Annotated in this window: 56 protein-coding genes and 1 riboswitch; of the genes, 42 read left to right on the forward strand and 14 right to left on the reverse strand. The window is 35.1% G+C overall.

Translation table 11 applies throughout. The annotated features are described in order from the left end of the window. The first annotated feature begins 180 nt into the window (after window positions 1–180). Together QA612_RS19800 and QA612_RS19805 are read left to right on the forward strand one after the other, a co-directional pair. Window positions 181–318, forward strand: a complete 138-nt coding sequence (locus tag QA612_RS19800; protein ID WP_278285563.1) for a hypothetical protein — start codon at window positions 181–183, stop codon at window positions 316–318. A 245-nt stretch (window positions 319–563) separates the two neighbouring features. Then, window positions 564–1,883, forward strand: coding sequence for a DUF4139 domain-containing protein (locus QA612_RS19805; protein ID WP_278285564.1), 1,320 nt, complete (start codon window positions 564–566; stop codon window positions 1,881–1,883). A gap of 98 nt (window positions 1,884–1,981) precedes the next feature. Here the strand turns inward: QA612_RS19805 and QA612_RS19810 are convergent, their stop codons facing one another. After that, on the reverse strand, window positions 1,982–2,692 hold the full coding sequence (locus QA612_RS19810; protein ID WP_278285565.1) for a YqcI/YcgG family protein: 711 nt from the start codon (window positions 2,690–2,692) through the stop codon (window positions 1,982–1,984). 293 nt (window positions 2,693–2,985) lie between these two features. On the opposite strand from QA612_RS19810, the gene QA612_RS19815 reads away from it, so the two are divergent. From QA612_RS19815 to QA612_RS19830, 4 genes are all read left to right on the forward strand, one after another. After that, window positions 2,986–3,093, forward strand: coding sequence for a YjcZ family sporulation protein (locus tag QA612_RS19815; RefSeq protein ID WP_278285566.1), 108 nt, complete (start codon window positions 2,986–2,988; stop codon window positions 3,091–3,093). A gap of 363 nt (window positions 3,094–3,456) precedes the next feature. After that, a complete protein-coding gene (locus tag QA612_RS19820) occupies window positions 3,457–4,947 on the forward strand; it encodes an SEC-C domain-containing protein (RefSeq protein WP_278285567.1) in 1,491 nt (496 codons plus the stop codon). A gap of 177 nt (window positions 4,948–5,124) precedes the next feature. Further along, window positions 5,125–5,283 carry a hypothetical protein gene (locus tag QA612_RS19825; protein WP_278285568.1) on the forward strand — a complete coding sequence of 53 codons (159 nt, stop codon included), beginning with the start codon at window positions 5,125–5,127 and terminating at the stop codon, window positions 5,281–5,283. Window positions 5,284–5,354: 71 nt separating this feature from the next. Continuing rightward, entirely contained in the window at window positions 5,355–5,471 is a 117-nt protein-coding gene (locus tag QA612_RS19830; RefSeq protein WP_278285569.1) for a DUF6254 family protein, read from the forward strand. A gap of 102 nt (window positions 5,472–5,573) precedes the next feature. On the opposite strand, the gene QA612_RS19835 is transcribed toward QA612_RS19830, so the two are convergent. Then, window positions 5,574–5,726, reverse strand: coding sequence for a hypothetical protein (locus tag QA612_RS19835; protein WP_278285570.1), 153 nt, complete (start codon window positions 5,724–5,726; stop codon window positions 5,574–5,576). Window positions 5,727–6,028: 302 nt separating this feature from the next. Between QA612_RS19835 and QA612_RS19840 the strand changes: the two genes are divergently transcribed. Continuing rightward, window positions 6,029–6,499, forward strand: coding sequence for a YusW family protein (locus QA612_RS19840; protein ID WP_278285571.1), 471 nt, complete (start codon window positions 6,029–6,031; stop codon window positions 6,497–6,499). A gap of 615 nt (window positions 6,500–7,114) precedes the next feature. Beyond that, complete coding sequence (locus QA612_RS19845; RefSeq protein ID WP_278285572.1) at window positions 7,115–7,513, forward strand: CCDC90 family protein; 399 nt, start codon at window positions 7,115–7,117, stop codon at window positions 7,511–7,513. Between the two features lie 355 nt (window positions 7,514–7,868). On the opposite strand, the gene hflC is transcribed toward QA612_RS19845, so the two are convergent. From hflC to QA612_RS19860, 3 genes are all read right to left on the reverse strand, one after another. Next, window positions 7,869–8,726: a protease modulator HflC gene (hflC, locus tag QA612_RS19850; protein ID WP_278285573.1), complete on the reverse strand. Its 858-nt coding sequence runs from the start codon at window positions 8,724–8,726 to the stop codon at window positions 7,869–7,871. Window positions 8,727–8,885: 159 nt separating this feature from the next. Next, the gene (gene hflK, locus QA612_RS19855) at window positions 8,886–9,845 is read right to left on the reverse strand and encodes an FtsH protease activity modulator HflK (protein ID WP_278285574.1); all 960 of its coding nucleotides are present in this window, start codon (window positions 9,843–9,845) and stop codon (window positions 8,886–8,888) included. 332 nt (window positions 9,846–10,177) lie between these two features. Next, on the reverse strand, window positions 10,178–11,356 hold the full coding sequence (locus QA612_RS19860) for a DUF4317 domain-containing protein (RefSeq protein WP_278285575.1): 1,179 nt from the start codon (window positions 11,354–11,356) through the stop codon (window positions 10,178–10,180). A gap of 198 nt (window positions 11,357–11,554) precedes the next feature. Here QA612_RS19860 and rhaM point away from each other — a divergent pair, with 198 nt between their 5' ends. From rhaM to QA612_RS19925, 13 genes are all read left to right on the forward strand, one after another. After that, window positions 11,555–11,869: an L-rhamnose mutarotase gene (gene rhaM / locus QA612_RS19865; protein WP_278285576.1), complete on the forward strand. Its 315-nt coding sequence runs from the start codon at window positions 11,555–11,557 to the stop codon at window positions 11,867–11,869. Window positions 11,870–12,198: 329 nt separating this feature from the next. Then, entirely contained in the window at window positions 12,199–13,164 is a 966-nt protein-coding gene (locus tag QA612_RS19870; protein ID WP_278285577.1) for an AraC family transcriptional regulator, read from the forward strand. Window positions 13,165–13,489: 325 nt separating this feature from the next. Next, window positions 13,490–14,905, forward strand: coding sequence for a rhamnulokinase (rhaB, locus tag QA612_RS19875; RefSeq protein ID WP_278285578.1), 1,416 nt, complete (start codon window positions 13,490–13,492; stop codon window positions 14,903–14,905). 1 nt (window position 14,906) lies between these two features. Continuing rightward, a complete protein-coding gene (gene rhaA / locus QA612_RS19880; RefSeq protein WP_278285579.1) occupies window positions 14,907–16,163 on the forward strand; it encodes an L-rhamnose isomerase in 1,257 nt (418 codons plus the stop codon). A gap of 368 nt (window positions 16,164–16,531) precedes the next feature. Next, window positions 16,532–17,371: a rhamnulose-1-phosphate aldolase gene (rhaD, locus tag QA612_RS19885; RefSeq protein ID WP_278285621.1), complete on the forward strand. Its 840-nt coding sequence runs from the start codon at window positions 16,532–16,534 to the stop codon at window positions 17,369–17,371. A 190-nt stretch (window positions 17,372–17,561) separates the two neighbouring features. Further along, window positions 17,562–19,649 carry a bifunctional aldolase/short-chain dehydrogenase gene (locus QA612_RS19890; RefSeq protein WP_278285622.1) on the forward strand — a complete coding sequence of 696 codons (2,088 nt, stop codon included), beginning with the start codon at window positions 17,562–17,564 and terminating at the stop codon, window positions 19,647–19,649. Window positions 19,650–19,840: 191 nt separating this feature from the next. Further along, window positions 19,841–20,602, forward strand: coding sequence for a DeoR/GlpR family DNA-binding transcription regulator (locus QA612_RS19895; RefSeq protein ID WP_278285623.1), 762 nt, complete (start codon window positions 19,841–19,843; stop codon window positions 20,600–20,602). Between the two features lie 144 nt (window positions 20,603–20,746). Next, window positions 20,747–21,193: a hypothetical protein gene (locus tag QA612_RS19900; RefSeq protein ID WP_278285580.1), complete on the forward strand. Its 447-nt coding sequence runs from the start codon at window positions 20,747–20,749 to the stop codon at window positions 21,191–21,193. Between the two features lie 177 nt (window positions 21,194–21,370). Then, the gene (locus QA612_RS19905) at window positions 21,371–21,631 is read left to right on the forward strand and encodes a metal-sensitive transcriptional regulator (RefSeq protein ID WP_278285581.1); all 261 of its coding nucleotides are present in this window, start codon (window positions 21,371–21,373) and stop codon (window positions 21,629–21,631) included. Window positions 21,632–21,842: 211 nt separating this feature from the next. Further along, complete coding sequence (locus QA612_RS19910) at window positions 21,843–22,166, forward strand: rhodanese-like domain-containing protein (RefSeq protein ID WP_278285582.1); 324 nt, start codon at window positions 21,843–21,845, stop codon at window positions 22,164–22,166. Between the two features lie 583 nt (window positions 22,167–22,749). Then, on the forward strand, window positions 22,750–22,884 hold the full coding sequence (locus tag QA612_RS19915; RefSeq protein WP_278285583.1) for a hypothetical protein: 135 nt from the start codon (window positions 22,750–22,752) through the stop codon (window positions 22,882–22,884). A 167-nt stretch (window positions 22,885–23,051) separates the two neighbouring features. Then, the gene (locus tag QA612_RS19920) at window positions 23,052–23,435 is read left to right on the forward strand and encodes a DUF302 domain-containing protein (protein WP_278285584.1); all 384 of its coding nucleotides are present in this window, start codon (window positions 23,052–23,054) and stop codon (window positions 23,433–23,435) included. 51 nt (window positions 23,436–23,486) lie between these two features. Next, window positions 23,487–23,903, forward strand: a complete 417-nt coding sequence (locus QA612_RS19925; RefSeq protein ID WP_278285585.1) for a rhodanese-like domain-containing protein — start codon at window positions 23,487–23,489, stop codon at window positions 23,901–23,903. Between the two features lie 228 nt (window positions 23,904–24,131). After that, a riboswitch (cobalamin riboswitch) is annotated at window positions 24,132–24,309 on the forward strand. A 66-nt stretch (window positions 24,310–24,375) separates the two neighbouring features. Here QA612_RS19925 and QA612_RS19930 read toward each other — a convergent pair. After that, on the reverse strand, window positions 24,376–24,507 hold the full coding sequence (locus tag QA612_RS19930; RefSeq protein ID WP_278285586.1) for a hypothetical protein: 132 nt from the start codon (window positions 24,505–24,507) through the stop codon (window positions 24,376–24,378). A 33-nt stretch (window positions 24,508–24,540) separates the two neighbouring features. Here QA612_RS19930 and QA612_RS19935 point away from each other — a divergent pair, with 33 nt between their 5' ends. The 6 genes from QA612_RS19935 (at window position 24,541) to uxuA (ending at window position 31,370) form a co-directional block, all read left to right on the forward strand. Next, entirely contained in the window at window positions 24,541–26,421 is a 1,881-nt protein-coding gene (locus QA612_RS19935; RefSeq protein ID WP_278285587.1) for an anaerobic ribonucleoside triphosphate reductase, read from the forward strand. Window positions 26,422–26,438: 17 nt separating this feature from the next. Continuing rightward, window positions 26,439–26,897 (forward strand): anaerobic ribonucleoside-triphosphate reductase activating protein, encoded by a 459-nt coding sequence (gene nrdG, locus QA612_RS19940; protein WP_278285624.1) that lies wholly within the window; start codon window positions 26,439–26,441, stop codon window positions 26,895–26,897. 236 nt (window positions 26,898–27,133) lie between these two features. Next, window positions 27,134–28,156: an ATP-binding cassette domain-containing protein gene (locus QA612_RS19945; RefSeq protein WP_278285588.1), complete on the forward strand. Its 1,023-nt coding sequence runs from the start codon at window positions 27,134–27,136 to the stop codon at window positions 28,154–28,156. Beyond that, entirely contained in the window at window positions 28,153–28,992 is an 840-nt protein-coding gene (locus tag QA612_RS19950) for an ABC transporter permease (protein WP_278285589.1), read from the forward strand. Before QA612_RS19945 ends, QA612_RS19950 begins: the two co-directional genes overlap by 4 nt. Window positions 28,993–29,141: 149 nt before the next feature. Next, window positions 29,142–29,855, forward strand: coding sequence for a GntR family transcriptional regulator (locus QA612_RS19955; RefSeq protein WP_278285590.1), 714 nt, complete (start codon window positions 29,142–29,144; stop codon window positions 29,853–29,855). 468 nt (window positions 29,856–30,323) lie between these two features. Then, a complete protein-coding gene (gene uxuA / locus QA612_RS19960; RefSeq protein WP_278285591.1) occupies window positions 30,324–31,370 on the forward strand; it encodes a mannonate dehydratase in 1,047 nt (348 codons plus the stop codon). A gap of 197 nt (window positions 31,371–31,567) precedes the next feature. Here the strand turns inward: uxuA and QA612_RS19965 are convergent, their stop codons facing one another. Both QA612_RS19965 and hmpA read right to left on the reverse strand, forming a co-directional pair. Beyond that, on the reverse strand, window positions 31,568–31,948 hold the full coding sequence (locus QA612_RS19965) for a hypothetical protein (RefSeq protein WP_278285592.1): 381 nt from the start codon (window positions 31,946–31,948) through the stop codon (window positions 31,568–31,570). 164 nt (window positions 31,949–32,112) lie between these two features. Continuing rightward, the gene (gene hmpA, locus QA612_RS19970) at window positions 32,113–33,345 is read right to left on the reverse strand and encodes an NO-inducible flavohemoprotein (RefSeq protein WP_278285593.1); all 1,233 of its coding nucleotides are present in this window, start codon (window positions 33,343–33,345) and stop codon (window positions 32,113–32,115) included. A 202-nt stretch (window positions 33,346–33,547) separates the two neighbouring features. Here hmpA and QA612_RS19975 point away from each other — a divergent pair, with 202 nt between their 5' ends. Beyond that, window positions 33,548–33,985: an Rrf2 family transcriptional regulator gene (locus tag QA612_RS19975; protein ID WP_278285594.1), complete on the forward strand. Its 438-nt coding sequence runs from the start codon at window positions 33,548–33,550 to the stop codon at window positions 33,983–33,985. 275 nt (window positions 33,986–34,260) lie between these two features. Here QA612_RS19975 and thiO read toward each other — a convergent pair whose 3' ends face one another. Then, window positions 34,261–35,373, reverse strand: coding sequence for a glycine oxidase ThiO (gene thiO / locus QA612_RS19980; protein ID WP_278285595.1), 1,113 nt, complete (start codon window positions 35,371–35,373; stop codon window positions 34,261–34,263). 98 nt (window positions 35,374–35,471) lie between these two features. Next, window positions 35,472–36,254 carry a thiazole synthase gene (locus QA612_RS19985; RefSeq protein ID WP_278285596.1) on the reverse strand — a complete coding sequence of 261 codons (783 nt, stop codon included), beginning with the start codon at window positions 36,252–36,254 and terminating at the stop codon, window positions 35,472–35,474. Between the two features lie 493 nt (window positions 36,255–36,747). On the opposite strand from QA612_RS19985, the gene QA612_RS19990 reads away from it, so the two are divergent. The 7 genes from QA612_RS19990 to QA612_RS20020 all read left to right on the forward strand — a co-directional run bounded on the left by QA612_RS19990 (window position 36,748) and on the right by QA612_RS20020 (window position 44,281). Further along, on the forward strand, window positions 36,748–38,178 hold the full coding sequence (locus QA612_RS19990; RefSeq protein ID WP_278285597.1) for an MDR family MFS transporter: 1,431 nt from the start codon (window positions 36,748–36,750) through the stop codon (window positions 38,176–38,178). Between the two features lie 11 nt (window positions 38,179–38,189). Next, a complete protein-coding gene (locus QA612_RS19995; protein ID WP_278285598.1) occupies window positions 38,190–38,441 on the forward strand; it encodes a hypothetical protein in 252 nt (83 codons plus the stop codon). Continuing rightward, window positions 38,428–38,988, forward strand: a complete 561-nt coding sequence (locus tag QA612_RS20000; protein ID WP_278285599.1) for a DoxX family protein — start codon at window positions 38,428–38,430, stop codon at window positions 38,986–38,988. Before QA612_RS19995 ends, QA612_RS20000 begins: the two co-directional genes overlap by 14 nt. 360 nt (window positions 38,989–39,348) lie before the next feature. Beyond that, on the forward strand, window positions 39,349–39,558 hold the full coding sequence (locus QA612_RS20005) for a hypothetical protein (RefSeq protein WP_278285600.1): 210 nt from the start codon (window positions 39,349–39,351) through the stop codon (window positions 39,556–39,558). 545 nt (window positions 39,559–40,103) lie between these two features. Next, window positions 40,104–41,027: a hypothetical protein gene (locus QA612_RS20010; protein WP_278285601.1), complete on the forward strand. Its 924-nt coding sequence runs from the start codon at window positions 40,104–40,106 to the stop codon at window positions 41,025–41,027. Window positions 41,028–41,279: 252 nt separating this feature from the next. Beyond that, entirely contained in the window at window positions 41,280–43,721 is a 2,442-nt protein-coding gene (locus tag QA612_RS20015) for a beta-glucosidase (RefSeq protein WP_278285602.1), read from the forward strand. Window positions 43,722–43,816: 95 nt separating this feature from the next. Then, window positions 43,817–44,281 carry a DinB family protein gene (locus QA612_RS20020; protein ID WP_278285603.1) on the forward strand — a complete coding sequence of 155 codons (465 nt, stop codon included), beginning with the start codon at window positions 43,817–43,819 and terminating at the stop codon, window positions 44,279–44,281. 309 nt (window positions 44,282–44,590) lie between these two features. Here QA612_RS20020 and QA612_RS20025 read toward each other — a convergent pair whose 3' ends face one another. Beyond that, window positions 44,591–45,526, reverse strand: a complete 936-nt coding sequence (locus QA612_RS20025; RefSeq protein ID WP_278285604.1) for an HD-GYP domain-containing protein — start codon at window positions 45,524–45,526, stop codon at window positions 44,591–44,593. Between the two features lie 222 nt (window positions 45,527–45,748). Here QA612_RS20025 and QA612_RS20030 point away from each other — a divergent pair, with 222 nt between their 5' ends. The 4 genes from QA612_RS20030 to QA612_RS20045 all read left to right on the forward strand — a co-directional run bounded on the left by QA612_RS20030 (window position 45,749) and on the right by QA612_RS20045 (window position 50,321). Next, complete coding sequence (locus tag QA612_RS20030; RefSeq protein WP_278285605.1) at window positions 45,749–46,612, forward strand: YitT family protein; 864 nt, start codon at window positions 45,749–45,751, stop codon at window positions 46,610–46,612. A 537-nt stretch (window positions 46,613–47,149) separates the two neighbouring features. Continuing rightward, complete coding sequence (locus tag QA612_RS20035) at window positions 47,150–48,508, forward strand: PAS domain-containing sensor histidine kinase (RefSeq protein ID WP_278285606.1); 1,359 nt, start codon at window positions 47,150–47,152, stop codon at window positions 48,506–48,508. A gap of 829 nt (window positions 48,509–49,337) precedes the next feature. Beyond that, window positions 49,338–49,787, forward strand: coding sequence for an OsmC family protein (locus QA612_RS20040; RefSeq protein ID WP_278285607.1), 450 nt, complete (start codon window positions 49,338–49,340; stop codon window positions 49,785–49,787). A 150-nt stretch (window positions 49,788–49,937) separates the two neighbouring features. After that, complete coding sequence (locus QA612_RS20045) at window positions 49,938–50,321, forward strand: MazG nucleotide pyrophosphohydrolase domain-containing protein (RefSeq protein WP_278285608.1); 384 nt, start codon at window positions 49,938–49,940, stop codon at window positions 50,319–50,321. A 235-nt stretch (window positions 50,322–50,556) separates the two neighbouring features. Here QA612_RS20045 and QA612_RS20050 read toward each other — a convergent pair whose 3' ends face one another. Next, window positions 50,557–50,760, reverse strand: coding sequence for a hypothetical protein (locus QA612_RS20050; protein ID WP_278285609.1), 204 nt, complete (start codon window positions 50,758–50,760; stop codon window positions 50,557–50,559). A 420-nt stretch (window positions 50,761–51,180) separates the two neighbouring features. On the opposite strand from QA612_RS20050, the gene QA612_RS20055 reads away from it, so the two are divergent. Further along, window positions 51,181–51,330, forward strand: a complete 150-nt coding sequence (locus tag QA612_RS20055) for a lmo0937 family membrane protein (protein WP_278285610.1) — start codon at window positions 51,181–51,183, stop codon at window positions 51,328–51,330. A gap of 92 nt (window positions 51,331–51,422) precedes the next feature. Here QA612_RS20055 and QA612_RS20060 read toward each other — a convergent pair whose 3' ends face one another. After that, entirely contained in the window at window positions 51,423–52,325 is a 903-nt protein-coding gene (locus tag QA612_RS20060; RefSeq protein ID WP_347568887.1) for an oxidoreductase, read from the reverse strand. Window positions 52,326–52,774: 449 nt separating this feature from the next. Between QA612_RS20060 and QA612_RS20065 the strand changes: the two genes are divergently transcribed. Together QA612_RS20065 and QA612_RS20070 are read left to right on the forward strand one after the other, a co-directional pair. Continuing rightward, window positions 52,775–55,282 carry a diguanylate cyclase gene (locus QA612_RS20065; protein WP_278285612.1) on the forward strand — a complete coding sequence of 836 codons (2,508 nt, stop codon included), beginning with the start codon at window positions 52,775–52,777 and terminating at the stop codon, window positions 55,280–55,282. 30 nt (window positions 55,283–55,312) lie between these two features. Continuing rightward, the gene (locus tag QA612_RS20070; protein WP_481804458.1) at window positions 55,313–55,879 is read left to right on the forward strand and encodes a DUF4256 domain-containing protein; all 567 of its coding nucleotides are present in this window, start codon (window positions 55,313–55,315) and stop codon (window positions 55,877–55,879) included. Window positions 55,880–55,995: 116 nt separating this feature from the next. Here QA612_RS20070 and QA612_RS20075 read toward each other — a convergent pair whose 3' ends face one another. After that, window positions 55,996–57,270 carry an MFS transporter gene (locus QA612_RS20075; protein WP_278285613.1) on the reverse strand — a complete coding sequence of 425 codons (1,275 nt, stop codon included), beginning with the start codon at window positions 57,268–57,270 and terminating at the stop codon, window positions 55,996–55,998. Window positions 57,271–57,671 lie beyond the last annotated feature (401 nt).

Here is a 57,671-nt window from a genome sequence, read left to right on the forward strand (position 1 = left end):
ATTTTCGCTGATTATTAGAAAGGATCCACCCAACAATACCAACGATGATTCCGACTATAAAAGTACATTCCAAATACGGCTATTTATAGATGTTATTTATAAATATAGTCATGCACCCTTTTTCCTCAGCTCCATATATTAAATTCTGTGTGAGAATATTGTAGGAAAGGATGATGTATGATGAAAAAGAATCAAGAAATTATTTTAAGTAAGAAGGAGTTACCAAAAGGACATAACGAATACAAAATTATTAATTCAGATGTAACAGCAACATACGAAAACTTATATGCTGTATGTACTCCTGTTAAAATAAAATAAAGATTAAGCATTAAATAAGAACAACTCTTCCATTAATACGAGTTGTTCTTTTAATTTACCCTTAGTAATGGGTAATGGAATAGGGAGGTAGTAGAAAAGTTTTATAATAGGTATATAATGGTAGTAGTTTGGAAGTTTAAAAAGTCAATGTAGACAGACACAATGTATTACTGCATAAGTAGAGTAGTAGATTCAATCTAATAGCTTAGATTTCGTTATGCTTTTATTTAAAAGGAGGTTTTGGCGTGAGGTATCAATCAATGAAAGATCAAAACAAAAGGCTTAGTGTAACCATCTATAATGACAAATTTGGACTTGTGAAAGAAGAAAGAAAATTGTATTCAGAAGATCCCACTGAAGAAATACAATACGTAGATGTTGCTAAAAAGATAGAAACGGACTCAATTATTATTAGCGGTATTCACGTTCTTGAACTAAACTTTGATTTTGATCTCGTAAGTAAGGCGAAATTACTAGAAAAATACCTAGACGAAATAATATATATTCAAGATAAAAAGACGAAGGAAAAACTAGCAATCAGACTTTTAAGTGTACGAGACGGAATTATCGGGGAACGTGTAGATACAAAAGAAATTGTTATTAACCCAGAGGGAGAGCTTGTCTTACCATCATTACCAGCGGGACTAATTGCCAAACCGGCGTTACTTTGGAAGGTTCCGAGGACAGTTTTAGATCAAATAATCAATGTTTCCTATCTAACAAAAGGAATTTCGTGGGATGCTAATTATGTATTGAACCTTAATGATGGTGAATTTCAGTTTACTGGTTGGGTTTCTATCAATAATCAATCAGGAACTACATATGAAAATGCAGAAATTAAGCTTATAGCAGGTGAAATTAACCGAGTTGAAGATATTGAATCCATTTATGAAGATGAACATTCCTATAGAAATGATGAATTGGTTGTTTATAACAGTGTTGAACCATCATTTGAGGAAAAAAGCTTTGCCGATCAGCACATGTACACTTTAAATCGACCTATAACAATGAAAGACGAACAAGAAAAGCAAATAAATTTTTTAAATGTCTCAAGTGGTACTTATCGTAAGTTGTACGAAGTGAATCGTTATTCGGATAAGCCGAATATTAGTATTGAAATTGATAATACAAAAGAAAACAAATTAGAAATTCCATTGCCAAAAGGTAAAGTGAAAGTATACGAAGCAGATTCTGATAATCTACTAGAGTTTATTGGGGAGGATAAAATTTCTCATATACCCAAAAAACTTCCAATAAAAATTACCATTGGAAAAGCTTTTGATATTGTTTGTGAAGCATTAGAAGTGGATCGTTATAAAGAGAATAATTTAGAGTTTATTGAATTTCACTACAATATTGATAATCACAAGGAAGAAGCTGTAACGATTAAGGTAGAGCATCAATTTTATGAACGTGACTGGGAAATGATTGAGACAAGTCATCAATATGAAAAGCTCGATTCAAATACGGTTCTTTTCCATATGGAAATGAAACCAGATGAAAAAGTAGTTATAACACTTCAGTATGTGATTGATCATACTATTTATATAAAAAATAAAAAATAGCTACTAAGAGTAAGGTGGTGAACAGGTTCTTTCTAATTCTAGTTAGTGGAGAATATAGTCCACAATACTTCTGAATCGAAAGAACCGACCCTGCTATCTCATTTCTCAACATGGAATGGGCATTTCCCTTTTATTGGTTCTGCGTCATCACCAATAAAGAACTGTTTCCATTCATTATGTGTTGGGTCCCCGTAATGACTAATATCAGGGTGTGTCGGTAATTGATCCCATGCTTCAACCCGTTCTCTTACTTTTTCTCTTGACATAACACCACCTGGTTCCGTTCCTTCTAGTCCCTCAAAAATTCGTCTAGGCTGAAAACCTAAAATAAGACTGTTTCCGAGATCCCGTGTTTTTCTTTGTTTATATGCAGGCGCATTTCCAAAAACAAAGATTGGCTCCTGATTAAAATGAAAATCCCACAAGTAGTGCTCAGGATCAGAAGGCTTATCACTAGGCCATGGAGAACGATCCTTACTATGGAGGTATTGGAGTATATCCCAAAAATAACTCCTATAGTATTCTATGCTTTTTTCTTCCTTCTCTGGTTCAACAAAGACAAACAGACCATGGCGAATTTTATGTGTTCCATCAAATAAATGAATGAATTCATTTAATGTATCAGGAAGTGTAGACCAATCATTCTGACTAATATAGGAGTAACGCAGTTCTCCTTTTCTTTCGGCACTCTGACCAAAATAACATGGAAAGTCTTTCCGTGTTACTATTTCTCGAAATGTTCCATATTCTTTATAAAACCATTTTGGATGTTTTTCGTTATCACTAATATTCTCCTGTGTTAAAAGCATAATTGCCTCCTATAAAAAATTAGATGAATAATATATCTATCATTTTTTCATTTAACCAAAAAGAGTAAAAACTAAACTAGAGTCTTTATTATTGTAACATCATATTCATCTATGATGACAGGAAGAGCTATGCTGCTATAGACAGAAGTACTGAAAAGTTTTTCTTAGTAAAGATACTTATCTATTTTTTGGTTAATATAGGACAATCCCTATACATTATTAGTTATTATACATAGATTATTAAGGGGAGAAGTATAAAATCCCTAGAATTATTATCAAAGGAGGTTAATACGATGACACACGGACACAAGACAGGTTTTGCCGGAGGATTCGCGTTTGTTGTTGTTATCTTCGTACTCCTAGTTATTATAGGAGCTTCGGTAGTTAGACCTCACTATTAATTTATAAATCAGGTATAACAGAGAAAGTATTTCTTCTACTGTTGTACCTGATTTCCTTTAAGATTATTGTGAATTTTCAATGAAACCATCGCTGAAATTTATAATAGAACTAGGGTCATTTGAAAAGATTCTAGTTCTATAATTATTCTCAATGCGTGTGGAACTATCCTGTATTCTAATCATTTCTTGATTCAAATCACTTTCAACGGATATAACTTCAACATTATGTAAATAACCTTGATGTTAGTGATAAAATAAAGATAGTGATATAAATTGAGATTGAGTATTTTTTTAGGGGTATTTCTTATTTTTTGTGGTACCTTCAAAAGTACAGATTTCACCATATTTAAGGAGTGTTGTAGAATGGTTGCTAACCGTAATCAGCCATGTCCGTGTGGGAGTGGGAAGAAATATAAGAAATGCTGTATGGAAAAAACAAGTATCATAGATTTACATAAGCGAAGTGAAGAAAAGTTTTATGATCAAAAGGATACTCTTGTTAAAATGATAACAGATTTTATAGGGGGAAAGATTGACGCCCATGTTCATGAACGGTTGCTGCATATTTTTACTATGAGATCTGGAAATAATATAGATGAAGATGCTAAGTCGATGATGTTTCATTTCTTTACATTATTTATGCATCGGTTTGATAATGGCTTACGTGGTGTGGAGTGGTTTTATAAAGACAAAGGGAGTAAGCTCAATTCTAATATAAGGGCAATGGCAAAGGAGTGGACAAGCTTACCATTTCGTCTTGTTCACGCCGTAGAAAAAACAGATGAAATATATATATTTGAAGATGTAATAACGAAAAATACGTTTCAGGTTCCAAATATACGTGAAAATATTCCAGAGAATTTAGAGATCTTTGATGGTACGATCGGTTTACTAGAATTACATAATAACAAATATTATTTTAATGGTGTTCGAGTATATATGGCACCGAAACATGTTGATCAGGCTAAGGGAAAAATTGAATCATTGATGAATAAAACCGGTTTATCATATGAAGAGGTTATGATTGATTATACGTTAGAGGTATTAGCTGCAATGCTAAATAAAGATGGGAATCGTTTCAAATTTACAGATAAAGATGTATCTATTTTAGAAGAACTAGGATTAGAGCACCTACCGGATTATGCAATGGATTTCCTTTCATTTTATAAAGAAAAAACAGTTGGAAAGAAGGGGAATACAGTAAGAAAGTATCGTGAATCCTTGCATGACTTAAACGAGGTTTTAAAACGGAATCATTATCAATGTTTAGCGGATATTGATGAAGAGGGTTGGAGAAAACTACTATCCAAAGAATACTTTGATATGTATGAGACAATGACCAAAACACAGATTACTGATTTAATAAGTACGATAAAAGCTATGTCACAATGGATGAAGAAGAATAAAAAAGCTACGTTGTTAGAAGAATTAACTGCATTTTTAAAACAAGAGGAAAGTCAGTTCATTAACGGAGTACAATTGCCATATTCGTTTTCCCCTAATCGCACTGGGAATGTTGGAGTGACGTTTCATGAGATGGCTAAATTGATAACTGGTCAAATTTCAGCATATGAAGAAGCGGTTGAAGGAGTATTCGAGATTATTAGCTGTAATAAAAAGAGCTTTCGTGTATTGGGGATTCGATTAACTGATGGGTCTGTAGGAAAGCCCGGTGAAGAATACACGATTACTGGTGCTGACATACAAATGGACTATGTTGAAGATGGACTTATTTTTTCAGGAAAAATAGCAAAAGGTCGTAGAAATATTTGGGAATTACTTGAAATTAATAAAGGTTACCCTCGTACTGCGAAAGAATTTCTACAGGAAGAAGACTATGTGAGGATGTTATAAGGTTATAGGAATTGATATATAATTTCTTTCCAGTAAAAACAATAAGATACATAGTTCATTAGCTCTTTATCTCTGTAAAATATTTCAGAATCAAGAGAACCGCCCCTACTATTCATGCATAAACATTATGGATTTAGAAAAAACTGATAGTGATGATTTATTGAGGAGGTTACTATTATGGCCCGTGGAAAGAGCTTAAATCATAAGAAAAAAAGCCACCCTGGAGAGTTTCCAGAGGGTGCTGAAATGAAAAAAACAAAGGTAGATAAGCCTGAAACGCAAGAATATTTAGGAACACATGAAGCATTTAAAAATCGTGTGAAGGATGAGGAGTAAATTTAAATTATCCTTAAACTTTACGGGAAAATCAGCAGTATGTATGATATTTAGGAAAGTAGGGATTTGGGATGACACAATCAAAATCACAAGAAGACCGACAATTTCGGAATAGAAAAGAAGCACAAAATCCTCATGGTAAAGTAAAGTCTTTTAGAACACTTGCTGATGAAGCGAAGAAAAGATAATTAAAATGCAAGGAAAGAAAATGGTTCCCTCCTACGAGTTAATACGTATGGAGTGGAACCTCTTTTCATTTCCTTCAATATATTCTGGATGTACGTTGATTGTTAAGCTTTACTTCCTTTTCGCACTCCTGTAGGTGAAATAGCCTTTTCCATCTCTTCCTGAGACATTACATTATCTGATGCTATAGCATCATTATGGAGGTCCCCTTTTTGACTTCTATATTTTGTGTTTGTTCTTTTTTTATTGTTAGTCATTATAATCACTTCCTTATTAGAATTTTGTTCAATTAATATAATGGCATTGTGATAAGGATGTTATACGAAAACAACTATTGAACTTAAGAAAGCTTTAGGGGTTAAAGTGTATAGGTAGAAAGTGTTTTTTGGTGTCCTAAATACATGAAGGATTAAAGTTGAGTATTAGGTCCGATATAATTTTCATTATTATTTGATTAAAGAGTAGTTGTGTAAGAATAAATAATTATTTTTTTGGACACCTTAATATTGCTTCATTTACTACCCATTCATAAAAATAGGGATACATAGGAGGAAAGAATATGAAGAAAAGAAAATTGAAATTTGTCGTGTGTTTATTATTAGTAAGTATGTTATTCACAGGTGGTATACAAGGTTTTGCACAAAATGAAGACGGAAATAGTGAAGACAACGAAATTGAAAAACCTATAGAAGATGAAAAGGAAAAAGTAAAAGAAGAATTAAAGTTTACTTATTTTGAGATGGAGCTTCTTCTTACAGATAAAACGGAAATGGAATGGGAGTATGCTCGGAAAAAGAAAAAAGTAAAGGCTGAAATTGAAAGAGGAGATAAAGAAATAGAAGGCTTTCAAGCAATTAAGGAAATGGAAAAGCTACTCTCCAAAGTAGAAATAACAGATGATATGAACAATGATGAAATAGTAACACATCTATTAGAGCTAGTAGAGATAAACCCTACAGATGTAAAGAAATTTGAACTAAAAATAAAATGCGACAACGGTAAAAAGATTAAAATAAAACAGAAACAGTAAAGGTTAGAGTGAGTTTACGGTGTTACCTAATGTGAAGAATACATGAAGCAGCATAACAAATAGTATTTGTATAAACGTATACCCTAACATTAAATTTAAAATAAATTGACCAATTTTAACGATGGGAAGAAGAAAGTAAAGTTTTTCTTCCCATCGTTTTATATTATCCATGCTAAACTAATGACCTGCGAAGTTCAAATTACTTGACTAATGCTAATGTAATGACTCCTTAGGATTGCATTATAAAAAGGAGAAAGTAGAGGTTTTTCATTCATAAGTGAAAGAATACACGTTGCTTAAAGAGCAAAATTAACACTACCCAAATACACCTCTACATTATTTTATATTTTATTACAAATTTAAGAATATTTTACATAGAACACTTGTTCTTTTGATTTTAGTAGATTATAATCAACTTATTAACACTTAGATTCTTAAAAGATAGATTTAATCTAATAATGAATTTTCTAGTGACATTTGTGTAACATATTAACCGATTGTTTGAAAATCCAGAAACTGCTTTTTTTCTTTAAAAGGGTATTACTAAAATAACGAAAGGTGTGATGATGCACGTTAGTAAAGCTTGTATTATAATAGGGAAGTGAGGTGACATAAATGGAAAAACAAATTTTTGATCTACTCAATAAAATGAATAATGATATAACTGAAATAAAAACCGATATGACAGATATGAAAACGGATATATCAGGCATGAAGTCAGAAATGACAGATATGAAAACGGATATATCAGGCATGAAGTCAGAAATGACAGATATGAAAACGGATATATCAGGTATGAAGACAGAAATGACAGATATGAAAACGGATATATCAGGTATGAAGACAGAAATGACAGATATGAAAACGGATATATCAGGTATGAAGACAGAAATAGAAGATATTAGGACTGAAATCATTGATGTAAAAGTAGAAATGCATGAACGGTTTGATTCTGTTGAAAGAAAACTAGTAGGCATTGGAGAGCAATTTGAATTATCAGCCGAATCAAAATAAAAGATATTGATTTTATTATAAACAAGGTAAACAATCTTGAAAAAGAGATCTATATTTTAAAGACAAGAAATTATTAACTAGATTTTGTAAACGTTGTTTAATGTAGAAGGAGATAGCATCAGGCATTATAATTTTTATTTATATATAAATCCACTTACATTTATCATACTATTAAGAAAAGCGCAAGGCGCCCCAATTCCGCCTAAGTACAGCCTACGTCCTGTGGGCAAAGGTTAAATTATCGACGTCCTGTCTCCTAGACACTTCAAAGTAAAAATTTTATGCTTTCTTATCTTTTAAAAAATGGACTACCCTATTTATATCAGGGTAGTCCTTTAATATTTATCACTTTCATTTAGTTCCCCAATAAATACTTAGCAAACTCACTATCAGATGGGATAACAATGGTAGTATCATTAACAAGTGCTGTTCGATATGTTTGTAATGCACGGAAGAATTCATAGAATTCTGGATCTTGATTGTACACTTCTGCATATATTCTAGTTGCCTCCGCATCTCCTTGTCCTCTAAGAATTTCTGCCGTTTCATATGCTTCTGCTTCGATAATTCGAGCTTCTCTGTCAGCATTTGAACGAATCTTTTGTGCTTCTTCTTCCCCTTCAGATAAGTATCGATTGGCTATTCTCTCACGTTCTGTTCTCATTCTATTATAGATATTATCTAAATTTTGTTCAGGAAGGTCTGTTTGTCGAATTCGAATATCAACTACCTCCATTCCATATTCCTCTAGCCCTGCATTTGTACGATTAACTACATTTTCTAGCATGCTCTCTACGTGATCAATATCTGATATAAGCTGTGTCATATTTGTTCGTCCGATTTCACTGTTTAAATTGGAATAAATCATATCATCAAGACGAGTGTTAGCGTTAACTTCTGTCCGCATGGTAACTCTAAATAATGCTGGATTTGAAATAACCCATTGAGCATAATTATCTAGTTCAATTCGTTTCTTATCAAGAGTTGTTACTTGACGAGGGCGAGTATCATATGTCAATAATCGATCAGAGTATGTTTCTACTGTATCAATGAAAGGAATTTTGAATTGAAGTCCCTTTCCTTCAACGATTTTCACATTACTTAACCGACTATGCTGTTCAATTTGTTCTACAATTTGAGGTGTTTTTTCAGAGATTACTATTTTTTGAACCTCTCCAAATCGAACAACAACTGCTTGATCAGTTTCTGTCACCGTGAACGTACATAGAAACCAACCTACAATGGCTACAAAGAGTATTCCTAAAATTGCGCTTATTCTTTTTACAATTGTAATTGTATTACTATTTATTTTTATTACCTTTTATTTATTGAAAGCTTCGTTAAAATCAGTCATATTTATACCACCCTTTCCTTAGTCTTCGTCTGATTCTGTTTCTATTATGTTTCTTGAATTTGAACTAGTGAGAGGTAAAAAATTCAATGTATTTCCTTCAGTAGTATCAACAATATATTTTTCCATATTAGGAAGAATTTCTTCCATCATTTCATAATACATGCGAGTACGTGTTACATTTTCTCCTAGTCGATATGACTCAAGTAATTCATTAAAGAGGGCAGTATCTCCATTTGCTTCTGCAACACGTGCTTCTTTATAACCTTCTGCAATTGCAATTGTTTCAGCTGCATTTCCTCTGGCGTTAGGAATTACTTGATTTGCATAGCTTTCTGCTTGGTTAATTAAAGCATTCATCTCTTCCCTCGCACCTACTACTTTATGAAAAGCATCTTGTACTTCAACAGGTGGATTCACATCCTGAAGCTGTACTGTAGTTACTTGTACGCCAATTTTATACTTGTCTAATATTTCTTGAAAATGTTCGTGAATTTCTGCTTCTACTCCACCACGATTTTCCGTTACTACCCCATCAAAGTCATTGCTTGCTACTACACGTCTTATAGCAGCTGCTCCCGCGTGGGCAATCGTTTCATATTGATCATCCACATTGAAGAAAAACTGTTCAACATTAAAGATGCGAAACTGAATGACTGTCTCTAGTGATACTAAATTTTCATCACCAGTAATCATCAGTGATTCTCTATTAACCTCTACATATTCAGATAGATTTTTTGAATCTCCCTCTGTTGTAGTACGAAAACCATATTCCATTCTTTTTACTTCTTGTGTGTTTTCTTTCCAAACTGTCTGAATAAAGGGCATGTGCCACTTCATCCCTGATTCAACAACGGTATCATGATGTTGGCCAAATTGAAGGACAACAGCTTCCTCTCCGTCGTCTACAATGTAAATACCTAACAGTCCAAATACAATGATAAAAATTAATAGTAATAGTCCAGATATAACTTTATACAAATTAATCCTCCCCTTCATAAATTTAACATTTTAGTACATTCTTATTTCGTACAAAAAATACAATAGAAACTATTTTTTCTACAGCTTCTTTTTTACGTAATAACAATCAAAAAGGTTACATTTTTTTCGAGATTGGAGATAAAGTATATATAAAGGTTTCTTTGAAGATAATGGAAGAGATCAGTAGTAATGAAAGAAGAGATGTTGTTGAAAATATGGAACTATCAATATATTATTTAACAAAGGAAGAACTAGATGAGGAGAAGGAGGGGGGAGACTGTTCTCCCACTCCAATTATAGGGAAAAATGAATGCAAAAGAACCGTCCTTAATTTACTCTTTATTGCCATCGAAAGCTTCCGGGATCATTGTAAAACCATCAATTACGGTGTCTTCTTCTACTTCTATCATCAGATAGCGTTTACCGGTAAAATTAATTTGTCTTACGAATCTTAAATCTTGTGGACTAATGGAGATTTTAGCGACTTTCGTTTCAATTTTAATTGATTTAGATGTATATTTTGGTACGATGCTGCTAGCTTTTATCTCATATTTCTCATCATCGATCACTTTCTGGAATGCCGTTTCTACCTTTTCTGTATCAATACCTTCTATTCCACTAACTTTTAAAACTCGTTCTACGTCTCTGTAATCCAATTTTGGTGTGTCATCTTCTTCATTTTCTTCTACTACACGGTTAATTTCTTCATAAACATTTGAAAGTGTGGTAGTACTTAGTTGATCTTCTGTGACATCTTTTACAATTTCTTCAAAAATGATTTTATCATCTTTTGCAGTCATGGTTTCTTCACTATTTAATACTTCGTCAATAAATTGATGGTCTGGCTCATGTGCTTTACCTGCAGAGTAAAGAATGTGGTTTACATCTGCTGAATTATCTGTAAAACATGGAAATAAAAACCCAGCAATCGGTGCACTAAGGTTAATGATAGGATCTACAACAAAATTGTACTTGAATTCCTTTTCCACGTAGTCAAAAAGTAATTCTTTTTTAGGCTCTTGTGTTTTGTTAATACTACTTAAAATAAAGGAATGGGAATAAACAGCATCCCGTTCATTTTCTTCAGATTCTTCACTACGTCGTTTCATTGGTTTGAAATACTCTCCACGAATAAATGTTATAACAATATCCATTTCGTATTGTTGATTTTTTAGCATTTTTTCTACTATTCGAAGCATTTGTTCTTTCCAGTTATCTACATCACTGCTTAATAACCCTTGGTGCAAAATAAGCTGACTATTATTTTCAGATTCACGACGAAACTTTAGCTCGAATAGCTTTTCATCGAGTTGACCTGCAAGAACTTTTTTAAAGTTGTTCATAAATAACTCCTGTTGGTCCTGATCCAGCATATCGAAGGGTTGACTTTGATAATGGTATATGTCACTAGACTCTTTCATTATATATACATTAAATATGTCACTAATTTTTAGTAAATCATTACCAACTTTAAATTGTCTTCGAATGTGTGCAATGTCTTTTTTGTTCATTTCTAATCTCCACTCCTAAATCTATTATTAAATGCATGATATGCTATAAGAAAGATACCAAAAAAAATGGAGAGCATCTATATTACTCTCCTGCAAATATTCTTTTATCTTAACATAATGGGACAGTTCTTTTGAATCTTTCGTTTACAGAAGCGGATGATTCACGAGAACTGTCCCAAAAAGAGGGAGGTGACAAATATGATAAGAAAAGCATCGATCATGAAAGTCTATACTGATAGTTTTGAAGAATATAAAAAGCGTCACGATGAGCTTTGGCCAGAAATGGAAAAAATGTTGAAGGACCATGGTGCCCACAATTACTCCATATTTTTGGATGAAGTTACTGGGACACTATTTGCCTATGTAGTAATCGAAAGCGAAGAAAAGTGGGACCAAGTAGCTGAAAGCCCTATATGTCAAAAATGGTGGGCTTATATGAAAGATATTATGGAAACGAACGAAGATAATAGCCCTGTATCGAAAGAATTACAAGAAGTATTTTATTTAGAATAGAAGATTTTTGAAAGAGACAAACCGGAATTGGGTTTTGTCTCTTTTATTTATGAATTTCCATAAAGTCTATACACTAAATTCTATGCCGTCTATCCTCGAAAATAAATATTGGCATAGTAGTGAAGGAGGAGACACAGACACCACCGACGAGCATAGGCTTCACGAATTATCTTCGAGTTGTCTTGAGGCATATAACAAAAGCAACAATTGCATGTGGGTCCATTAATTATTATCAATTATTACAAGAGTTAAAAAATAGATTATAATAAAGAAGTAAATATGATAATACATTCAAAGTATTCCTTTATTCAATAAGGTGGGTGATTGTATTGAAAACTAACCTTCTACAAGAACTAATGGAAATAACGGAAGAAGAGCAGAGAATTCTACAGCAAAAACAAGAAGTGGAGAAGGGGTTATACACAAGTCAACACAATTTTGTAATTGAAAGGGATAAATTTTTACGAAATGAAAAAAAGATCGTCGTAAGAAAGCATACAAGATTTGTAGATTTTCCAAAGCATAAACATGATTATATTGAAATTAATTATGTTTTTCATGGTCAGTTAAAGCAACGAGTTGGAGATGAGAAAATCACATTAAAACAAGGTGAATTATTATTTTTAAACCAACATATAGAACACGAAATAAATGCTTGTGCAAAAGAAGATATAATCCTAAATTTTATAGTTCATCCCGATTTTCTAAAATTCATCTTTTCTTTCCTCTCCTCAGAAAATATGGTTAGTGATTTTCTTTTAAATAGTTTGTACAACAATACGTATAATGGGGAATATTTATATTTTAAAGTATCAGAGATAACGGAAATCCAAAGTATTTTAGAGAATATAATTATTGAATTACATCAACAAACTCTTCTTTCTGATTCATCTGTAAAACTTTATATGGGTCTTCTCCTTGTGCAGCTTATAAAAAATTCAGACAAATTGGAACAGAAAAAGAAAGTGCCTATTGAAAGGAATTTAGTTATACAAGGGTTAAAGTATATTGATGAGAATTATCCAAATGCCACTTTAGGTGAGCTCGCAAATCGATTAAACCTGCCAATTTATACGGTGAGTAAAAGTATTAAAAAAGCAACTAACCAAACCTTTAAAAACCTTCTACAGGAAAAAAGATTATCTAAAGCAAAGGAATTATTAGAAACAACTGACATTGCAATTGGAGAAGTAGTGGACCAAGTTGGTTACGACAACATTAGTTACTTCTATCGGATATTTAAAGAAAAATACGGGCAAACTCCTAAGAGATTCCGAAATAATTTCATAAACTAACAAAATAATAATTTGAGATGTTTAATACTTCATTCAGGACTAAATCCATGAATGAAGTATTTTTTATTTAAGATCTATAAATCGACATTGTTGATTTTAATATAATGGTTAAATTTATTGAATTGAAAGGTGCTATACCCACCAATACGAAAAGCGCGTACCCTTCTGCAGAAAAATCGAAGCTTAACAAAGTCTAGTAAGTAGTGTTAGATTGCTAGTCTTTATTGCAAATAAGGACAATAAATTGGTAAATGAAGATATATTTTTAATCTCCTTTCTAAATTATGATTAGTATATGAAAACGCTTTCTAGAAAGGGTGAGAAAATGGGCAAGTCTAGTATAGCAGTTGATATAGGTGCATCAAGTGGAAGAATGATACATGGGTATGTAGAAGATAACAAATTGAAGCTAAAGGAAATCCACCGTTTTGAAAACAAGATCGTCCACAATGGAAAAAATTTTTGCTGGGAAATTGATAAACTTTTTAATGAAATAAAGAACGGACTGAAGAAGTGCCTCGAAAATGGCATTCAACCAGAGAGTATTGGTATTGATACATGGGCAGTTGACTTCGTATTACTAGATGAAGACGACAATTTATTAACGGATGCTATTGCCTATCGTGACCCGAGAACAGACGGGATGATGGAAGAGGTTTTTCAGACGATCTCTAAGGAACATTTGTATAAAAATACTGGTATTCAATTTCAAAAGTTCAATACGATTTATCAGCTTTACTCTATAAAGAAAAACAATCCGGAAATTTTAGAAAAAGCAAAAACATTTTTAATGATTCCCGATTATCTCAATTTCTTACTTACCGGAGTGAAAGCGAACGAGTATACGAATGCCACTACCACTCAGCTAGTGAATGCCTCCACGAAAAAGTGGGATGACCAATTATTAGATCAGCTGGGAATTAATAAAGACATGTTTCAAGACATAAAACTGCCAAAAACCGTTTTAGGAAACTTGAAACAAGAGATAATCAGTGAAATTGGTTTTGATATAGAAGTGATCCTTCCAGCTACCCATGATACTGGGTCTGCGGTTATTTCAGTACCTGAAACGAAAGGGTCGATTTATTTAAGTTCTGGTACATGGTCCCTCATTGGTGTAGAGAATGCCTTCCCAATCTGTACTAATAGGGCACTGGATTATAACTTTACGAATGAAGGTGGCATTGATTACCGTTATCGGTTTTTAAAAAATATCATGGGTCTTTGGATGATTCAGGAAGTAAAACGTAATTTAGAGGATCAATACTCCTTTGCAGAGCTAGTGACCCTTGCTCGTCAGTCTAAAGATTTTATCTCAACCGTAAACGTGGATGATGAAAGGTTCCTCAAGCCAAACAATATGATTGAGGCGATTCAACACTATTGCAGTGAAACGTCGCAAGAAATTCCACAAACTCCTGGTGAATTGGCAAAGTGTATATTTGATAGCTTAGTGATTAGTTATGAAGCGGCTATAGGTCAGATTGAAGAAATATATGAGGCGACATTTGATCGAATAAATGTCATCGGTGGTGGTTGTCAAAATGAATTGTTAAACCAACTGATTGCTGAGAAAACGAAAAAGGATGTTTATGCAGGTCCAGTTGAGGCAACGGCAATTGGCAATATTGTAGCACAGCTTATTGCCTTAGGAGAGTTTAAGAATATAAATGAGGCGCGTTCCTTCATCAAGGATTCCTTCGATGTAAAAAAATATACGAGTTTAATAGAGGAGAGATAATATGTCAGTAAAAGATATCTTTGAAGTAGCGAAGAAAGACTACGAGAAATGGGGAATTGATGTAGAAAAAGCGTTAGAAACACTAAAGCAAGTACCTGTTTCGATTCACTGCTGGCAAGGGGATGATATCACTGGTTTTGAAGTGAATCAACGAGAATTATCTGGTGGAATTGATGTAACAGGTGACTATCCTGGAAAAGCTACGACACCTGAACAGCTACGTATGGACCTTGAAAAAGCCCTTTCTCTCATTCCTGGAAAGCATCGCGTGAACCTCCATGCAATTTATGCCGAAACAAATGGCGTAGAGGTGGAAAGAGACGAATTACAGCCAAAGCATTTTGAAAATTGGGTTAATTGGGCGAAGGAACAAGGACTTGGTCTCGATTTTAACCCAACTCTTTTCTCCCATGAAAAAGCTGCAGATGGATTAACGTTAGCTCATCCTGATGAAGAAATTCGTAAATTCTGGATTGCTCACTGTAAGGTCAGTCGTAAAATTGGCGAATACTTCGGAAGAGAGCTTGGAACTCCTAGTTTAACTAATATATGGATTCCGGATGGGTATAAGGATATTCCAAGTGATCGCTTAACACCAAGAAAACATCTGAAGGAAGCTCTAAATGAAATTTTTGCAGAGGAAATAGATGAAAAATATAACTTGGATGCGGTGGAAAGTAAAGTGTTTGGAATCGGATCCGAATCGTATGTAGTTGGATCCCACGAGTTTTACTTAAGCTATGCCTTACAAAATAATAAACTATGCTTACTTGATACAGGACATTATCACCCTACGGAAACAGTTTCTAATAAAATCTCATCCATGCTGCTATTCAATGAAAAATTAGCGCTACACGTATCAAGACCTGTCCGTTGGGATAGTGACCATGTGGTTATTTTAGATGATGAGTTAAAAGAAATCAGTCTAGAAATAGTGCGAAACGACGCATTAGATCGTGTCATTATAGGGTTAGATTTCTTTGATGCAAGTATCAATCGTGTTGCTGCCTGGACGATTGGTACACGTAACATGATTAAATCGTTATTGTATGCACTACTAATGCCGAACGAAAAACTAAAAAAGTTACAAGAGGAAGGAAATTTTACGGAAAGACTAGCATTACTCGAAGAATTTAAAACTTATCCATTTGGTGCTATTTGGGACTACTATTGTGAACAAATGGGAGTACCAGTGAAAGAAAGCTGGCTAGAGGAAGTAAAACGGTATGAGGAAGAAGAATTGTTAAACAGAACTTAGAGAACAAGAATTAAAAATGATGACGGTGTATTGAACGAAAAAATTAGAACACTGTAGCAGTTTTGAAAACAACTAATCGGACATAGAGAACGGATCCAATGAAGGGTTCGTTCTTTCATTTGTGTTTGTAACTTAAAATGTTTCGTTAAATTTGACTTTTACGTGACAAAACAGATTTAAAATAACATAATCAAAAACAAACAAACATTTTAATATTGACTTAATACTGTAAACCTCATAATATAAAAGTAGGTTTAAAAGTGAAATACTGAACAAAATCTGCTTTTTTATGTAGGGAATGTAGGTAAATATAGATTGTTTTGAAGGAGTGAGTATCCGTGATTAATGATAAAAACTTGCAAAATGCATTGCTAGAGATAATTGATAAAAAGGTCATTGAATCACCTATTGTTAAAGGGATGATTGAGGCAACTGATAACATGTGGCGAATGGGGTGGGATGAAAGAAATGGTGGGAATATCAGTTATCTTTTAATGGAAGATGAAATTATACCTTATATTGACACAACAAGAGTACTTCGCACGTTGAAATTAAATTTCCCAGTACCAGAGCTAGCTGGTAAATACTTTCTTGTTACAGGATCAGGAAAGTATTTTAAAAACGTTAAAAATAATCCTTCAGATTGTCTTGGGATAATACAAGTTAGCGACTGCGGTTCTGATATTGATATTTTATGGGGGCTTGAGAACGACGGGCAACCTACCAGTGAACTTCCTTCTCACTTTATGAGCCATATTGCAAGGTTAGAAGTAGATCCTAACCACCGTGTTATTATGCATAATCATGCTACTAATCTATTAGCGATGACTTTTACACACGAGCTTGATGAAAATGAATTTACTCGTACATTATGGCAAATGTGTACAGAATGTGTTGTAGTGTTCCCTCATGGTGTAGGAATATTACCCTGGATGATCCCTGGAACAGATGCTATTGGAAAAAAGACAGCAGAGAAAATGAAGGAATTCGAATTAGTTGTATGGCCACATCATGGAGTGTTTGGAGCTGGAGCAACAATAGATGAAACATTTGGTTTAATTGAAACGGCAGAAAAGGCAGCGCAAATATATACAATCATTAACTCACACCAAGGTGGAGTAATGCAGGTTATTACGGATGCAGAATTGCTTGAATTGGCAAAAGCATTCGGCGTCACTCCGAAATCAGGTGTACTGAAAGCAAATTAATGATAATAAAGGGTATCATTTCGGGTTTTAATAACCTAAATGATACCCTTTTTTATAAATGAAGAAGGAAAAGGTGTTATTAAGGTTTGAAAGTTGAATATATTTTTTTAAAACAAAATTAATATAAAGTAATTCAAACATAAAAAAAGTTATGTTAAACTGTAATTATAGGTAAATCAAAAATAATCAAATAAAAACGGAGGTTGTCATGGTTAAAAATTTATGGGGTGAACAGGAAGCAAAAGGTTTGAAAACGGGTTTAGATGAATTAGTATATCGTTCGAATTTAATTGGTTCCGATCGTGCTGTTTGTAACTGGGGTGGCGGTAATACATCAATGAAAACTGTGGAAAAGGATTTCCGAGGCCGCGATATTGAAGTTATGTGGGTGAAGGGAAGCGGATCTGACTTAGCAACCATGAAGCACAAGAACTTTACAGGATTAAATATGGAAGATATTCGCCCGTTAATGGAACGAGATGAAATGCCAGATGAAGAAATGGTAGAATACTTATCCCATTGTATGATTGATAGTAAACACCCAAGAGCCTCTATTGAAACCTTGTTACATGCATTTTTACCATACAAGCATGTAGATCACACACATCCAGATGCAATTATAAGTCTTTGCTGTGCCGATAATGGAAGACAGTTAGCAGAAGAAATATTCGGTAACCGTTTTGTTTGGGTACCTTATATTCGTCCTGGTTTTACACTATCGAAGATGATTGCAGAGGGGGTACAAAACAATCCTAACGCTGAGCTTGTATTAATGGAAAAGCACGGATTAGTTGTATGGGGAGAAACTGCTAAGGAGAGCTACGATAAAACTATCTCCGTTATTAATGAAGCAGAATCGTATATTAATGAGAAAATTGAAGAGAAGAAAGTATTTGGTGGACAAAAATATCAATCACTATCTGAGCAGGAGAAAAAAGATGTGTTAAATCAAGTGTTACCTGTTATTCGTGGAGCCGTTAGTGATGAGAAGAAAATGCTATTAACCTATGATACTGGTGAAAATATACTAGAGTTCGTAAATAGTCACGATGCACCAGTACTTTCCCAAGTTGGAGCTGCTTGTCCGGATCACTTAGTTCATACAAAACGAGTACCACTCTATATTGATTGGGATCCACAAACGAAAGACGTTAATCAGTTAATTTCGTCCATAAAAGCAGGTGTAGAAGGCTTCAAGGAAGAGTATAATGATTATTTTGAACGTAATAAAAATGATGGTGACGTAATAATGGAGCCAGCTCCACGAGTGATATTAATCCCTGGTATTGGTATGGTGAACTCAGGGAAAAATATGGTCATGGCGAATGTTAGTGGAGCTCTTTACACTCGTGCCATTTCCGTCATGAAAGGATCTACTGCACTAGGAAACTTTGTATCTTTAAATGAAAACGAATCTTATAATATTGAATATTGGCCACTTGAGCTATATAAATTATCTCTTGCTCCAGCAGAAGCTGAATTCTCTAGGAAAGTTGCCTTTATAACAGGAGGTGCTGGTGGAATTGGAAGTGCTACTGCAAGAAAGTTTATTTCAGAAGGCGCACATGTCGTTTTAGCAGATTTAAACCTAGAAGGTGCAGAGAAAATTGCAGCTAAACTGAATGAAGAGTTTGGTGAAGGACGTGCTCTTGCCATTAAAATGGATGTTACTAGTGAAGAACAGGTTCAAGCTGCCTTTGAAGCAACTGCATTAACGTATGGCGGGGTTGATATTATCGTAAATAATGCAGGTCTTGCAACTTCAAGCCCATTCGATGAAACGACATTAAAAGAGTGGAACTTAAACATGAATGTTCTTGGTACGGGTTATTTTTTAGTCGCACGTGAAGCATTTAAACAAATGAAAACACAAGCAATTGGAGGAAGCATGGTCTTCGTCGGGTCTAAAAACTCGATATATGCTGGAAAAAATGCAGCAGCATACAGCTCTGTGAAAGCAATGGAAACACATTTAGCTCGATGTATTGCTGCAGAAGGGGGAGAGTACGGAATACGTGTGAACTCTGTTTTACCTGATGCAGTATTACAAGGTTCTGCCATTTGGGGTTCCCGGTGGAGAGAAGAACGTGCAGCTGCCTATGGGATTGATCCTGATCAATTAGAAGAACATTACCGTAAACGTACAACATTATTAGTAAACATTCTTCCAGAGGACATTGCAGACTCTATTGCATTTTTCTCCTCATCCAAAGCAGAAAAAACGACAGGTTCTATGATTACAGTAGATGGAGGAGTACCAGCAGCCTTCACTAGATAAATTGAAATAACTAACAATAGAGTGTTTTTAATTGGGAATCACAACTTATATTATGGCTACAAAGACAGTAGTGGTGAATGTAATATTTGGTATTTAAACTCCAATTAAGGTATTCTATATTGTAATGATATGCAAGTACGACACATGGAAATAAGTTTGGATTGTACATGAATGAGAGGGAATGGTTCATAATGCTTGCTGAAGAAAGATATAAAAAAATTGTTTTACTAGTTAATGAACGGGGCAGTATTCGCGTATCTGAACTGAGTGAGATCTTTGGAGTAACAGAAGAAACGATTAGACGAGATTTAGGGAAGCTAGAACGGGAAGGTAAATTAACTAGAAGTCATGGTGGGGCAGTGTCTGTAGAAACAAGTCGATCGGAAATATCATATACAAAACGCGAAGTAATGAATATAGAAGAAAAAAAGAACATTGCTGTTGAGGTCATCAGTCATATTCATGAAGATGATAGGATCTTCTTAGATGCCAGCACTACAGCATGGTATGTGGCAGCTCGCCTACCAAATATGTCATTAACAGTTTTAACAAACTCTATGAAAGTTGCTTTGGAATTAAGTGAAAAAGAGAAGATCAATGTTATTTGTATAGGTGGTACGTTAACGAAAATGTCCCTTTCATTCGTAGGTCCCTTAGCTGAGAAATCCATTGATCAATATTTTATCGATAAGGCATTTATATCTAGTAAGGGCATTGATATTAAAAGAGGAATAAGTGACGATAGCGAGCTACAAGCTCGCTTAAGACTTAAAGTAATTGAACTTTCTGATCAGGTTTATTATATGGCTGACTATAGTAAATTTGGCACTCGCGCCTTAACTAAAATCAGTAATATAGACAGTATCCATAACATCATCACAGATAAATATACAGATGAGACAACGATTCAGAATCTAAGAGATAAAGGGATAAATGTAATTATTGCAACTTAAATTATGGGATATAGGGACGGTTCTACTGATTCTTTCGTTTCGCTAAACGAAAGAATCAGTAGAACCGTCCTAAATAAATTTTAGGGGCAAATAATTATCTAAAGGCATAGTATATATGGAATTTTTTATAAGTAGGTGAATGTATTGTATTATTTTCATCCATATCCACAAGAAGATTGGTCATCTGTATTACAACTTTTAACCCAAAGTATGCAAGGGGAAGAGATGGTCTGTTCCATGAGTTCTCAACTGTATCACATTCCTGCAACGGAAAATTTGGAAGGACTGGATCAAATGCATGAGCAATTGTATGAATCTTCCTATCATCGGGTGACTGCTTTGGGTAGTGCAAAACGATTGCAAAGTGGGGAAAGCCACGAAACAATTGTTAAAACCATGGTTTCCTGTGTTGATAATGCATTATTAGCAGATCATGAGGTAACAAGATGGCTACCTGTTATGAAGGGAAATGCCCCTGTTGAATTTAAGGAATTTATCCAAAGTTTAATCAGTTGGCAGGAACAGACTGTACAGAGTTTAACAAAGGCACAACAGCAACTAAGACAAATGGGCTTTACCTCTAATAATTAACTGATCACAAGTAGATTTAGTAAATGAAAAATGGAAGGAAGCAAGGGGATAAACTCTTGCTTCCTTCTTTTTGCTATAGAAATGATTCATGAGAACCATCTTCAAGTTGACATTATACCTATGCGGGTATAGTGTATAAAGTATATTGACACGTTTTTTTGATTTGGAGGGAAATGTATGGAATATACGGATCAAATGAAAAATAGAGTAAAACGAATAGAAGGACAAGTGAAAGCTATTTTAAGAATGATGGAAGAAGAAAAGGACTGTAAAGATCTTGTTGTTCAACTTTCAGCTGCAAGAAATGCACTTGATCGTACGATAGGTCTTGTTGTAAGTACAAACTTAGAGCATTGTGTTAGAGAGCAAATAGAAAAAGGTGAAGATACAGAACAATTTATTCAAGAAGCTGTAAATTTATTAGTAAAAAGTAGATAGGGATAGTCGTTTATTGGGGTGACAAGTGGCTGTACATGCACTTGAAATACCCCTATAGGTGTCTTCACTTGTATTTTGATCATTTATTAGTAAAAAATTTTGTTAGTGTATATACTTATACGGGTATATGTATGTGGGGAACTGAAATAAATCAATTAATCATGTTTTCAAGACACATGCTTCATACAAAAGAATAAAGGAGATCTGTAGGATGGACATCATTATCAATATTCTAATATTTGGGCTTATTGCTTTATTTTTCATTAACAAATTCGTACCAGTTAAAGGGGTTAATCAAATCTCTATTGCTGAATTAAAGGATAAACTTAAAAAGAAAGATATTCAGTTTGTTGATGTAAGAACAACAGGGGAGTACGTTAATAGCCACATTAAAGAATTTATAAACATACCCCTTCACGAATTATCAAAAGATGCTAAACAATTATCAAAGGATAAAGAAGTGGTTGTTATTTCTCAAAGTGGGATGAGAACTGATACTCCCACGGCTAAAGCCAGTGGGGTTCTAAGATACTGACAGGCTTTTCAAGAGTGCCCTTATCTCTCAAAAGAGAGAGTTTCCACTCAAGCACTAACCTGTTTCTCTTAGAACATCAATGGACGTATAGCGTATAGCTAGGCACTTCGTCAAGCCAGCCTAAAAGACCTCTTGTGTGCTTATCGTTCCGTATCGGTCGTATCAAACCGAAATTTTAAGGACGAACGTTGAAGATTTTACGTGGCAAACGTTATTTATCGCTTCTTGCCACAACTCCATATCTTCAGTTTTCAAAGAACATTTGTACTACTTGTAGAATAGCACAGGTGTTCGTATTATTCAATAATTTAGGCTAAAGCCTACCGAAAATTCATCCCATCTCTAAAGAGGGGCTACGCCCTGCATGCGCTTTCTTTTCGGAAATCTGTAAATGGTGGAATGAGTGCTTGGAATTAATGATGAAGGGAGATTATGGTAGTTGGGTTGAGTGAGGGAAAGAAAAAGGTGCGTGATATAATTTTTTAAAGTGATTATACCATCATAGGTATGGGGCATTATATGGAAATGATGATATAAGATTGAATGATTAGATTGAGGATAAGGAAAAAGGAGGCATACCACTATGTCGGAATTTAAGAAGCTAGATAATCGTGTAGTAATGGAGGTTGAGGAACTTTTTCGAAAGCAAATAGCCGTGAGAAAAAGCAGAGAAAATTGCCTGCTTTTTGACCGGGTACTTGGCTTTGGATCCTGGTAGGAGCCTATTTATTGATAACGTACTTTTTCTTCTAAAAGTAACATTAGAAATTTTGAGCCTATTTTATAGATTTTTGTTCCAAGTGGTAAACCAATAATTTGGAGTACACCTATACTTGTGGATAGGGTGAAAATAAGAAAACCAAATAAATAAAGGAGATGAGAATTATGTTTCATTATACTGTAAATTCTACAAGAGGAATCAAAGAGACGATCAGGAAGCTTCAAGATAGCTTACAAGAAGAGAAGTTTGGTGTCCTTTGGGAATTTGACGTTAAAGAAAAACTCCTAGAAAAAGGTTTAACATTTGATGAGGATTTTACCGTGTTAGAAGTTTGTAATCCCCATGAAGCGAAACGGGTACTAGATGTGAATAAACTTGCTGGGTATTTTCTTCCATGCAAAATCGTAGTCTATGTTGATCGAGGTGAGACAAAAATTGGAATGCCAAAACCTACAGAGTTGATAAAATCTGTAGATAATAAAAAGTTGATGGAGTTTGCGGCTGATATTGAAAAAAGGTTAATGAATGCCATTAACAAGAGTGTATAACAAACGTTATTAAAAAAGTTCGATTGTACCTAATTGGGAATATAAATGAACATGATAGAAAGGGGAGGAATAAGTTTGTTTAAAAAGTATTGGCATATTATCATATCAGCTATCATCTTACTCAGTATAGTGGGATATCAATTTTACCTTAAAAGTGGTATTGAACAGATTAATACGGCGGAACTTGCAGAAATGTTGAACAACCATGATACTGATAACATCTTCTTTTTAGATGTGCGAGAAGTGAATGAATATAACGAAGGCCATATTGAAGGTATGCTGAATATACCATTGAGTGTACTAGATACAGAATACAATGAGATTCCAAAAGATAATACAGTTGTAATTATTTGTCGCAGTGGAAACAGAAGTCTTCAAGCAGCCAATATACTAAAAGACCTTGGGTATAGCAAACTCATTAATGTTACTGGTGGTATGCTTAACTGGAATGGGAATGTGATTAAGTAACTGTTATGTACCTTTTTCATATTAAACGGGGAATCTTACATAATTATCTCTAATGGAGAAGCTGCAATAATCGACTCTACTCATATAACGAATTATCATAAAGATCTTGACACAGAAAAGATGCAAAACCGTCACCAAAAATCCCTTGTACAATTTACCATAGTATACTAAACTAGTATTGTTATTGTATATATTGTGTGTCAGTTAGAAATAAACAACTACATATTGTGATATGCCAGTAAAATTGGTGCCATACAGGCTTAATAGGGAATCTGGTGGAAGTCCAGAACTGTCCCCGCAACTGTAAGTGCTTACGAAATAAGTGAATCCACTGTCATTATGATGGGAAGGGCTTAAAGTAGAATGAAGCACAAGTCAGGAGACCTACCATTTTATGTTGCATTATCTTCTTCGGGAGCTGGGAAGGTAGAATGAGGGTATAAGTTATATAGGACGCTATTCATTTGTCTAGTTATGCCTGTTGAATGCTGCTTAGTTTACATTCTACTATTAAAAATCCATCTCCGAAAGGAGATGGATTTTTTCGATTGATTAATTGGGACGGTTCTTTTGAATCATTCGTTTCGCTAAACGAATGAATCACGAGAACCGTCCCCACAAAAAGGAGATGTTAGGAATGACCGTCAAAGGACCAACTAATCGTTTTACAAATGAATTATTGTCATCGTTTCACGACATTGTTTCTAGTTCTAATCAAGATCTTATTCAAGAGAATGCCAATGTGGATGGTCGTTCTCCTAGTGGTCAAATGAACAAGTTTGCTAGTGAGAGTGCCAAGGCATATGCCAAAAACTACTTATTAAGAAAAGAGGTTTGTGAGGCGGTAGATGCAAATTTCATCCATATCCATGACTTAGATTATATGGCTACTGGGACAACAACTTGCTGTCAAATTCCCCTTGGTGAACTTTTATCCAATGGTTTTGACACAGGCCACGGTTTTATGCGACCTCCTAAAACAATAATGACCGCTATGGCTTTAGCTGCGATTATTTTTCAAAGCAATCAAAACCAACAGCATGGTGGGCAAAGCTACCAAGCAATTGATTATGACTTAGCCCCTTATGTCAAAAAAACTTATGAAAAACACCTTAATAGGCTAGTAGGATATAAGTTATCATTTAACATGGATAAGCTAGAAGAAATAGCGTGGGAAGAGACAGATAAGGAATGTTATCAAGCGTGTGAAGCGTTTATACATAATTTAAACAGCCTTCATTCTCGGAGTGGTGGACAGGTTCCATTTACTTCTATTAATTACGGAACAGATACAAGTAAAGAAGGTCGACTCCTTGTAAAAAATCTTTTGTTAGCTACGAAAGCTGGTTTAGGAAAAGGTGAAACACCTATTTTTCCTATACAAATAATGAAGATGAAAAAAGGTGTTAATTTTTATGAAACTGATCCTAATTATGACTTATATGAACTAGCATTAGAAACGACAGCAGAAAGATTGTTTCCTAACTTCAGTTTTATTGATGCTCCTTTTAATCTTTATTACTATGAAGAAGGTAATCCTGCATCAGAAGTAGCGTACATGGGCTGCCGTACGAGAATAATGGGAAATCGACATGGTAATGGAATAGAAAATAGTGTGGCACGAGGGAATTTATCATTTACAAGTTTGAACCTTGTTCGAATTGCTCTCTCATCATGGGGGATTAATGATTTTTTTACGAACCTTGAAAAATATACAGACATTGTTATAAGGCAGCTTCACGATCGTTTACTCTTTCAATCAAAGAAGCTAGTGAAAGACTTTACGTTTTTACATGGTCAAGGGGTGTGGAAGGATAGTAATAAGCTTAATAAGGATGATACGTTACAGGATGTACTCAAGCATGGTAGCTTAAGTATTGGGTTTATTGGGCTTGCTGAATGCTTGAAGGCACTCACAGGAAAACATCATGGAGAGTGTGATGATGCACAAGAGCTTGGGGAAAAAATAGTTGCCTATTTACGACAAAAATGTGATCTGGCAAGTTCTGTTTATGATTTAAATTATACTCTGATCGGAACACCTGCAGAAGGACTTAGTGGTAAATTTACGAAGAGAGATAGAGAGAAATTCGGCCTTCTAAAAGACATTACAGATCGAGAATATTATACAAATTCATTTCACATCCCTGTTCATTTTCCGATCCGTGCAATTGAGAAAATAAAGCGTGAAGGGGTGTATCATTCGTATACGAATGCAGGTCATATAACGTACATTGAGGTCGATGGAGATGTTCGTAAAAATAGAAAAGCTATGGATACAATCGTAAAGACAATGGCGGAGCATGGAATTGGTTATGGAAGCATAAATCATCCTGTGGATCGTTGTAGATGCTGTGGTTATAACGGGAAAATTAATAATGAATGTCCTAATTGTTTTTCAACAGATGAACAGCACTTTGATAGGATTCGTCGGATTACAGGTTATTTAGTAGGAACGATGGACAAGTGGAATACGGCAAAGGCGGAAGAAGAAAGAAATCGACTGAGGCATTCCTAATGGACAAAGTGCAGGTTATGTCTATTTATCATGACTCTGTCGTAGATGGTGAAGGATTACGGACGGTTATTTTCTTTGCAGGTTGTCCACATTATTGTGAAGGTTGCCATAATCCCCAGTCTTGGAGCATATTCAATGGAAAAACTATGACTGTTGACGAAGTCGTACGGGAAGCGCTGAATCCTATGACAGATATTACTCTCAGTGGAGGAGACCCCTTCTTTCAAGCGAAAGCCGTAAAAGAAATTGCGAAACAGTTAAAGGCCTATGGTAAAAATATATGGGCATACACGGGTTGGACCCTTGAAGAAATTCAGAAAAGCAAGGACAATGATAAATTAGAATTATTGACCTATGTGGATGTACTAGTAGATGGTCCCTTCATACTTGCCGAAAAAGACCTAACGCTACCCTACCGCGGAAGTAAAAACCAACGGATTCTGAGGGACGGTTCTCATGAATCATTCGTTTTGTGAAACGAATGATTCGCTAGAACCGTCCCTACGACTCTAGACTGATTCATATTTAGTCTCTGGACTGTTATATAAATTTTATTGGTAACGTATAATTCATCTATGAAAATATTTCCTAATTTAACCGTTTAAGTTTTTTTACATCTGAACAAAGGTATTTGAAACTTTTTAAGCATTTAAGTCGTTAAATGATGATAGAATTACTTGAACATAGTTTTTAGAATAGGGGTTGTATACGTATGGGTGAAAAACATGCTAATGGAGAATTGGCAATTGAAGCAAAGGGCCTCAAGAAAATATTCGGGGAAAATAAAGCGGTAGATGGAGTAGATTTAGCAATACCTAAAGGGACCGTTTACGGTTTTCTAGGTCCTAATGGAGCAGGAAAGACAACAACAGTAAGGATGCTAGCAACGTTATTACGACCTGATGAAGGAAGTGTCAAAATACTTGGGTATGATCTCATGGGAGAGGCTACAGAAGTCCGAAAAAAAGTAAGCTTAACTGGTCAATTTGCATCTGTTGATGGGGACCTTTCTGGGATGGAGAACCTCATTTTGATTGGACGACTGCTTGGTTTTTCTAGAAAAGAAGCAAAAGAAAGGGCAATGGAACTTTTAACAGCTTTTGGTTTAAAGGATGCTGCTAAACAACAAGTGAAGAATTACTCTGGAGGGATGAAGCGGCGAATTGATATTGCAGCAAGTATCGTCGTTTCTCCTGAATTACTATTTCTTGATGAACCAACAACTGGACTAGACCCTCGTAGTCGTAATCAAGTTTGGGATATTATAAGAGTCCTTGTTAGTACTGGTACTACTGTGTTGTTAACGACACAATACCTGGAAGAAGCTGATCAGCTTGCGGACCGGATTGCTGTCATCGATCAAGGAAAAATTATTGCGGAAGGGACGAGTGGGGAACTGAAAGCCTCTGTTGGAGCAGGGAAACTACACGTTCGTGTTTTAGATCCAGATCAACGAGCAGAGGCTGCAAAACTTTTAACTGAGGAACTTCATGTAGATATTCAACTTCCTTCTGATCCATTGGCAATAGTAGCACAAGTATCTGATACGGAACTAGTAACAAATGCTCTAGGAAAATTAGCCAATGCGAATATAAAACTTACGGATTTTTCGCTAGGTCAACCAAGTCTTGATGAAGTTTTTCTCACGTTGACTGGAAAACCAGTTGAAGATCATATAGATGAGGAGAATGGTGAAGAAGTTCAACATATTCATAGAAAGGGGGAAGTAGGATGAATCATAATCTAGATACGGAAAATAAGCTTGAAGTAGATGAAGCGATGATTAGTGCTCTATCCAGTCGGGAACGTCCAGTAAAGCCAAATGGAATTTCCACTTCTCTTACGTTCGGTTGGCGAGCACTGTTAAAAATAAAATATGTCCCTGAACAAATGCTAGACGTTACTGCTTTCCCAATCATGTTTTTACTTATGTTTACTTACTTGTTCGGTGGCGCTATTGCTGGGTCAACGTCCGATTATTTACAATTCCTACTTCCAGGAATCTTAGCCATGACGGTAGTTACAATAACGATGTACACAGGAATGGAGCTCAACAACGACATTAGAAAAGGAGTCTTCGATCGTTTTCGTTCATTACCTATTTGGGGACCATCTGTTCTAGTAGGAATGTTACTTGTGGATACGGTTCGCTACTCATTAGCTTCTGCAATTATGATAACTCTTGGATTTATTATGGGGTTTCGGCCAGATGGTGGTTTAGTAGGGGTTTTACTTGGAGTAGGGCTTTTGCTTTTGTTTTCATTCAGTCTTTCTTGGATATGGACGACACTTGGACTGATTTTACGTTCTGAAAAATCATTAATGGGTGTTAGCATGTTGGTCCTCTTTCCATTAACTTTTGTTAGTAATGTGTTTGTTGATCCAAGAACATTACCATCATGGCTAGAAGCCTTTGTAGAGGTAAATCCCATCTCCTTACTTGTGACAGCTACTAGAGGCTTAATGCACGGAACTGCAACCATTGAAGAGATTAGTTGGGTTCTTCTAGCATCAGTTATTATAATAGGAATTTTCGCACCATTCACAATGTACTTGTACCGCAAAAAATAGGAGGGAATAGTAGGGACGGTTCTTTTGAATCATTCGTTTATCGAATCAAATGATTCTTGAGAACCGTCCCATAGTGCATAGGGAATTTAACTGATATAATTATAAGTAAGTATATTATATAAATGTCAAATTTGTAGGAGTTTATAAACATGATTGAATCACGACCTAAATTACCTGGAGAAAATAATAGAGATTATTCATACAAAGTAATTAAAGAAGCGATTATGTCATTACAACTAGAACCTGGTCGATCCATCAGTGAATCGGAGTTGTCAGAAGCTTTACAAATTTCTAGAACACCTATACGAGAAGTTATGGCAAAGCTAAGAGAAGAAAACTTAGTAGAAGTAATTCCTCAAGTAGGTACATATGTTTCAAAAATCAAACCGAGTTTAGTAGAACAAGCTATCTTTACTCGAATTATAATGGAAAAAGAAATATTGATAATGTCATGTAAACAATTTCCTAATGACAAAATTTTAGAACTAAAAAAGAATATAGCTCTTCAAGAACAGTTACAAGGTAAAGTAGGATTTGTTCATGAATTCCATAAATTAGATAATGATTTCCATGCCATTCTGTTTTTAGCAAATAATAAAGAAAATATTTGGGAAGCGATCAACCGACTTAGTACACATTATAATCGAGTGAGACTTATGTCAGAAATGAAACATGATTTTGATAATGCAATTGCACAGCACAATATAATTGTTAATATTATTGAAAATAAAAAAATTGACAAAGTAGAATCTATAGTACGACAACATATTATTGAACCTATAAACCTGTGGGAAGATCTGTACGAAGCTAATAGTCCATATGCAGGATATTTTGATTTAACTTTTAAATTGCCAGTAATCTAATTTAAAATTAGAAGGGTAGTTTTTTTTGATCTGCGTATATGTATACTAGTATACGTACGATAACTGTAAGATTTTTCATGGTGTCACATTAATAATTCCTAGTGATATAATACCTGTTTTGTGATGGACAGTTACAGTTCAAATAAAGGTAGATTAATATTTTTCAAAAGGTAAGCATTTATAAATTTTTTTCTAACGTTGTCTAGCTCCATGCGCCACCACCTCGTGTCAACTAACCTGTCCGTATAAAAAGTAAAAAGCACTTTTTAACGGCCAGAACATTTGCATATCGGTGGGAGACAGAATGTCGATATTACGCTGTTGCCTACAGGACGTAGGGTGTACTTAGGCGTAATTGGGGCGCCTTGCGCTTTTCTTATTAGATGATATTAATGTCTTCACATATTTATTGTAACATCTTTATATGCATGCTAGTATACAAGTATACAAGTGTTAGGGGTGATACATGTGGAAATGACATTTAGGTGGTATGGAGAAGATGACCCAGTCAAGCTAGAGTATATTGCTCAAATCCCTGGGATGAAGGGAATTGTAACAGCTATTTATGATGTTCCTGTTGGTGAAGTATGGCCAATGGATAAGATCATGGTATTAAAGGAAAAAGTGGAGAGTGTCGGGTTGAAAATATCTGTAATTGAAAGCGTTCCTGTTCATGAAGATATTAAATTAGGTTTACCATCGCGAGAAAAATACATTGAAAACTATAAGCAGACGATAAAAAATTTAGGGGTAGCTGGTATTCCGGTTATTTGCTATAACTTTATGCCAGTGTTTGATTGGACCCGTTCAGATTTATCTTATGAACTTCCAGATGGTTCTAAAACCTTAATATATGAAGAGGAAACGGTTCAAAAAATGAATCCGATGTTAGGTGAACTATCCCTTCCTGGGTGGGATACTTCATACGGCGAAGGAGGCTTAAAAGGCCTTTTGGAGCAGTATGAAAATGTAGATGAAGAAAAACTATGGGAACACTTAGGCTATTTTATTGGTGAAATTTTACCTGTTGCAGTAGAAAGTAAAGTGAAAATGGCTATTCACCCGGATGATCCACCGTGGTCTATCTTTGGCTTACCTCGGATTATTACAAACAAAGACAACCTTGAAAGGTTTCTAGGATTATATGATTCTCACTATCACGGACTTACACTTTGCTCTGGATCTTTAGGATGTGACCCTAATAATGATTTTGTGGAAATGGTAAAGTACTTTGGAGGAGTCAAAAATAGAGTCCATTTTGCACACTTAAGAAATGTGAAAATTACAAATGAAAAGTCATTCTGGGAAACTGCGCACTTATCTGAATGTGGCTCTCTAGACTTCTATGAAATTGTGAAAGCTTACATGGACTATGACTTTGCTGGACCATTTCGACCAGATCATGGGCGAATGATTTGGGGAGAGGAAGGAAGACCAGGGTACGGATTACATGATCGTGCTTTAGGAGCTGTCTATATAAACGGATTAATAGAAGCCATCAAAAAATCAAAATAGGAGATTTGGGGACGGTTCATATGATGCATTAAGTCAAATTATTGGAAGATGAACCTGCGTTACATCACACAACACTACTATAAAACAGGAGATAATTTTGTTTAAAAAACAAGCAGGATGATGTTATTACTTGCTTGTTTTTTAAATTAAGAGAATCGGTTCTCATGGTTCATTCGTTTTTCTAAACGAATGAATCACTAGAACCGTCCCCACGACTCCAATTCTTCCCAGTTTATCTTTTTTTCTTTGGGTTGAGCTTGATTACGGACATATGTTAAATGAAGATTTTGAGTGCTAATGAGTTCTCCAGCTATGTTATTTTTGACTGTTGGAAATACAAAACTCACATAATCATCCAGGTGTCTACAGCTTTTTCTTTCGTCTAACAGGACATTGAACCTTACTGCCACTCTAACAGTAAAACCTGTTTTGCTCATGAATGGATCTCCGATACTGATAATTTCTTTTGTTCTTAATGGATCACGAAGTCCATTTAAATAATTGGTAACAGTAGCTTCATATTCATTTTCGTTTTCTAGATCATAATAAAAATGGACAATAGTGTCAGCTTGTATCATTAATATAGCACTCCGTTTTACTCGACATTTTTAAAACTCAAGTAATATTTTAAATGATATGTGTGGAAATAGAAAGAGGGGAATGGGACACGGAGGGACGGTTCTAATGAATCTTTCGTTTAGCAAAACGAAAGATTCAACAGAACCGTCCCCACACCCCAATATTAATTTAGTTGATCAGCTGGACCAAAGAATTCAAAATGGATTTTTTCCTCAGGTACAAATTCTTTCAAAGTGCTGTTAACCACCTTCATAAAGGGAACTGGACCGCAGAAATAATACTCTCCGTTATCGTTATTTAAGATAGATTTTAACCAAGCATCATCTATGAAACCTTCTTTATGGAAGCGATTTTCAGCTCGATCATCTTCCGTTGGTTTTTCATAGCATATGTAGCTTGTTACATTTTCATATTTATTTACTATGTTTTTAACATGCTCATTCATTGCGTGAGTTTCCCCATTTATTGCAGCATGGATAAACGTTACTTTTCGCTGTGGTTGATCACGGACGATAGTATTTAACATACTAATCATTGGTGTTAATCCAACTCCTCCGCTAATTAATACGACTGGATCAGAATTTTCTTGGTTTAATACAAAATCTCCAGCAGGAGCTGTAACCTCCAGCACATCCCCTTCGTTCACGTTGTTATGAAGGTAATTTGAAACAATTCCATCAGGTGTCTCTCCATTTGAAGTCTCTTGTTTTACACTTATTCTGTAGTAATCCTTACCTGGTGAATCAGATAGACTATATTGGCGAATATGTGTATACTCTTCTCCGTTCATTTTGCATCGAACACTAATGTATTGACCGGCTTGGTAATTAGATATTGGACCACAGTCTTTTGCTTTTAAATAAAAAGAAGTAATCACACTGCTTTCTTTTACTTTTTTAGCTACTGTAAATTCTCTAAATCCGTTCCATCCACCTTGCTTTGTTGCAGATTCTTGATACATTTCTCTTTCAACTTGAATAAAGACATCTGCAATAATCCCGTAAGCTCTTCCCCAAGCATCAATAATTTCGTCCGTAGCAGCATCTCCTAACACGTCTTTGATTGCCAGTAATAAATGTTCACCAACGATTGGATAATGCTCCGCTTTAATTTCTAGACTTCGGTGTTTATGGGCAATTTGTTTAACTACTGGTAGGATGGCCTCTAAATTGTCTATATACTGCGCTGCAGCATAAATGGTGTTTGCAAGTGCTTTCGGCTGCTTCCCCTGTTTTTGATTTGCATGATTAAATATGTTTAATAGCTCTGGATGGTTCTTAAACATCATTTCATAAAAACGTTTTGTAATTGCCTCACCATGTTCCGCTAAAACAGGAACGGTAGATTTAATAATTTCAATTGTTTTTCTGTCTAATAGAGTCGTACTAGTTGTCATATTTTTACCCCTTTCCAACATTAACACTGTGTAAACATATATTTTGAATACAGGTTTTATTATAGGGGAGTTATCTGTATAAAAGAAGTATTTTAAATACATGTTCAAAAAATAGACACATTTAAAGGCTGTAATTATATTTTTATGATATAGTGTAGTAAAAATTGTGAAAGCAAATTTAAATGTATATTAGGTGATGATGATGCAATTAACGATCTATACGGACTACACGTTACGAGTGCTTCTTTTTCTAAGTATCCAACCGGAGAGCAAGCGATCAAATATTAAAGAAATAGCAGATTTTTATAAAATATCTAGTAATCACTTAAGTAAAGTTGTGTATGAGCTTGGAAAACTAGGAGTCATAGAAACAGTACGGGGGAGAAACGGTGGTATTAAGCTAGCAAAGGATCCAAGGGAAATTAATATTGGTGAAATTGTTCGCCATACGGAACGTCCAATTCATATTGTAGAGTGCTTTGACGATGAAAGAAATAATTGTAAAATAAGCCCAGCCTGTCGTTTAAAGGGAGTATTACAAGAAGCATTAAATGCCTATTTAGCTATACTAGATAAATACACATTGCAAGATCTTTTAGTAAATCAAGATCAATTAAAGGAGATAATCTTGAAAGAATAAATAACATGTGATGGGAATTTTAATTGATCTAGCTCAACTTGAGACATGAATTTTGTGTATTAATGAATAATTTTTCAGGAAAAATTTAAGTGGAGATTTCTGAATTAATTTGTAAAAAAGACTCATTATATCTTACTGTGAGTTAAGGATCAGAAAATATATCAAGCAGTTTATCCGCTAGGTGTATTTTTTTGTGAAAAACCTCAAAACCGTCCCTAAAAATCATAGTGAATCTTTCGTTTAGCGAAACGAAAGATTCACTAGAACCGTCCCCACTAGCTGAATCTTTCAGGGTGAAAGGCACGAGCTGTTTCTGGATCTAAACCTGTTCCTGAAACTATATCTGCAACTGCTTCGCCTGTTTTTGCGCTTAATAAAATACCGTTCCGATAATGGCCAGTAGCAAAGATGATATGTGGGTGCTCCTCAAGAGAGCCTAAAAGAGGAAAACCATCCTGAGTTGCTGGCCTTAGTCCTGCCCATGTATGAAAAGGAGTTTTTCTTTCTAAGAATGGAAGCATTCGTTTATTCCAGTTTACAAGTCTTGAAATACCTTTTTCAGTAACTGTTGTGGAAAATCCAGCAATATCCTCTGAAGCACCATTTACTAATGTACCATTCTCTTTTGGTACGAGGTACCCTTGACTGGAAGTTAAAATATGATTCACTTTTTCTTGGCCAAGTTCATATGCACAGATCTGCCCACGAATAGGGAACACTGGAATTCGTATGTCAAAGGTTTCTTCCAGTTCATTGGACCAAGCTCCTGAGCAAATGACGAGTCGGTCCCCAGTAAATGAAGCGCCTTCTTCAGTTTTTAGAACAAGGGAAGAGATCCAGCTTTCTACAGTTATAGAACCAGTATTTTCGTAAATGTTAACACCATTGTTTTCACAAGCAGTCTTCAAAGCTATGACATAATCTGGGGCGAACACGTGACTTTCTTCATTGGAATGAATCGCTGCCACCACATCGTCTGAAAGGTTTGGTTCTAAAGCTTTTAATCTGTTATGATCGACGATTTCAGCCTCTGAACCAAATTGCTTCTGCCATGCAATCCTTGATTCAAGGGCAAGGATGTCCGATTCATGATAAACGACATGAAGGCTTCCGCTTTCCGTATATTCAAAATCGATTCCCGATGCATGTTTCACATCTTGCTGCCATTCTTTAAACATTCTTAAACTACTTAGGCAGAATGTAAAAAAGGGATCTGGATCCTCGCTAATTTCAGAATATGGAGCAAGCATGCCGGCAGCAGCTCCTGATGCTTGTCCTCCGCAAGTTGTTTTTTCCAAGATAGTTACTTCATAGCCACGTCGACTTAGTGAAAATGCAGTAGCTAAGCCAATGACCCCTCCACCTAAAACTACTATATGTTCTTTCATCGTTGGTCCCCCTATTAGTTGGATTCAATTACAGGGTCTATATGAATATACTGTTATTAAATCCTTTGTGAAAAAATTGACGTATGAATTAATATCTTTTATTCAGGAATAAAGGATGTTAAACCACTAGAAGCAGTTGCATATTTTTTCTTTGGTATTCTTCCAGCTTCAAAGGACAAACGTCCAGCTTCAATAGCATGCTTCATGGCAAGTGCCATTTTCACAGGGTCTTTTGCTTTGGCGACAGGTGTGTTCATAAGTACACCATCAGCCCCTAGTTCCATTACTTGCGTAACATCCATAGCTGATCCTAAACCTGCATCAACAATAATTGGAACCTCAGCATCTTCAATGATTAAAGATAAGTTATAAGGGTTTAGCACTCCGAGCCCAGTTCCAATGGGAGCTCCACCAGGCATAACTGCTGCTGCTCCTGCTTCCTCTAGCCGCTTACATAAAACAGGGTCATCCGATGTGTATGGTAGGACGATGAATCCTTCATCTGCAAGGATTTGTGTTGCTTTTAATGTTTCAATAGGATCAGGTAGAAGTGTTTTTTCATTCGCACTGATTTCCACTTTAATCCAATCACTTAATCCAGATGCTTTCGCTAAACGGGCAATTCGGACAGCTTCCTCAGCCGTTTTTGCTCCAGATGTATTAGGTAAATATACGAAGGAGTGATCCTCGTCTAAATGCTGAAGAATGGCATCTTCATCAGGGTTTTCTAAATTTGCTCGGCGAATAGCAAACGTAAGTACACTCGTTTCAGATACACGAATTGCTTCATTTTGTACATAAGGGTTAGGATATCGTCCAGTCCCAAGGAAAAAACGAGACGAAAGCTCCTTACCAGCAATGGTTAGGTTTTTTGATTTCATAGTAACTTCCTCCTGTAATAGTAGTCATTTTAGCCTCATGACTTGTAATCATTGATCTATCATAAAAGTTGAATAGCCGTAATCTAACTCCAGTATAAGAGATAATACGGCAAAAATAATATGTGTAAAATATGCAAGATATATAATTACATCCACACCATCTATCTAGTTTAATACAATAAAAGCTGTGAGTCATATATTTTGATTTTGTGGTGGTTTTGTGGGGACGGTTCTCGTGATTCATTCGTTTCGCTAAACGAAAGAATCGCAAGAACCGTCCCCGTTTAGTTTGAAACGGGCTAAAACAAGGTGTATAATTTACTATTGTCTTTATAACTCATTCTTAGTTTATAGCTTCGTTTTTCTCACGAAAATACTTCTCTCAAGCGGCACTTTCAACACATTACCCTTTTAGGATGATTAAATATAGATTTGCGTATGACTTAACTAGGTTTATAGATAGTTAAAAATGATTGATTAGGAGATATCTCATATGGAAAATGATCAAAATTATAATAGAGTATTGATTGCAGGTTTATTGATAACAGGGTCATTTATTGCAGTTTTAAATCAAACACTAATGATTACAGCTATTCCCCCTTTAATGATAGAAATGGATATTACAGCAAATACAGGGCAATGGTTAACAACGGTGTTTATGCTAGTAATGGGTATTATGGTGCCTATTTCTGCATTTCTTATTGAAAAATTTACAACACGACAGCTTTTTTTGACTGCCATGGGGATCTTCACCTTTGGTACGATCATTGCCGGAATTGCCACCAATTTTCCTATCTTACTAACAGGACGGATTATTCAATCCATTGGTGCTGGAATAACCCTCCCTCTCATGCAAACAGTTTTTTTACTTATTTTTCCTGTGGAACGCCGAGGAGCAGCTATGGGGTATATTGGTCTAGTTATTTCTTTTGCACCAGCCATCGGACCAGTTCTATCTGGTTGGATTACGTCCAATTATGAATGGCGCTACATGTTCTGGGGAATTATCCCCCTAGCGATAGTAATGATGATTGTTGCTTTTTTTAGTATGAAAAATGTAACGGAGCTAAAAAACCCAAAGGTAGATCCTATTTCGATAATGCTATCGACACTTGGTTTCGGAGGACTTCTTTATGGATTCACTAGTGCAGGAAATAATGGCTGGGGGAGTCTACAAACGTTAATTTTCCTAGTATTAGGTGCAATAACGATCTACGTTTTCATTAAACGTCAGCTACGTATGTCACATCCTATGCTTGAATTTCGTGTTTTTAGAGCTCGTATTTTTACCCTTTCAACGATTATTTGTAGTGTTGGATTTTTAGGGTTAATCGGATTAGAGACGATTATCCCATTATATATGCATAACATGCGTGGTTTTTCAGCAGTGGAGGCGGGGCTTGTTTTACTACCTGGGGCACTTTTAGCAGGTTTAATGGCTCCTATTACGGGACGAATTTTCGATAAGTATGGTGCTAGAAAACTTGCAATTCCTGGACTGATTATAATGACTATATCCACCTTTGCTTTTCTTTTTATTGATACAACTACATCCCTTGTTTATTTAAGTATCATGTATGCAATACGTATGTTCGGCTTTTCTATGGTGATGATGCCAGTGAATACAGCAGGGTTGAATCAAATTCCTAGAAAGCTAATTCCCCACGGATCAGCGGTGACGAACACAATACGGCAAATGTCAGCCTCTATTGGAACTGGCTTACTCGTAACAACCATGACAACTGCAGAAGGTGTAGCAAGTAATGTCCCAACAATTACAAATCCAGATATTTTCGGAGCAATTATTGCATTTGGAATGATCGGTGTACTGACAGTAGTAGCGTTAATCTTATCCTTTCAGGTTAAGCGAACATATCCTCCAACAGACGAAGAATGGGATGCAGAAGGAGCAAAGGGAGCATAGGGACGGTTCTCATGAGTTTTTATGTACTGTTTAATAACGGAAAAGCGATTATAGTTTTTGGCCCTTGTATAGGGTCTTTTTTATTTCCTAAAGTCCAGATGTTTGAACTGGAAGTTATTCCAAAAGTTCCGTCTTCTCAGTCGTTTATTTTCTCAAATTTAGGGAAAAGGTTTGTAAAATTTAACATAAAATATCAGCATGAAGTTACTCTTTTAGAAAACGAAATATATAAAGAGAGGAGAAAGCATTATGGTAGAAGTTAAACGTGGTAATCGCGGTAGTGAAGTGATTGTAGAAGAAAATCCAATTTCTAGATTTTTATTTACAAACACGAGATCTGCACTAATTTGGTTAATTTTACGTCTTTATCTAGGTTATGCCTGGCTTACAGCTGGGTGGGGGAAAGTAGGTGCTGAAGGATGGACTGGCGAAAACGCAGGTGCCGCAATTGAAGGGTATATGCAAGGTGCATTAGCACGAGCAGCTGAAGGAGACGTTGCCAATTGGTATGCATGGATTTTAGAAAATGCGATTATTCCAAACGCTACGGTATTTGCCTATTTAGTAGCTTGGGGCGAGGTTCTTGTTGGATTAGGATTAATAATTGGGTTCTTAACAGGAATCGCTGCCTTTTTTGGTGCTTTAATGAATATATCCTTTTTGCTAGCAGGAACAATAAGCACGAATCCAGTCATGTTTTTAATTGCTATGTTACTCATTCTTGCTTGGAAAGTAGCAGGTTGGTATGGCGTTGATCGTTGGGCACTCCCATACTTAGGGACACCTTGGAAGCGAACAAAAAACGACTAGAGAGAGGTGTTATAAGTATTTTAGTACACCATAAAAAATCACAAGAAACAAATCAAAATTAAGACCCTTTATTAGGGTCTTTTTTAAAAGGCCAAAATTATAAGTTTATTACTAACGATGTCTAGGAGTCAGGAGGTCGATAATTTAACCGTTGGCCACAGGAAGTAGGAGAGGGATGGTGCTTAGTGAACTTTTAGTGACTTTTAATGACACTTAACGATTTCAAAAAACGCATCAGAACCGTCCCTATGCTTTTTCTAGAAAACACTCATAAAACCCATGACTCCTCAAAATATGTTAGTCTATTAGTTGAGGCCAGAAAATCCTACATATCTTTTTAAATAACGGAGGAAAAATAACATGAATCAAGAAATAGTTAAAATAGCCATTCGATTTATTATAATGTATGTAGTTTTTGTAGGTATTCTCTACTTTATCCAAGATCAATTCTTGTGGTTAGATGGTTTGATTTTTGCCGCTATATACATTGCTTTGTTTTACTTACTCAAAATTCTATTTAGTAAGTTCAAAAGAAAAGTGGATGAAGGAAAAGAAGACCTTAACAAATAGTAAGAATCGCGGGGAATGGCCTCGCGATTTTTTCGTTTAGCTGAACAAATGATTCATTTGAACCGTCCCCAAAAACCAGCAGGAATATTTTGGCTGTTGTCGAAATTTACTTTATATAGCGTAGTAATTAATTTTTGGATTATTTTTTGAATAGGAATGCTTGAAACTAAAAGTAAGTGAATAGTTAATGCTATCTTGGTTTCAGCACTTTAGCATACAATCAGTACAGCTATATTGGAAACTCGGTAGATTCGGTGTAATGAATAACATAACGGCAACCGTAAGTGATTAATTTCATTCGATGAACTATATTAATTATTAAAACATCAATCATATACACAATTCATGTAGCATAGAGAGTGGGATTTTGTGGCCATAGTACGGTGGAAGAAATCTATGGCATCGAGAGGGAGAAAATATCAACATTGATTGGAATGTACGAGGGTAGGGGGGATCTATTTCTTTCGTTTAGCAAAACGAAAGAATCACTAGAACCGTCCCCACGAGTTCCCTCGAACAATACAAATCAAAGGGAGGGGTTCACTATGCAATTCCCGTTAAGTAAGGAGGACATTGATGGTATTTGGAAGACACTCACTTTAGAGCAACAAGAATGGATAATGGAATATACGAAACAACGAAGAAGAGATAAATGGTTTGAGGCTTTAGCTGAAAGAAAAGGTATCATCCTTGACATCCATGCTACGGATGAAGAAAAGAGAAATGCTATTGATGATTGGGAACTAGTAGAAGTTTTGGATGGTGGAAAAGGAAACAAACCATTTAAGTGTGAATGCGGAAAATCGATACGGTTTCAATATATTGTTTACCATGTAAAGAAAGATAAAACGTACAAGCTTGGTTCTACGTGTATTTCACATTATACCGGTTTGACTGCTGATGTGGTGAATGATGTGAAAAAAGGGATTTTACAAATAAATACAAAACGAGATGAATTATTGCTAAAAATAAAGAATCAGCAATTTACAAACCTTGAATGGTATGAAGAAAAAGGCATAAATGTCCCATTATTTATCAAAAAGCAAAGGGAAATTGGTCTTCCTTTATTTGATGAGCAAATAAAGGAGCTGGAGGAACTACTAGAAGATTTAATGATGCAAAGATTACTTGAAAAGAGAATAAAAGAAAGAGATGAGTGGGAACGAAGGTGGAAGGAAAACAAAACAGTAAATGCTGCTAAACAAATAATTATTGAACCCAATGATTTTCAACAAGAATGTAGACCAAAGGAAGAAAATGAATATACATACGATTCCTTTATCGAAGAACATATTCATATTTTACGAGAAATCCGGAAGAAAGAGGAAGATTTATCCCCTAAGCTAAAAGAAGAATGGGATTGGATGCAGAATGAAGTACGACAATTCAAACTGAAAGGAACAATGGATTTTGAAAAATTTAAGGTTAGAATGGAAAATATGATGATTCCTTTAAAAATAAATAAGTGACCATACTGCTGAAAAGATGTTCTATCTATCCTTCTATTCACAAAAGGAACTAGAAACTTCAGTATTCAATACATAATTCCCGAAGTAAAAATAGTAGAGGATATTAATAGGTTCCATCAGACAGTCATGTTAAGAATTTTCTTCGAAAAAAAGAGAGTCCCATTAGAAAATTATATCTTTTCAAAGTGCATTAGCCGAGTGTATGATTACCTATTTGATATACCGAAGATTATTGAGAGCAGGGGTACCAATATGAATGAATATAGATTAAAAACTCAAGAGAACCGTCCCCACGAATTCCAAAAAATGAGGCATCAGAAAACTATCTCAAAGATGACCCTGGAACAGAAGATTGCTTTCTGCTCTGGAAAGTCGTTCTGGGAAACGAAAGAATTTAAAGAGCTTGGAATTCCGTCCTTGTTTTTAAGTGATGGACCTCATGGACTGAGAAAACAGGAAGGGAACAGTGACCACCTTGGTTTGAATGCTAGCCGTGCAACCACTTGTTTTCCAACAGCTAGTGCCGTAAGCGCTGCATGGGACAATGAGCTTATTTATAGAATGGGAGAAGCGATCGGAAAGGAAGCGGCAAAAATCGGTGTTAACGTCGTCCTTGGCCCTGGTACAAACATGAAGAGAAACCCTTTATGTGGCCGTAATTTTGAATACTTCAGTGAGGATCCATTCCTTTCTGGTTCACTATCGACTGTCTGGATCAAAGGCTGCCAAAGTACAGGAGCTGGTGTATCATTAAAGCACTTCGCCTTAAATAATCAGGAATTAAAACGGATGAGTACGGACGTACTTGTAGATGAACGTGCCCTGAGAGAATACTATCTATCACCCTTCGAAGCAGCAGTGAAGGAAGGAAAGCCTACTACGGTCATGTGTGCTTATAACAAGGTGGAAGGAACATATTGCAGTGATAATAAGATGCTTCTTCAGGACATTCTTCGTAAGGAATGGAGATTTGACGGTGCTGTGATCACTGATTGGGGGGCAATGAATGATCGGATTAAAGCCTTCAAGGCAGGTCTAGACTTGGAAATGCCAGGCAGTAACGGCCGATTTGATCAGGAAGTAAAGTCAGCGGTGGAACAAGGTATCCTAATGGAGAAAACAATAGATGACAGTGTAGATCGTCTCTTAACGTTGATTGAACGGACAACGGACCAAATGGAAGTTTCTTCGGATGAGATATTCAATGAACACCATCAATTGGCGAGAGAAATAGCACAAGCTTCAGGAGTTCTGTTAAAAAATGAAGGTCAACTTTTACCACTCCAAAAAGGCGCTGAAATTGCAGTCATTGGAAAACTAGCAGAAACCCCTCGATATCAGGGAAGTGGATCGTCACAGGTAACCCCAACTAAATTAGTAAGTCTCTTAGAGGCTATTAGAAGCTATTCTGATGAGGTAACATATGAGCAAGGTTACACGATTGAAGATAAAGTAGAAAAAAATCTCCAAGAAAATGCAGTGAAGCTTGCAAAATCAGCTGAAGTAGCCGTAGTGTGTATGGGTCTAACAGACATTTTCGAAAGTGAGGGCTTTGATCGGCTGCACATGCGAATACCTCATAATCAGATCCAGTTACTAAATGAAATTTCCAAAGTTCAAGAAAACGTCGTCATTGTGTTAGTAGGTGGAAGTGCCATTGAAATGCCGTGGGAAAACAAAGGGAAATCGATTTTGCACATGCAGCTTTCTGGACAAGCAGGAGGACAGGCTACAGCAGATCTGTTGTTTGGCGCTGTTAATCCTAGCGGTAAACTTACTGAAAGCTATCCTTATACGTATGAAGATGTTGTAAATAGCAGTTATTATCTAGTAAATCCAAAACAAACACCTTATTTGGAAAGTATGTTTTGTGGATATCGTTATTTTACAACAGCTGGTACAAAAGTAAGATACCCGTTCGGTTTCGGATTATCTTATACGACATTTGACTATTTGAACATGAACGTTCACCTTGAGGAGAATGGTGATGTAACAGTATCAGCTACAATATTAAATAGTGGGAAGGTAGCAGGTGCTGAAGTAGTTCAGGTCTATGTTTCTCCTGAAACAGGTGGGGTCTACAGACCCAAACGGGAACTGAAAAGTTTTATGAAAGTACATCTTCAACCAATAGAAAGAAAAGAGATTACTTTAAAACTAACGAAAAGGGACTTTGCGATCTATGACAGTAAAAGATCAGATTGGATAGTAGAACGTGGCATATATGTCATTGAGCTTGGATCTAGTTGTGAGGATATACGCCTGAAAGACCCTGTTACGTTAGAAGGTGAGGAACCGATAAAATCTCAATGTAGCGGTTGGTATTATACCTTTGATGAAGACCCTTCAAAAGAGGACTTCTTGACAATTCATAAGGATTTTGAGGAATATGTTCCACAAACAAAAGGAACCTATGATATAACAAGCTCGTTAAAGGAGATGAAGGAAACAAGTAGATTATGCCGGATGATCTTTAAAGGTCTAGAAAAAGGGCTTGCAAAACAAACAGGAGGAAAGGTTGATTACTTGAACCCTGAATTTAAAATGTTGATGGACTCAGCATCGGATCTTCCCGTAAAGGCAATGCCATTATTCTCATCTAAAATATCTATAGGTTTCGTTCAATTTATCGTTGAGACAGCAAATGGACACCCATTTCGTGGATTGAAGCATCTTTTGAAAAAGAGGAGTTAGCTAGAGTTGTTGTAGCTATTTGAAATTCCTAATAGTAGAAGATGAAACATCTATGGCAAAAACAATGATAAAAGAAATGAACAGGAGGAATTGTTGTGAAGGAACGGCATAAAGCATTATTTCGACAAATGAATATTTATCGGGAAGATCTTTTAGCGGTTGTGGAAGATGTAACGGAGGAAGAAGCAGATATTATTCCACATGGCTTTAATAACAATATTCGATGGAATCTTGGTCATACATATTTGGATCTGTACTTATGGATAGAAGACGTTACCAAAGAAGGAGGTAACTATCCAAAAGTATTTAATGACTGGTTTGGTTTTGGTACGACACCAGAGGACTTTACAGAAGATACACCTTCATTTTTGGAACTGAAAGAACTTCTTAAGGATCAGATAAAACAAATAAAAGATGTTTACGGCCATAGACTTGATGAAGAATTCCCGCCTACAAGCATGGAAAACTACACAACAATTGAACAGGTGCTTGTGAGAACAGTTTTTCATGAAGGAATGCATCTTCAGGCAATTACGGATATAAAAAAATTGATTAAATAATATGGAATGAGTTTGATAGAAGAATGATTTATATTAAGGAACTATAAAGAAATATTTATTCCCTAATCTAGCATTTAAATTGTATGATTAACTATGTAATTTCGGTAGTTTAAAGGTTAATGCAATTCTGGGAAGTGGAAGGTATTCAGAGCAAGAATATGTATGCTTTGCAAATAATGGAGATTCTTTAGAGACAAGTACATCGGTCACATTAACACCAATTGAATAATGATAAACACAAGATTGTTTCTTTATTTGTTTTATAAGAGACAATCTTTTTTTGTAAGAGGAAGTCACATTGGTTTTTACTTATTTATTTCGATATACGAATGAATCACTAGAACCGTCCCCATCAAATGATTGAAGAAAAATATCTACGATTTCTGGATCAAACTGCGTTCCTTTATTTTTTTTGAGCTCATTTAAGGTATATTCAAGGTCATACTCCTTTCTGTAAACTCTCTTGGAAATCATTGCATCAAATGAGTCTGCAACCGCAACAATTCGAGCAACTAAAGGAATGTTCTTTCCCTTTAATCCTTTAGGATAACCTTTTCCATCATACCGTTCATGATGATATAATACGATGTCTAATACGCCACTTCCATGAAAGGTAGATACGTGTTTAATGATATCATGGCCAATGATAGGATGTGTTTTTATTAAATCATATTCCTCATCAGATAATTTAGCTCGTTTTGTTAGTATATTTTCAGGGATTCCGATCTTCCCAATATCGTGTAACAACCCACCTATCCGAATCTTATCACATAGATTTTTTGACAAATTCATTTTTTTTGCTATCTGTAAAGAAATCCTTGAAACATTTTCTGAATGATGCCAAGTATAAGAATCTCTTGAATCCAAAGCATTTGCTAATGCTGATGTTAGTTCAATATTGGACGATTTTACCTTTTGAGCATACCTCATTAAAGAAGCTGAGATAAAAGTTATTAATAAGTAGGTAATGATATAAATGACTAATGTGCTGAAATTTGCATCTACACTGGGTATTAAAAGATATCTAGATAGCACTACTAAAAGGGTAAAAAAAGTTAGAAATAAAGTGGACCGATTATAAAATCCAATGCCTAATAAAATGACAGTTATGATATATAGTATAAAAAAATTTCCGTTATTTAGTAATAGGATGTAATTTAATGAAGTACTAAAGAAAAAAAAGATAAAGAAACCATATTGAAATAGGTAGGGTCTATTTAACCATTGATTAAATGTATTAGCCATAATGACTCCTCTGTACACAAGTGATATTTACATTTTTTTCCTTATAAAATAATATTTAAACCTAGATTATCCATACAATATATAAACTAAAAGCATAGACAGATTATCGGTTTGGTATCGCCAGCTATAAATCAATAGAAAATGAATCGGGAGAACCGTCCCCACGCTTCTTTTGTGGTAGAATAAAAGAGGGTATTATATAGAAATGATGGTGATGTCCTTTTGAATAAACTTTTTGATTATTTTATTTTAACGATTGGATCTATTATTGTAGCTGTAGGATTAGAACTAATTTTAGCACCAAATAGTTTAGTAGATGGTGGTGTTACAGCCATTGCCATTATGATTAATGCTGTTTCAAAATTTCCAATCTGGATTACGTTTGTTATATTGAATATCCCTTCGCTATATGTAGCAGGTAAATATATGGGGAAAAAGTTTGTTATTAGAACGCTATATGCAAATGTCATTACTACAATTGCTTTAATTAATATGGCCCCATTTCCAGCGATTACAACATCGGAAGTGTTGATCGTTCTCTATGGAGGACTCTTGCTTGGAGTTGGTATAGGTCTTGTAGTAAAAGCAGGTGGAGCTGTTGATGGAACAGAAATGATTGCCATATGGATTAACAAAAAATACCATATACCTATAAGTAAATTCTTATTATTAATTAACGCCGTTATTTTATCTGTAGCAGCTTTTGTGTTTTCCTTAGAACAGGCAATGTTCTCCATCGCTGTATTTTTCATCGTATCGAAGACAATTGACTTTGTGTTAGATGGAATTAATCAAGGTAAATCAGTCATGATTATTTCGGAAAAACCTGAGGAAATTGGACAACAGTTAATTGATGAATTAGGAATGTCTATAACTTATCTCCATGGTGTGGGGGGATATAGTAATCAAGAGGTTCATATCATATACTGTATTACCGATCGATTTAGATATCCTAAACTAAAAGAAGTCGTCCTTTCTATTGATTCATCTGCAATATTAGAAGCATCCTTTGTAACGGAGACGACAGGTGTGAAAAGTAAGGCATTGTTTAGAATAAATCAAAAGTCAGTGGATGATGGTGAGTGAGATTAAAGAGTCTCCTAATTTAATATGTAAGTGACACTAACACATAAACGCATTGGTTTAGTTATAGCCAATGCGTTTTAATACTTTGATGACCACGCAAGAAGAAGTATTGAAACAAATTTTAGTTAGAGCTGAAAGCTCAGCAATTAGACTGTTTGATATACCTGCGACAGGGTGTAGAATATGCAATATTGATGAACAGGAAGGATAGCGATACTATTTACATCCATTAGGGTTATTAGCTTTTGTCGCCGTAAATTAAGCTTATAATTTTGTATAAAAAAATGATAATGGATTTAAACCAGTGATTTTCGTTATGCTGAACACTGGTTTCTTTTATTTGATGCAACTAAAACTATGCTCCCAACAGTTGTTTATAATTATGCGTATTTACTGTTTCTTCCTGAAACAATGTTTTTATTTCGCTAAACGAAAGAATCACTAGAACCATTCCAAAAAAATAAAGGTATTTTTACAAAGTTGGAGAAATAAGTATATTGTTAATAAACTGTATTTGTGAAAGTAGAGGTGGTGCGAATGCCGTTAAATAACGATATTTTAGATCGGATATCCGATGCTTTTTTTGCTGTAGATAGTGATTGGAACATTACATATTTTAATACGGAAGCGGTAAGAGTATTAGGACGTGAAAAAAAAGAAGTATTAAATCTTAATTTATGGGTGGCATTTCCGGAAGCTGTTAATCAGGAGGTATATAGACAATATCATAAAGCAGTTCGAGAACAAAAACCTGTCTTTTTTGAAATGTACTGGCCGCCTCGAAGCATGTGGTATAACGTTAGAGCCTTCCCTTCTTCCAATGGTCTGACGGTATTTTTTCAAGATATAACCGTGCAAAAGCAATTGGCAACTAAGCAGGAGGAGCACTATAAGTCCTTGTTTCATAACAATCCTGATGCTGTATTTTCCTTTGACCTGGATGGAAATTACATAAGTGTAAACCCTGCAATGGAAAAACTTCTTGGATACAATGAACAGGAATTTATTAATATGAATTGGAGTCCTCTTGTAAAGGAGGAAGAGGTTGAAGAGGTAGACTACTATTTTCAGAAGGCTTTAAAGGGAGAAACCCAACATTATGAGACGATTGCCAGACACAGAGATGGGAGCACAATTAATGTAAAGGTGACGAACATGCCGATTATTGTCTGTGGAAAGATCGTGGGTGTTTATGGAATTGCAAGGGATGTAACGAAAGAAATGGAGACCGAAAAGCTTTTGGTTGATTCGGAAAAGCTTATGGCTGTAGGTCAACTTGCAGCATCAATTGCTCATGAAATACGAAATCCACTAACGTCACTAAAAGGATTTTTGCAGTTGATGGAACAAACGGAGGGTCAGTCTAACGAGGAATACCTTAAGATACTTTCCGATGAAGTATCACGAATCGAGCTAATTACAGGGGAGTTATTAGTTTTGGCAAAACCTCAGGCACACGATTTTCAAATGATTGATATATTAATAATAATTAAAGATGTTGTTACATTGTTATATTCCCAAGCATTAATGAATGGTGTTGAAATTCACAGTGATTATGAGGTACTTCCAAAAATCAAAGGTATAGAAACTCAATTAAAACAAGCATTAATTAATGTAATCAAAAATGCAATTGAGGCCATGGAAAGTGGTGGAAATCTCTATATTTCGGTAAAAAATAACGGTGGTGCTATTGTCATTGTGGTGAAGGATGAAGGAGTCGGTATACCAAAGGAAATTCTAGAGAAGATCGGTTCCCCTTTTTATACAACAAAGGAAAAGGGGACAGGTCTTGGGATGATGACGACGATGAAGATTATTCAGACCCATGAGGGGAAATTTGAGATTACTAGTGCACCAAGTGATGGGACGACGGTGAAAATTACATTACCTGTTTAAAGAAAATAATTTACTTGGTCCTGTATGACAATCGAGCACTATTGATGAAAGCTAAAGGAGCCTACATTATGTATGGTTCCTTTAGCTTTGTTGTCGTGTCTGTCATTTGTATAAAGTAAAATACAAATTAAAGGTGATTTATTCGTTCAATGCGGATTATGTTGTACCCTACCCTTTTCCAATCAGAATCATTACTCCCTTAAAAATAAGGACACACGAAAATAAGAGAATTGTTAGCACACCTATAAGATAAGCTAAAGGTTGTAACGGCTCCAAAAATCCATTTAGCGGAACCCGTATCAGTGCAAATCCTGCCAGAATACAAGCTAAATATAAAAACGGAAAATGATTCATTTGAAGTCACTCCTTTCATTAAATATGTATTCATAAATGAGACATTTATTTCTTTATGAATCATTTATCTTGTCTCATAGGAGGTATATAAATGTTTTTTACATATGTATATGATTATCCACTAAAAAATTTCGTAAATTGTTCAATTTATCAGGGACAGAGTTAGGAAACAATATAACAGAAATTGAGTATCTCTTTTGCCCAAAATGAATATAATCCCGTTAAAACAGAGACGTTTATGAGGTCGGAACTAGTAAGATTCCTCGGGAAATGTTATCGCATTTTCTTCGTCCGTTGGATTATTCTCTCTAAATCAAATTCAAAGTCCTGCTGGAAAAGTAATAGCTATGGGACATAGGAGTAATTGGAGTTTATTCAGAGCTCATCAATACTATAATATTACCAATGATGACCAATACTTCTTAGCTAAAGGAATGCTCAGATAAAAGAAAAATGATTGAAAGGATTGTCATATATGAAAAAATCGATCGTGTCTTTATCATCAAAAAGCAAATTACTTAAGGGTTATAAATCTGAGATATCTGTAAGAGAATTCCACCCTTTTCATATGGATGAACCGGAAGAGTTAGGTGGGTCAGATGATGCACCTAACCCAATGGAGTATGTTCTCTCTTCTCTAGCTGGTTGTGAAACGGTTATGATGAGTATGATTTGCGATGAATTAGAAATCTCTTTAATCGGATTAGAAATACAAACATCTGGTGAAATAGATATTCGAGGATTACAGGGAGTGGAAGGCGTAAACCCTCATTTTCAATCAATAAAACAATTATTTAAAATTTCAATGACTTCAGGAAGAGAGAAGATTGACGAATTAATAGAGGAATTGAAGAGTCGTTGTCCAGCATATAACCTTTTAAAGGACGCTAATATCCCTATTGATATAAAATATGAAATTATTTAAGTATTTGAACAACAATGAATAGGTGCTGCTAAACCTTTTTAGAAACTCGTCTTGGATTATCAAGGCGGGTTATTTTTATGACCTAGAGTTTGTGGTATCATTCAGGAGTATAAATTTTATAGTTTACGATATTATGAAAGGGGTTTTTTTATGAAGGAAATGCAAGCGTATGCTAAACAATATCATAAAGATATGAACTGGGAAATACATAATGATAACTATGAAAGAACGAGAGCATCACTTTTAAATAATTATATGTTACTTACAACCGAAATGGCCGAAGTCGCTGAAGAATTTAGGAGAGCCTTTAATATGGCTAATAAAAGTATTCAAGAGGGAATGGATGAAGATAAAGCTTTTGAACTAGCAAAGGAAGCTGTAAAAGAAGATCTTGGTAAAGAATTTGCAGATTGTCTAGCTTATATCACTAAAATGGCAAATTATTTTGAAATTGATTTAGAGGATAGTTTCTACAATAAAATGAATGAAGTTAAGAACAGAAAAAATAAAGATGTTCGGTTAATGCCTAAATAAACGATAAAATGGTACCAAACCTCTCCCAAATTAAAGCTTTACTGCACGGAATGCTTACCATAAACATTCCATTTTAAAGTTAGGAAAGAATGAAAGGAATTTTGGTACTAATGTATTTCATGTTTTTTCAGGAGCACTATTTTTAGATGAGTAAAAAAAGGTAGATCCAATATGCTAAAGCCTTCGGATCTACCTTTTTATTCAATTTTATCATGCCAAACTCGTAGATTAATTGCTACCTTCTTTTATTTTGTAATTCACCCTCAATAATATTCACCGTCTCTACTTCAACATGCACAATATTGTTGTGGAGGTTTTCCACACTAACTACTTTCCCTTTACGGCCTTTGATTTTAATTCCTGCTCCTTCAGCTGGTACACTTTTGAGAAGTTGGCTTAACACAATATCTCTCTTTTCATAAAAATTAACATGATACATATTCCTCACCCATTTCACCTAATCTTTAATATTCTTCATTATGGAATATATGATGCTATATTAAAATTCATTCTGATTAGATAAATTAAATGTTTTCTTACAGTTTGAATTACTGAAATTTCCGAATGAGATAGCCTATCTTCTTTAGATGTGGGAGTATTAGGAAGGATAAAACAACCGTTATCACATGTTTAATAGCTGTATCTCCTGAATTTGATAATTTTCAGCTCCAACGTACAAGAGGAACCAATATCTTTAGTTTCGCAAAACGAATGAATCGGAAGAACCGTCCCAAAATGTTTTGGATGTAAAAAACGAGGGAAGTGTTTTTACCAAGTAATAATTATAGAGAGCACAAATTAACTTTATAGAACAATAGAGTTGTTTGTCATTGGTTAAAATTATTAGGAGGGATATTCAATGTTGTGGTTTATATTCTTTATATTATTGATCCTATGGGTATTAGGAATGATTTCAGGACAAGTGCTTGGCGGCTTTTTGCATATCCTTCTAGTGGTAGCAATTGCAGTCGTATTAATTCGAGTCATTCAGGGACGAAGACCATTATAGATTTGTTTTGAAAAAAGAAGCCTTTCCACAGGTATTTTAACGTGTAGTTGCAATACTCTGTTGGGTTGGCTTCTTCATTTAATAATTTTTAGTTATCCAGTAATCGGCTTATTTAACTGAAAGTCATAGGTTACTGAGGTTAATTGTTCGGATACGTCCCATAGTCTATTCATTGTTTCTTTATTATAGACTTTTCTGTGAGGGATTTCGATTGTTGGATTTCCTTTTCGATTACCTGCACCGTCTGGACCGATGTATTCTCCCCCAACTAATTCTTCGTCAGTAGCGGCCATAATTGTAGGTAGAGCTCCTTTTTCTGCTGATTGAGCAAATAGTTTCATAAGTGGCTTAATATACCAAGGTGTCTTATTTTTTCCAATTCTAAACAGGTTTGTAGAAGAAATACCAGGATGTGCTGCTAGGCTGATAGTTTTATATCCGTATTGTTTCAAGCGGTCGTCAAGTTCCTTCGCAAACAAGAGATTTGCTAGCTTGCTCTGACTATAAAACTTCATCGCTTTATATTCTTTTTCCCCGTCTAAATTATCAAAATCAATGACGCCGTTTCGATGCGCAATAGAGCTTAACGTCACAACACGAGAGTGATGGCCTTTCTCTAATAAAGGAAGCAGAAGCCCTGTAAGTGCAAAATGACCTAAGTGATTTGCTCCAAATTGAAGCTCAAAGCCCTCCTCCGTTTTTGAATAAGGTGGAATCATGACCCCAGCATTATTAATTAGTAAATCTACTACATCGTATTTATTAGCAAATTCTTCAGCAAAACTATAGATGGTGGATAACTTTGAAAGGTCTAGATAAAGAACATCTATGTTACCTTCTGGAAATAACTGAAGTAGCTCTTCTTTAGCTGATTTCCCTTTCGTTATATCTCTCACCGCTATGACTACGGAATTTCCTGTGCTTAAAAAATACTTGGCTGTTTCTAAGCCTAAGCCACTATTCGCACCTGTAATAACAACTCTTTTATTTGACATGTACATTCTCCCTATCTATATATATTGAAATGAATACTAAGCTTAAGTCTGTAAAAGAACCGCTACCACGTTGATACAATAGTACAGTCTAATTTAAAAGGTAATTTATAAATTTTTTTCTAACGTTGTCTAGGAGACAGGATGTCGATGATTTAACCTTTGCCTACAGGACGTAGGCTGTACTTAGGCGTAATTGGGGCGCCTTGCGCTTTTCTTATTATAATTGATGAATGTGAATATAACATGAACAAAAATAATGAGCTTGAAGGAAGTGGAAGGAATGAGAGACTAGGTATAAATATGAGTGATGTATCTAGGAGAAGTGGCGGATCCTGTACTTCTATTAACTCCAAATATCGCTTCATATTTTCATATAAATTCATAATGAAGGATAAATCACTTTCCTTATAGAATACTTTATGAATGAAATGCTATGAAGGAGATTCGTCATGCGTAAAGGAAATGATAAAGGAAACAGCAAAAATTACGATGATAATTCAATTCAATATGAAGCAGTTAAACAGGGCCGGAATGTGTTAGCCTACCTATTATTAGAGACAAAAAGATGTTATAAAGAAGGCTTATTTTCCGATGCCAAACAAAACATGGAAAAGGCATATATGATGTATGAAAAGTATGTGGATAGAGAGCCACCTGTATGTGTACAGCTCATGTTTGGTAAAGTTTTAGAAAAAAACGGAGATCTTAAACAAGCGTTAAATCACTTTAATGAACAATACACTAAGCATAATTCCATAAAAGCATTAATTAGCTTGGGATATATCAGTATCACTCTTCGTGATTTGACTTACTTAAAACAATATGAAAAGACTTGTTTAGAACGGATCGATTCTCCATCGTTACCTCTCAATGAGAAGCTGCATTTACAAGTTATTCTAGGTTATTTTTTCTCCTATATGGGGAAAGATACTTCCCTTGTACAGGATATGGTCCATTTTCATAAAGAGAACAGTACGATACTTCATGAAAAGTTAAAAGTAGTAGATTATATTCGATGGATATACAATTTGCATATTCTTCAATTATTAAATAATCGTCCTTGGACTGAAAGGGCACAGTTCATTTATGAAGCTGAATCACTGGCGGAGCAATATAACCATAAAGCTATGTTGATGAATATTTATAACCTGATGGGCATTGGATTATTGGAAGAGAACGTGATTAGAGCAAAAGAGTACATGATAAAATCGAAGGATTTAGCAATAACACTTGGAAATAAACAACATGAGATGAACGCCTATACAAATTTATTTATGTTCTATCAGTATTTAGGGGATACAAAACATGCTATAGAACTGGCTAATAAAGCACAAAGGATTGGAAAAGCAATCAATTCGAACTTTAATGAAATCAATTTAGTGAAGCTTTACTATCTCATTGAGGATTATGCACAAGCATTGGAACTCATTAATGAAATAAAGCCTATAGTACGGAGTAAAAACCTGACTATCACAAGAGTTGATGCTTTGGTTTTTCAATATAAAATTATCGTAAAGCAAAATGATGTGAAAAAAGCCACAAGGCTGTGGCCTTTTATTGAAAAGGTGTGTAAAAATCATAAGGACAAAGTAGACCTACTATTAATTCAATGTCAGTATTTTACCTTACTTAAGCAATATGATAAAACAATTCCAATGGCAATAAAATGTATGGATGAAGAGAACCTAAGCGTAGAAAATAAGCTTGAATTTTCAATGGTTCTTCTAGAAGCCTTTATCCAATCAGTTAATGATGAAGCATTCGCAAAGTATATAAAATATTTTGAAAATTTAGTATATAACAAGGGTTACTTTGGCTATCTTGGCTATGTTTATTATTATAAAGGGTTATTTTATATGAAAAAGGAATCTTATATCCAAGCAAGAGTTATGTTTCTTCGGTCTAAAAGTTATTTCAGCAAGGTAAATAATCTTCTTAAACAAAAGGAAATGGAGAATCTTATTGAAAATATAGACCAACTAACATTAGAGATACCATTTAATAAGCAGCTAGAAATGATGAATTTACTCACAAAAAATGAAATAATGTTTGATAGCATTAGATTAGTTCATTCTGGCAAGGACCTTGATGATATCTGTAAAAATATAACGAAAGTGCTACATGAAAATTTGTTGTTCGATCATGTTTATTTTCATTTTAAAATTGATAGAGAGAGAACGAAGACACTATACGTTTCTGATAAGTTACAATGTGAGAATATAACCAATGATAAAGTGAATGTAGCCTTTAGAAAAGTCATTCAAGGAAAGGAAGTGTGTCAATTTGAAGTTAACAACTTGCATTATCATGGAGTTCCACTTCTCTCCGATGAAAATGAGGTTGTTTCCACTATTCTGATAGAAAATCAAAGTGTTCTTTCTGAACAAAGCTTTTATTTTATAGAACAATTTTTACAATTTATTGCACCTAAGATTGAAAAGGTTATCTTTAATGAACTTGTACATGTTGATTACTTAACAAAGCTCTATAACAGGAACTATTTTATTAAAAGGTTAAACGAAGAGTTTCAAAAAACAGTGGATTTTCAATCGAATCTTTCTTTTATTATGATTGATATTGATGATTTTAGATATTTTAATAATCAATTTGGCCATGCAGAAGGGGATCGTATTTTGGAAAGTGTAGCCACGACTATCCTCCAGTCTGTTCGCAGTGGTGATATTGTTGGTCGGTATGGTGGAGAGGAATTAATTGTTATCCTTCCTAATACGGATTCTGGGATTGCCAAGGTTGTAGCCTATCGGATTCTAAACAAAATACGAAACATTCATGTAAATGATATGTATCAAATAACAGCTAGCATAGGTGTATCAAGTGTAGATAAAGACACTCCTATGAATATCCAAGAATTGATAGACAAAGCTGATTTTGCAGAAAGATATGCCAAGGAACACGGTAAAAATCAAGTATTTTGTTTTTGGGAGATTTCTTCGTAGGAAGAAGGGACATGCAGAGGAGGTTACATAATGATAAATGAAAAAAAAGAGTTGTCACCAGAACAGTGTGAGGAATTACTCAAAACTTTAGAAGCTCGATTTGTGGAAAATATGAACCGTCATAAAGAGATTGAATGGGAAAATGTGCGAGTAAAGCTGCAAGCTAATACTGAAAAAATGTGGTCACTTAATGAAATGGAAGTAACTGCCGGTGAACCGGATGTGGTTGATTATGATATAAAGACGGGCGAATACATTTTTTATGATTGTTCAGCGGAAAGTCCTAAGGGCCGCAGAAGTGTTTGTTATGATCGTGAAGCGCTGGAGTCAAGGAAGAAACATAAACCAGAAAATAATGCTATAGATATGGCTACTTCTATGGGCATTGAACTTTTAACGGAAGCAGAATATCGGGAACTACAGAATCTTGGGAATTTCGATATGAAAACGTCGAGTTGGGTTAAAACACCTGCGAGTATTAGAAAACTTGGAGGGGCCATCTTTTGTGATCGTCGCTATGACACTGTTTTTGTGTACCACAATGGAGCTGAATCCTATTTTGCTGCTAGAGGGTTTCGTGGGTCGCTAAGAGTCTAACGTTTCGTGTATCTTCACCGAGTCTCGTAAGATTCATTTTTGAAAATCATACACTAACCGCCCTGATAATAAGTTATTACCTGGGCGGTTAGTGCTAGTTTGATGTTTACTGAACTTTATGCTTCTTTGAGCTTTTCTTTATTAGGCTTGGTTGCTAGAAGCGCGCAAGCTAAGCCGATGACCGGAAAAATGAGTGACATCAGTAAAACTGGAGTATAACTTTGGAACAAATCAAACCCAAAACCAAAGGGTAGTGGACCGAGAGAGGACCCAACAACCCCGAAGGTTACACCTACACCATTAATACTACCAATATATTTTCGCCCAAAATAATTTGGCCAGATCACACTGGTGGAAATTCTCCCTAATCCATTAGCCACCCCCCAAAGTACGCCAAGTACAATCGCAACGAAATAATTTGTTAAAATTAGAAGGAGTAAAAGAACAAGAAATTCAATAATGAAAACGATGGCTAGTAAATAATTTGTTTTAATTTTTTCTGTAATAAATCCTGAGATAAATGACATAGGAATCCCTACAAAGGCCGTTAAGCTTAATACCATGGCAGCCACCGATGGTTCTAATTGATTCGACCCAAAGATAGAGATGATATGGAAGGTAATTCCTGTATTGATCATAGATGGGATTGCCACACAAATTAAAATCATCCAAAAGGCTCTTGTTTTCGTCGCTTCCTTTAATCGCCAACTTACCTCACTGATAGGAACGGGGACGCCCATTCCTGTACTTCTCTTGTTTTTCTCTTTCTTAACCTTCCCATCAGGAACAAGCCCCACATCTTCTGGTCTATTTCGTACTCCAAAAAAAGCAATAGGTACAAACAAAACTAAGATAGCAAATCCCCAAAACCTCCAAGCAAACTGCCAATCCCATGTCTCGATTAACCATGTATTAATTATGGGGAACAACATAGCACTAGCAAAGCTGGCTAATGAGACAAAGCTTACCGCCCGTCCCCTTTTTTCGATAAACCATTGAGCAACTAAAGTGTTTGGAATTAACCCCATACTACCTTGACCTAATAAACGAATGAGGAAGAACCCAATAGCAAACATCCACATGGAACTTACAATACTATTAAAAAAACAGGCAGCTGCTAAAGCAGTACTGGCGAATACCAACATGGTACGTTGTCCAAATCGATCTATATATCTTCCTACAAGCATCATAGAAAATCCTGCTATTAACGTAGCCACAGAGTATAATCCAGATACTTCGGTCCTAGACCAACCAAAGCTCTTTATGTATTCATCTACAAACATAGAATTGGAATAGGTTTGACCTGGTCCAGAAAAAAACACGCCCATGGCGGCAATCAAAACCATAAACCAACCATAATAAAACGTTTGAAAAATTCTATTGTTAACCATCACACACCACCAATTAATCTAATAAACAAGTTTTTGAAAACGAAGGAAGTAGTGAAGGATAAGAGGTGTAGTTAAAGAAACTAATAATCTATAATATAACACTTAAAAATAATAAATTCTAATGTTCCGTATTAGATTATGGTGAAAAATGATTAAATCTAGACGTTGATTTAATAAAAAATTTTAGTTCTTATAATAAGAGTTTTATATAACTCTTTTTTGAGATGAGAAAATACATTGGTGACCATAACTGGAGTGTGAAGAAAGCTCTATATTAGGCCGAAGATTATTGTTTTAGTAATGTATCCTAATTACTGTTTTTCCCACGACCAGAATACGTATCGTGGGAATGTTGTTTTTATTGGTACAATGAATGTTTACCCTTAAAGACACGTTGAGGG

Origin of the sequence: Evansella sp. AB-P1 (assembly GCF_029688925.1) — a bacterium.
Lineage (GTDB): Bacteria > Bacillota > Bacilli > Bacillales > Salisediminibacteriaceae > Evansella.

Bases quoted from the DNA above. Each gene is read 5' to 3' on its own strand.
- QA612_RS19800 (WP_278285563.1), top strand. From the start codon at position 181: ATGAAAAAGAATCAAGAAATTATTTTAAGTAAGAAGGAGTTACCAAAA.
- QA612_RS19810 (WP_278285565.1), bottom strand. From the start codon at position 2,692: ATGCTTTTAACACAGGAGAATATTAGTGATAACGAAAAACATCCAAAA.
- QA612_RS19815 (WP_278285566.1), top strand. From the start codon at position 2,986: ATGACACACGGACACAAGACAGGTTTTGCCGGAGGATTCGCGTTTGTT.
- QA612_RS19820 (WP_278285567.1), top strand. From the start codon at position 3,457: ATGGTTGCTAACCGTAATCAGCCATGTCCGTGTGGGAGTGGGAAGAAA.
- QA612_RS19825 (WP_278285568.1), top strand. From the start codon at position 5,125: ATGGCCCGTGGAAAGAGCTTAAATCATAAGAAAAAAAGCCACCCTGGA.
- QA612_RS19830 (WP_278285569.1), top strand. From the start codon at position 5,355: ATGACACAATCAAAATCACAAGAAGACCGACAATTTCGGAATAGAAAA.
- QA612_RS19835 (WP_278285570.1), bottom strand. From the start codon at position 5,726: ATGACTAACAATAAAAAAAGAACAAACACAAAATATAGAAGTCAAAAA.
- QA612_RS19840 (WP_278285571.1), top strand. From the start codon at position 6,029: ATGAAGAAAAGAAAATTGAAATTTGTCGTGTGTTTATTATTAGTAAGT.
- QA612_RS19845 (WP_278285572.1), top strand. From the start codon at position 7,115: ATGGAAAAACAAATTTTTGATCTACTCAATAAAATGAATAATGATATA.
- QA612_RS19860 (WP_278285575.1), bottom strand. From the start codon at position 11,356: ATGAACAAAAAAGACATTGCACACATTCGAAGACAATTTAAAGTTGGT.
- rhaM (WP_278285576.1), top strand. From the start codon at position 11,555: ATGATAAGAAAAGCATCGATCATGAAAGTCTATACTGATAGTTTTGAA.
- rhaB (WP_278285578.1), top strand. From the start codon at position 13,490: ATGGGCAAGTCTAGTATAGCAGTTGATATAGGTGCATCAAGTGGAAGA.
- rhaA (WP_278285579.1), top strand. From the start codon at position 14,907: ATGTCAGTAAAAGATATCTTTGAAGTAGCGAAGAAAGACTACGAGAAA.
- QA612_RS19895 (WP_278285623.1), top strand. From the start codon at position 19,841: ATGCTTGCTGAAGAAAGATATAAAAAAATTGTTTTACTAGTTAATGAA.
- QA612_RS19905 (WP_278285581.1), top strand. From the start codon at position 21,371: ATGGAATATACGGATCAAATGAAAAATAGAGTAAAACGAATAGAAGGA.
- QA612_RS19910 (WP_278285582.1), top strand. From the start codon at position 21,843: ATGGACATCATTATCAATATTCTAATATTTGGGCTTATTGCTTTATTT.
- QA612_RS19915 (WP_278285583.1), top strand. From the start codon at position 22,750: ATGTCGGAATTTAAGAAGCTAGATAATCGTGTAGTAATGGAGGTTGAG.
- QA612_RS19920 (WP_278285584.1), top strand. From the start codon at position 23,052: ATGTTTCATTATACTGTAAATTCTACAAGAGGAATCAAAGAGACGATC.
- QA612_RS19925 (WP_278285585.1), top strand. From the start codon at position 23,487: ATGATAGAAAGGGGAGGAATAAGTTTGTTTAAAAAGTATTGGCATATT.
- QA612_RS19935 (WP_278285587.1), top strand. From the start codon at position 24,541: ATGACCGTCAAAGGACCAACTAATCGTTTTACAAATGAATTATTGTCA.
- nrdG (WP_278285624.1), top strand. From the start codon at position 26,439: ATGTCTATTTATCATGACTCTGTCGTAGATGGTGAAGGATTACGGACG.
- QA612_RS19945 (WP_278285588.1), top strand. From the start codon at position 27,134: ATGGGTGAAAAACATGCTAATGGAGAATTGGCAATTGAAGCAAAGGGC.
- QA612_RS19950 (WP_278285589.1), top strand. From the start codon at position 28,153: ATGAATCATAATCTAGATACGGAAAATAAGCTTGAAGTAGATGAAGCG.
- QA612_RS19955 (WP_278285590.1), top strand. From the start codon at position 29,142: ATGATTGAATCACGACCTAAATTACCTGGAGAAAATAATAGAGATTAT.
- QA612_RS19965 (WP_278285592.1), bottom strand. From the start codon at position 31,948: ATGATACAAGCTGACACTATTGTCCATTTTTATTATGATCTAGAAAAC.
- hmpA (WP_278285593.1), bottom strand. From the start codon at position 33,345: ATGACAACTAGTACGACTCTATTAGACAGAAAAACAATTGAAATTATT.
- QA612_RS19975 (WP_278285594.1), top strand. From the start codon at position 33,548: ATGCAATTAACGATCTATACGGACTACACGTTACGAGTGCTTCTTTTT.
- thiO (WP_278285595.1), bottom strand. From the start codon at position 35,373: ATGAAAGAACATATAGTAGTTTTAGGTGGAGGGGTCATTGGCTTAGCT.
- QA612_RS19985 (WP_278285596.1), bottom strand. From the start codon at position 36,254: ATGAAATCAAAAAACCTAACCATTGCTGGTAAGGAGCTTTCGTCTCGT.
- QA612_RS19990 (WP_278285597.1), top strand. From the start codon at position 36,748: ATGGAAAATGATCAAAATTATAATAGAGTATTGATTGCAGGTTTATTG.
- QA612_RS19995 (WP_278285598.1), top strand. From the start codon at position 38,190: ATGAGTTTTTATGTACTGTTTAATAACGGAAAAGCGATTATAGTTTTT.
- QA612_RS20000 (WP_278285599.1), top strand. From the start codon at position 38,428: ATGGTAGAAGTTAAACGTGGTAATCGCGGTAGTGAAGTGATTGTAGAA.
- QA612_RS20005 (WP_278285600.1), top strand. From the start codon at position 39,349: ATGAATCAAGAAATAGTTAAAATAGCCATTCGATTTATTATAATGTAT.
- QA612_RS20010 (WP_278285601.1), top strand. From the start codon at position 40,104: ATGCAATTCCCGTTAAGTAAGGAGGACATTGATGGTATTTGGAAGACA.
- QA612_RS20015 (WP_278285602.1), top strand. From the start codon at position 41,280: ATGAATGAATATAGATTAAAAACTCAAGAGAACCGTCCCCACGAATTC.
- QA612_RS20025 (WP_278285604.1), bottom strand. From the start codon at position 45,526: ATGGCTAATACATTTAATCAATGGTTAAATAGACCCTACCTATTTCAA.
- QA612_RS20035 (WP_278285606.1), top strand. From the start codon at position 47,150: ATGCCGTTAAATAACGATATTTTAGATCGGATATCCGATGCTTTTTTT.
- QA612_RS20040 (WP_278285607.1), top strand. From the start codon at position 49,338: ATGAAAAAATCGATCGTGTCTTTATCATCAAAAAGCAAATTACTTAAG.
- QA612_RS20045 (WP_278285608.1), top strand. From the start codon at position 49,938: ATGAAGGAAATGCAAGCGTATGCTAAACAATATCATAAAGATATGAAC.
- QA612_RS20050 (WP_278285609.1), bottom strand. From the start codon at position 50,760: ATGTATCATGTTAATTTTTATGAAAAGAGAGATATTGTGTTAAGCCAA.
- QA612_RS20055 (WP_278285610.1), top strand. From the start codon at position 51,181: ATGTTGTGGTTTATATTCTTTATATTATTGATCCTATGGGTATTAGGA.
- QA612_RS20060 (WP_347568887.1), bottom strand. From the start codon at position 52,325: ATGTCAAATAAAAGAGTTGTTATTACAGGTGCGAATAGTGGCTTAGGC.
- QA612_RS20065 (WP_278285612.1), top strand. From the start codon at position 52,775: ATGCGTAAAGGAAATGATAAAGGAAACAGCAAAAATTACGATGATAAT.
- QA612_RS20070 (WP_481804458.1), top strand. From the start codon at position 55,313: ATGATAAATGAAAAAAAAGAGTTGTCACCAGAACAGTGTGAGGAATTA.
- QA612_RS20075 (WP_278285613.1), bottom strand. From the start codon at position 57,270: ATGGTTAACAATAGAATTTTTCAAACGTTTTATTATGGTTGGTTTATG.